Origin of the sequence: Mesorhizobium sp. IMUNJ 23232 (genome assembly GCF_044326205.1) — a bacterium.
Taxonomy (GTDB): domain Bacteria; phylum Pseudomonadota; class Alphaproteobacteria; order Rhizobiales; family Rhizobiaceae; genus Kumtagia.
Genome location: NZ_JBIRCY010000046.1, coordinates 1 through 55893 on the forward strand (window position 1 = coordinate 1; position 55893 = coordinate 55893).

Annotated in this window: 55 protein-coding genes and 1 pseudogene; 30 read left to right on the forward strand and 26 right to left on the reverse strand. The window is 63.7% G+C overall.

What is annotated here, in order from left to right:
* Positions 1 to 104: 104 nt before the first annotated feature.
* Together ACH196_RS27125 and ACH196_RS27130 are read right to left on the reverse strand one after the other, a co-directional pair.
* A complete protein-coding gene (locus tag ACH196_RS27125) occupies positions 105 to 593 on the reverse strand; it encodes an esterase/lipase family protein (protein WP_396649973.1) in 489 nt (162 codons plus the stop codon).
* Positions 594 to 681: 88 nt separating this feature from the next.
* Entirely contained in the window at positions 682 to 867 is a 186-nt protein-coding gene (locus tag ACH196_RS27130) for a hypothetical protein (protein ID WP_396649974.1), read from the reverse strand.
* 279 nt (positions 868 to 1146) lie between these two features.
* On the opposite strand from ACH196_RS27130, the gene ACH196_RS27135 reads away from it, so the two are divergent.
* A complete protein-coding gene (locus ACH196_RS27135; RefSeq protein ID WP_396649975.1) occupies positions 1147 to 2721 on the forward strand; it encodes an FAD-dependent monooxygenase in 1575 nt (524 codons plus the stop codon).
* Positions 2722 to 2733: 12 nt separating this feature from the next.
* On the opposite strand, the gene scpA is transcribed toward ACH196_RS27135, so the two are convergent.
* Both scpA and ACH196_RS27145 read right to left on the reverse strand, forming a co-directional pair.
* A complete protein-coding gene (gene scpA, locus ACH196_RS27140; protein WP_396649976.1) occupies positions 2734 to 4854 on the reverse strand; it encodes a methylmalonyl-CoA mutase in 2121 nt (706 codons plus the stop codon).
* On the reverse strand, positions 4854 to 6293 hold the full coding sequence (locus tag ACH196_RS27145; RefSeq protein WP_396649977.1) for a methylmalonyl-CoA mutase subunit beta: 1440 nt from the start codon (positions 6291 to 6293) through the stop codon (positions 4854 to 4856). The genes scpA and ACH196_RS27145 overlap by 1 nt, the downstream gene beginning before the upstream one ends.
* 240 nt (positions 6294 to 6533) lie before the next feature.
* On the opposite strand from ACH196_RS27145, the gene ACH196_RS27150 reads away from it, so the two are divergent.
* Positions 6534 to 8099 carry a helicase HerA-like C-terminal domain-containing protein gene (locus ACH196_RS27150; RefSeq protein WP_396649978.1) on the forward strand — a complete coding sequence of 522 codons (1566 nt, stop codon included), beginning with the start codon at positions 6534 to 6536 and terminating at the stop codon, positions 8097 to 8099.
* 55 nt (positions 8100 to 8154) lie between these two features.
* On the opposite strand, the gene ACH196_RS27155 is transcribed toward ACH196_RS27150, so the two are convergent.
* The 4 genes from ACH196_RS27155 to ACH196_RS27170 form a co-directional block, all read right to left on the reverse strand.
* On the reverse strand, positions 8155 to 9117 hold the full coding sequence (locus ACH196_RS27155; protein WP_396650011.1) for a DMT family transporter: 963 nt from the start codon (positions 9115 to 9117) through the stop codon (positions 8155 to 8157).
* Between the two features lie 310 nt (positions 9118 to 9427).
* On the reverse strand, positions 9428 to 10162 hold the full coding sequence (locus tag ACH196_RS27160) for a L,D-transpeptidase (RefSeq protein ID WP_396649979.1): 735 nt from the start codon (positions 10160 to 10162) through the stop codon (positions 9428 to 9430).
* Between the two features lie 353 nt (positions 10163 to 10515).
* Complete coding sequence (locus tag ACH196_RS27165; RefSeq protein WP_396650012.1) at positions 10516 to 11391, reverse strand: L,D-transpeptidase; 876 nt, start codon at positions 11389 to 11391, stop codon at positions 10516 to 10518.
* Between the two features lie 163 nt (positions 11392 to 11554).
* Complete coding sequence (locus tag ACH196_RS27170; RefSeq protein ID WP_396650013.1) at positions 11555 to 12214, reverse strand: haloacid dehalogenase type II; 660 nt, start codon at positions 12212 to 12214, stop codon at positions 11555 to 11557.
* Between the two features lie 160 nt (positions 12215 to 12374).
* Here ACH196_RS27170 and ACH196_RS27175 point away from each other — a divergent pair, with 160 nt between their 5' ends.
* The 4 genes from ACH196_RS27175 (at position 12375) to ACH196_RS27190 (ending at position 14530) form a co-directional block, all read left to right on the forward strand.
* The gene (locus tag ACH196_RS27175) at positions 12375 to 12704 is read left to right on the forward strand and encodes an ArsR/SmtB family transcription factor (protein WP_396649980.1); all 330 of its coding nucleotides are present in this window, start codon (positions 12375 to 12377) and stop codon (positions 12702 to 12704) included.
* On the forward strand, positions 12701 to 13165 hold the full coding sequence (locus ACH196_RS27180; RefSeq protein ID WP_396649981.1) for an SRPBCC domain-containing protein: 465 nt from the start codon (positions 12701 to 12703) through the stop codon (positions 13163 to 13165). Before ACH196_RS27175 ends, ACH196_RS27180 begins: the two co-directional genes overlap by 4 nt.
* A 24-nt stretch (positions 13166 to 13189) precedes the next feature.
* Complete coding sequence (locus ACH196_RS27185) at positions 13190 to 13606, forward strand: GFA family protein (RefSeq protein ID WP_396649982.1); 417 nt, start codon at positions 13190 to 13192, stop codon at positions 13604 to 13606.
* A 138-nt stretch (positions 13607 to 13744) separates the two neighbouring features.
* Positions 13745 to 14530, forward strand: coding sequence for a DUF899 domain-containing protein (locus tag ACH196_RS27190; RefSeq protein WP_396649983.1), 786 nt, complete (start codon positions 13745 to 13747; stop codon positions 14528 to 14530).
* A 32-nt stretch (positions 14531 to 14562) separates the two neighbouring features.
* Here ACH196_RS27190 and ACH196_RS27195 read toward each other — a convergent pair whose 3' ends face one another.
* The 4 genes from ACH196_RS27195 to ACH196_RS27210 all read right to left on the reverse strand — a co-directional run bounded on the left by ACH196_RS27195 (position 14563) and on the right by ACH196_RS27210 (position 16689).
* Positions 14563 to 15138, reverse strand: coding sequence for a dihydrofolate reductase family protein (locus tag ACH196_RS27195; protein ID WP_396649984.1), 576 nt, complete (start codon positions 15136 to 15138; stop codon positions 14563 to 14565).
* 77 nt (positions 15139 to 15215) lie between these two features.
* On the reverse strand, positions 15216 to 15695 hold the full coding sequence (locus ACH196_RS27200) for an SRPBCC domain-containing protein (protein ID WP_396649985.1): 480 nt from the start codon (positions 15693 to 15695) through the stop codon (positions 15216 to 15218).
* 96 nt (positions 15696 to 15791) lie between these two features.
* Positions 15792 to 16325, reverse strand: a complete 534-nt coding sequence (locus ACH196_RS27205) for an SRPBCC family protein (RefSeq protein ID WP_396649986.1) — start codon at positions 16323 to 16325, stop codon at positions 15792 to 15794.
* Positions 16318 to 16689, reverse strand: coding sequence for an ArsR/SmtB family transcription factor (locus ACH196_RS27210; RefSeq protein WP_396650014.1), 372 nt, complete (start codon positions 16687 to 16689; stop codon positions 16318 to 16320). Before ACH196_RS27210 ends, ACH196_RS27205 begins: the two co-directional genes overlap by 8 nt.
* Positions 16690 to 16874: 185 nt before the next feature.
* Here ACH196_RS27210 and ACH196_RS27215 point away from each other — a divergent pair, with 185 nt between their 5' ends.
* From ACH196_RS27215 to ACH196_RS27240, 6 genes are all read left to right on the forward strand, one after another.
* Positions 16875 to 17750, forward strand: a complete 876-nt coding sequence (locus ACH196_RS27215; RefSeq protein ID WP_396649987.1) for a branched-chain amino acid aminotransferase — start codon at positions 16875 to 16877, stop codon at positions 17748 to 17750.
* 178 nt (positions 17751 to 17928) lie between these two features.
* Entirely contained in the window at positions 17929 to 18528 is a 600-nt protein-coding gene (locus tag ACH196_RS27220) for a superoxide dismutase (protein ID WP_396649988.1), read from the forward strand.
* A 174-nt stretch (positions 18529 to 18702) separates the two neighbouring features.
* On the forward strand, positions 18703 to 18924 hold the full coding sequence (locus ACH196_RS27225) for a hypothetical protein (protein WP_396649989.1): 222 nt from the start codon (positions 18703 to 18705) through the stop codon (positions 18922 to 18924).
* 65 nt (positions 18925 to 18989) lie between these two features.
* Complete coding sequence (locus ACH196_RS27230) at positions 18990 to 19727, forward strand: nucleotidyl transferase AbiEii/AbiGii toxin family protein (protein WP_396649990.1); 738 nt, start codon at positions 18990 to 18992, stop codon at positions 19725 to 19727.
* 122 nt (positions 19728 to 19849) lie between these two features.
* Positions 19850 to 20287 carry a c-type cytochrome gene (locus tag ACH196_RS27235; RefSeq protein WP_396649991.1) on the forward strand — a complete coding sequence of 146 codons (438 nt, stop codon included), beginning with the start codon at positions 19850 to 19852 and terminating at the stop codon, positions 20285 to 20287.
* A gap of 12 nt (positions 20288 to 20299) precedes the next feature.
* Positions 20300 to 21226 (forward strand): c-type cytochrome, encoded by a 927-nt coding sequence (locus tag ACH196_RS27240; protein WP_396649992.1) that lies wholly within the window; start codon positions 20300 to 20302, stop codon positions 21224 to 21226.
* Positions 21227 to 21260: 34 nt separating this feature from the next.
* On the opposite strand, the gene ACH196_RS27245 is transcribed toward ACH196_RS27240, so the two are convergent.
* Positions 21261 to 21965: a glutathione S-transferase family protein gene (locus tag ACH196_RS27245; protein WP_396649993.1), complete on the reverse strand. Its 705-nt coding sequence runs from the start codon at positions 21963 to 21965 to the stop codon at positions 21261 to 21263.
* 105 nt (positions 21966 to 22070) lie between these two features.
* Here ACH196_RS27245 and ACH196_RS27250 point away from each other — a divergent pair, with 105 nt between their 5' ends.
* Positions 22071 to 22424, forward strand: a complete 354-nt coding sequence (locus tag ACH196_RS27250) for a winged helix-turn-helix transcriptional regulator (RefSeq protein WP_396649994.1) — start codon at positions 22071 to 22073, stop codon at positions 22422 to 22424.
* A gap of 69 nt (positions 22425 to 22493) precedes the next feature.
* Here the strand turns inward: ACH196_RS27250 and ACH196_RS27255 are convergent, their stop codons facing one another.
* Positions 22494 to 23147 (reverse strand): suppressor of fused domain protein, encoded by a 654-nt coding sequence (locus ACH196_RS27255; protein ID WP_396649995.1) that lies wholly within the window; start codon positions 23145 to 23147, stop codon positions 22494 to 22496.
* Positions 23148 to 23156: 9 nt separating this feature from the next.
* Positions 23157 to 25268, reverse strand: a complete 2112-nt coding sequence (locus ACH196_RS27260; RefSeq protein WP_396649996.1) for a S9 family peptidase — start codon at positions 25266 to 25268, stop codon at positions 23157 to 23159.
* 832 nt (positions 25269 to 26100) lie between these two features.
* On the opposite strand from ACH196_RS27260, the gene ACH196_RS27265 reads away from it, so the two are divergent.
* Complete coding sequence (locus tag ACH196_RS27265) at positions 26101 to 26529, forward strand: MucR family transcriptional regulator (protein WP_396649997.1); 429 nt, start codon at positions 26101 to 26103, stop codon at positions 26527 to 26529.
* 121 nt (positions 26530 to 26650) lie between these two features.
* Here the strand turns inward: ACH196_RS27265 and ACH196_RS27270 are convergent.
* A pseudogene (locus ACH196_RS27270) lies at positions 26651 to 26914 on the reverse strand (cytoplasmic protein); the annotation flags it as partial.
* Positions 26915 to 27116: 202 nt separating this feature from the next.
* On the opposite strand from ACH196_RS27270, the gene ACH196_RS27275 reads away from it, so the two are divergent.
* Both ACH196_RS27275 and ACH196_RS27280 read left to right on the forward strand, forming a co-directional pair.
* Complete coding sequence (locus tag ACH196_RS27275; protein ID WP_396649998.1) at positions 27117 to 27527, forward strand: helix-turn-helix domain-containing protein; 411 nt, start codon at positions 27117 to 27119, stop codon at positions 27525 to 27527.
* A 1-nt stretch (position 27528) separates the two neighbouring features.
* Positions 27529 to 28332 carry a DUF6456 domain-containing protein gene (locus tag ACH196_RS27280; protein ID WP_396649999.1) on the forward strand — a complete coding sequence of 268 codons (804 nt, stop codon included), beginning with the start codon at positions 27529 to 27531 and terminating at the stop codon, positions 28330 to 28332.
* 50 nt (positions 28333 to 28382) lie between these two features.
* Here ACH196_RS27280 and ACH196_RS27285 read toward each other — a convergent pair whose 3' ends face one another.
* Together ACH196_RS27285 and ACH196_RS27290 are read right to left on the reverse strand one after the other, a co-directional pair.
* A complete protein-coding gene (locus ACH196_RS27285) occupies positions 28383 to 28802 on the reverse strand; it encodes a SufE family protein (RefSeq protein ID WP_396650015.1) in 420 nt (139 codons plus the stop codon).
* A gap of 83 nt (positions 28803 to 28885) precedes the next feature.
* A complete protein-coding gene (locus tag ACH196_RS27290) occupies positions 28886 to 29248 on the reverse strand; it encodes a DUF5330 domain-containing protein (RefSeq protein WP_396650000.1) in 363 nt (120 codons plus the stop codon).
* Between the two features lie 455 nt (positions 29249 to 29703).
* On the opposite strand from ACH196_RS27290, the gene ACH196_RS27295 reads away from it, so the two are divergent.
* The 3 genes from ACH196_RS27295 to ACH196_RS27305 all read left to right on the forward strand — a co-directional run bounded on the left by ACH196_RS27295 (position 29704) and on the right by ACH196_RS27305 (position 32754).
* Entirely contained in the window at positions 29704 to 31476 is a 1773-nt protein-coding gene (locus ACH196_RS27295; protein WP_396650001.1) for a sensor histidine kinase, read from the forward strand.
* The gene (locus ACH196_RS27300; protein WP_396650002.1) at positions 31451 to 32329 is read left to right on the forward strand and encodes a peptidoglycan-binding protein; all 879 of its coding nucleotides are present in this window, start codon (positions 31451 to 31453) and stop codon (positions 32327 to 32329) included. The genes ACH196_RS27295 and ACH196_RS27300 overlap by 26 nt, the downstream gene beginning before the upstream one ends.
* 80 nt (positions 32330 to 32409) lie before the next feature.
* Positions 32410 to 32754: a DUF1491 family protein gene (locus ACH196_RS27305; protein WP_396650003.1), complete on the forward strand. Its 345-nt coding sequence runs from the start codon at positions 32410 to 32412 to the stop codon at positions 32752 to 32754.
* Here the strand turns inward: ACH196_RS27305 and ACH196_RS27310 are convergent.
* Positions 32741 to 33766, reverse strand: coding sequence for a DUF2336 domain-containing protein (locus ACH196_RS27310; protein WP_396650004.1), 1026 nt, complete (start codon positions 33764 to 33766; stop codon positions 32741 to 32743). The genes ACH196_RS27305 and ACH196_RS27310 overlap by 14 nt on opposite strands.
* Positions 33767 to 33928: 162 nt before the next feature.
* Between ACH196_RS27310 and ACH196_RS27315 the strand changes: the two genes are divergently transcribed.
* Complete coding sequence (locus ACH196_RS27315; RefSeq protein ID WP_396650005.1) at positions 33929 to 34123, forward strand: hypothetical protein; 195 nt, start codon at positions 33929 to 33931, stop codon at positions 34121 to 34123.
* Between the two features lie 29 nt (positions 34124 to 34152).
* Here ACH196_RS27315 and ACH196_RS27320 read toward each other — a convergent pair whose 3' ends face one another.
* From ACH196_RS27320 to ACH196_RS27340, 5 genes are all read right to left on the reverse strand, one after another.
* The gene (locus ACH196_RS27320) at positions 34153 to 34764 is read right to left on the reverse strand and encodes a DUF1254 domain-containing protein (RefSeq protein WP_396650006.1); all 612 of its coding nucleotides are present in this window, start codon (positions 34762 to 34764) and stop codon (positions 34153 to 34155) included.
* A complete protein-coding gene (locus tag ACH196_RS27325; RefSeq protein ID WP_396650007.1) occupies positions 34757 to 35335 on the reverse strand; it encodes a DUF1214 domain-containing protein in 579 nt (192 codons plus the stop codon). Before ACH196_RS27325 ends, ACH196_RS27320 begins: the two co-directional genes overlap by 8 nt.
* Positions 35336 to 35466: 131 nt before the next feature.
* Positions 35467 to 37575, reverse strand: coding sequence for a transglycosylase domain-containing protein (locus ACH196_RS27330; protein WP_396650016.1), 2109 nt, complete (start codon positions 37573 to 37575; stop codon positions 35467 to 35469).
* A gap of 501 nt (positions 37576 to 38076) precedes the next feature.
* The gene (locus ACH196_RS27335) at positions 38077 to 39015 is read right to left on the reverse strand and encodes a hypothetical protein (RefSeq protein WP_396650008.1); all 939 of its coding nucleotides are present in this window, start codon (positions 39013 to 39015) and stop codon (positions 38077 to 38079) included.
* Positions 39016 to 39832: 817 nt separating this feature from the next.
* Positions 39833 to 42184 (reverse strand): beta strand repeat-containing protein, encoded by a 2352-nt coding sequence (locus tag ACH196_RS27340; protein ID WP_396650009.1) that lies wholly within the window; start codon positions 42182 to 42184, stop codon positions 39833 to 39835.
* Positions 42185 to 43737: 1553 nt separating this feature from the next.
* Between ACH196_RS27340 and ACH196_RS27345 the strand changes: the two genes are divergently transcribed.
* The 5 genes from ACH196_RS27345 to ACH196_RS27365 all read left to right on the forward strand — a co-directional run bounded on the left by ACH196_RS27345 (position 43738) and on the right by ACH196_RS27365 (position 49092).
* Entirely contained in the window at positions 43738 to 44763 is a 1026-nt protein-coding gene (locus ACH196_RS27345) for a sugar ABC transporter substrate-binding protein (protein ID WP_396649290.1), read from the forward strand.
* Between the two features lie 78 nt (positions 44764 to 44841).
* The gene (locus ACH196_RS27350) at positions 44842 to 46323 is read left to right on the forward strand and encodes a sugar ABC transporter ATP-binding protein (RefSeq protein WP_396649355.1); all 1482 of its coding nucleotides are present in this window, start codon (positions 44842 to 44844) and stop codon (positions 46321 to 46323) included.
* A 33-nt stretch (positions 46324 to 46356) separates the two neighbouring features.
* Entirely contained in the window at positions 46357 to 47373 is a 1017-nt protein-coding gene (locus tag ACH196_RS27355) for an ABC transporter permease (RefSeq protein WP_396649291.1), read from the forward strand.
* Positions 47374 to 47491: 118 nt separating this feature from the next.
* On the forward strand, positions 47492 to 48490 hold the full coding sequence (locus ACH196_RS27360; protein ID WP_396649292.1) for a dihydroxyacetone kinase subunit DhaK: 999 nt from the start codon (positions 47492 to 47494) through the stop codon (positions 48488 to 48490).
* Positions 48491 to 48492: 2 nt separating this feature from the next.
* Positions 48493 to 49092, forward strand: coding sequence for a dihydroxyacetone kinase subunit L (locus ACH196_RS27365; protein WP_396649293.1), 600 nt, complete (start codon positions 48493 to 48495; stop codon positions 49090 to 49092).
* Positions 49093 to 49279: 187 nt separating this feature from the next.
* Here the strand turns inward: ACH196_RS27365 and ACH196_RS27370 are convergent, their stop codons facing one another.
* Positions 49280 to 49660 carry a hypothetical protein gene (locus ACH196_RS27370; RefSeq protein ID WP_396649294.1) on the reverse strand — a complete coding sequence of 127 codons (381 nt, stop codon included), beginning with the start codon at positions 49658 to 49660 and terminating at the stop codon, positions 49280 to 49282.
* 108 nt (positions 49661 to 49768) lie between these two features.
* Here ACH196_RS27370 and ACH196_RS27375 point away from each other — a divergent pair, with 108 nt between their 5' ends.
* Together ACH196_RS27375 and ACH196_RS27380 are read left to right on the forward strand one after the other, a co-directional pair.
* On the forward strand, positions 49769 to 50026 hold the full coding sequence (locus ACH196_RS27375) for a DUF1127 domain-containing protein (RefSeq protein WP_396649295.1): 258 nt from the start codon (positions 49769 to 49771) through the stop codon (positions 50024 to 50026).
* Positions 50027 to 50193: 167 nt separating this feature from the next.
* Entirely contained in the window at positions 50194 to 52332 is a 2139-nt protein-coding gene (locus ACH196_RS27380) for a calcium-binding protein (RefSeq protein WP_396649296.1), read from the forward strand.
* Positions 52333 to 52378: 46 nt separating this feature from the next.
* Here ACH196_RS27380 and blaOXA read toward each other — a convergent pair whose 3' ends face one another.
* Positions 52379 to 53170: a class D beta-lactamase gene (blaOXA, locus tag ACH196_RS27385; protein ID WP_396649297.1), complete on the reverse strand. Its 792-nt coding sequence runs from the start codon at positions 53168 to 53170 to the stop codon at positions 52379 to 52381.
* Positions 53171 to 53724: 554 nt separating this feature from the next.
* Here blaOXA and ACH196_RS27390 point away from each other — a divergent pair.
* From ACH196_RS27390 to ACH196_RS27400, 3 genes are all read left to right on the forward strand, one after another.
* Positions 53725 to 54231, forward strand: coding sequence for a hypothetical protein (locus tag ACH196_RS27390; RefSeq protein WP_396649298.1), 507 nt, complete (start codon positions 53725 to 53727; stop codon positions 54229 to 54231).
* Positions 54203 to 55468 carry a DNA-packaging protein gene (locus ACH196_RS27395; RefSeq protein WP_396649356.1) on the forward strand — a complete coding sequence of 422 codons (1266 nt, stop codon included), beginning with the start codon at positions 54203 to 54205 and terminating at the stop codon, positions 55466 to 55468. Before ACH196_RS27390 ends, ACH196_RS27395 begins: the two co-directional genes overlap by 29 nt.
* A gap of 66 nt (positions 55469 to 55534) precedes the next feature.
* Positions 55535 to 55822: a DUF1778 domain-containing protein gene (locus tag ACH196_RS27400; RefSeq protein WP_396649299.1), complete on the forward strand. Its 288-nt coding sequence runs from the start codon at positions 55535 to 55537 to the stop codon at positions 55820 to 55822.
* The last annotated feature ends 71 nt before the right edge of the window (positions 55823 to 55893 follow it).

A 55893-nucleotide genomic window follows, 5' to 3' on the forward strand; every position in this document is an offset into this window, starting at 1 on the left:
GGCAGCAAAGGCCCGATCAGTTCCCATTCCTCGTCCGTCAGACCAACACGTTCGCCCAAGGCTGCCTCCAAAAAGAAGCCTTGAATCAAAACCGGATTCTCCAGTCAACCTTTGTCAACGGACGCTAGCGCGGTGCCTTGAGAATGGCCCATAAATTTCGCTAAGGGTGCCAACCAGTTTGCATAGGATGAACCGAGCGATGGGGATGCGACCAGGAACAAGCCGATCTCAGTCCCCCGCTCGACGAGTTCGCCAAGTTGCTGGACTATGTAACGCCTAGCGATGATTCCACCCATGCTGTGAGCGACAAAAATGATCCGATTTGCCGCAACAACCGAATCAAGGATAAGACTTTCCTTTAGCGAACTGACAACGTCGCCGAGACTATAGGATCCGCTGAAAATTCCCGTTTGGTATGTAAACTCATAAATTCCAATTCCGCTAAGCGGTTCGTGGTCAGCGAGAACATCTGGCCAATAGGCTCCGCTTCTATGCCGCCAGCATCTTTCGTTGTCTGACAGAATTCCATGTATGAAGACTACAGCGACCGACGGCGTCGCTGTGCTGATCTTTCTAATCCAAGTTCCCTGCATCTGCCCTCCAAAAGAACAACGTACGAACACGCGATCAACGGAACTCGAGCGGAGCGAGGCCGGATGAGGAGGGCTGTGCTAGCGATGCCTACTTGGCCAAGGCGCTATATACGGCCTTGTATTTTGCCATCCGCTCGCGCGCGACCTCGATCCGGAGACGAAGCTGTTCGGAGATATCGTTCCCGGCAAGCGCAGACAGCGCGGTCCGATAGCGATCCATGCCTTCTCGGGCAGCTTCTAGTTGCTTCTCGAAGTTCTCGTTCTCGTTGGTCATCGCCGAACCCTCCTGCTCGAAAGGTATCATGCCGACAGGGCTGCTTCAAAGAGAGAGCATCCAGTAGTTTTCCGCTATTTCCGGGATCGCCATTCCAACAGAAAGGCCGTCATAGGCTGGATTCAGGCTGGTACGATCTCGCCGTGACCAGGGCTCCACGACAGCCTTCGGCCTGCTTGCCCCGGGACGGCTAGGACACTGCGCGGCCAACATCCGCCCTCGGCTTGCGCCGGCAATCCGGCAATGCATTATGGCCGGACAAGCTTGGGGGAACATGTGGTGACTTCTGTAACGGTTTTGGTCGTCGGAGCCGGTCCGACCGGCTTGCTTGCAGCCGCGGAACTGCATCGGCGCGGCGTGGACTGCCTTCTCATCGACGCGCATGAGCATGCGATGGCCTGGGACCGGGCCACGGTCGTCCATCCGCGCTCGCTGGAGATTTTCGAATCGCTTGGCATCCTGGAGCCGTTGCTGGCCGCCGGCGTGAAACAGCGGCGCGCCTGCATCCATGCGGGCGGCGCGGTGCTGGGCGAGATCGACCTCGAACTCTGCGGCAGCCGCTATCCTTTCAACATCGGCATATCGGAAGAAGTGACCGAAGCGATCCTGAGCGACTACCTCGGGCGGCAGGGCGGCACGGTTACGCGCGCGACGAAACTCGTCGATTTGGTGGAGCGGCAGGACGGCATGCTCGCCACGATCGAGCACGAGGGCAAGGCGAGCGAAATCCTCGCCCGATGGGTGATCGGCTGCGACGGGCACCACAGTATCGTTCGGGCGCTCGCCGGCATCGAGCAGGACGGACACGACATCGCCGAGCCCTGGGCGGTGTTCGACGCCGGTGTGGCTGGCTGGCCGGCGTCGTTCGAGGCCAACTACGCCTATCTGGATGAGGTGCCGGTCATCCTCACCGCGCTGCCGGGCGAACGCTGGCGTGTCTATCTGAGGCCGAGTTCGCCGGATTCCGATCTCGTCGCCGACGCACTCGGCACGCTGCGGCGCTATCTGCCGGCAGCGCGCTTCGAGGGCGTGGCCAATCCGACGCGTTTCCATTGCCACACCAAGGTGGCGCGGAAATTCCGGTCGGGCCGTATCCTGCTTGCCGGCGACGCCGCGCATACCTGCAGCCCCGCGCAAGGCCACGGCATGAACAGCGGCCTGCAGGATGCCTACAACCTTGCCTGGAAACTGGCACTGGTCTGCCAGGGACATTGCTCCGAGAAGCTGCTCGACAGCTATGAGGCGGAACGGCGTCCGGTGGCGGAAATGGTGACGGCTTCCGGCGACACGGCGGAGGGCGCCCAGATGGTCAAGGGCGCAGCCGCTCGACGGGAGCGCGACGCCGCTATCCGCGCCGCTTTCGCCGACCCTGCGACACGCCATCATGAGGCGGTGGCCGAGGCTGAACTAGATATCGACTACGCGACCTCGCCGATCGTGCTTGGCGACAGGCGTGAAGCAAGCTGGCCGGGCCAGCGGCTGCCGGACGGGATCGAACTGCGGCAGGCGGCTGGGGGCAGCGGCATGCTTCATCACCGCGCCAACCGGCGGGGCCATACCGCATTCCTCATAGGCGGAGCCTCGACCGGCCGGGACGATCTCTCCAAGGTGCTTCGTGACGTGAAGCCCTTGTCCGACGGCCCGATCATCGAGACGGTCATCGCCCTTTCCGCGAATGAGAAGGTCGCGGATGTCGAGGCGCATTTAGAGCCGGCGGCTGCCGACCGGCTGGGCGTGGGGGGCGTTATGCTCCTGGTGGCGAGGGCGGATGGGCATGTGGGCCTTCGCGCCGAGAAAAACCACGCGGAGGCTCTGGCCGCCTATGTCGGCGTGCTGCGATCCGGTTCGAACTGAACCGTCCGGCGCTTAGCGGACCAGCCCATCCAGCAATCGCTCCGCCGCTTCCGGGATCACCGTGCCCGGCGGAAAAATTTCCGCCGCGCCGGCCTCGCGCACCGCCTCGAAATCCTGCGGCGGGATGACGCCGCCGGCTACGATGACGATGTCGTCGCGGCCGAGTTTTTTCAGCGCGGCCTTGAGTTCGGGGATGAGGGTGAGGTGGCCGGCGGCGAGCGAGGAGGCGCCGACGATGTGGACGTCGTGCTCGGCCGCGAGTTTTGCGATCTCTTCCGGCGTCTGGAACATCGAGCCGACGGTGACGTCGAAGCCGAGATCGGCGAAGGCGGTGGCGATGACTTTCTGGCCACGGTCGTGCCCATCCTGGCCCATCTTGGCGACCAGGATGCGCGGCTTCGCGCCGTGGGCCTTCTCGAAGGCGGAAACCTTCACTTGCACGCGGTCGACGACGGCATTCTCGCCGATAGCCTCGCGGTAGACGCCCGAGATCGTCTGGACCTCGGCGACATGGCGACCGAACGCTTTTTCCAGCGCCAGCGAAATCTCGCCGACCGTCGCCTTGGCGCGGGCGGCTTTGATGGCGAATTCCAGCAGGTTGCCGTCTTGTCGCGCGGCGACGGCGAGTTGATCGAGCGCCGTCTCGACGGCGGAGACATCGCGCGTGCCCTTGAGCTGCTGGAGCTTCGACAGTTGCCGGGCGCGGACCTCGGCGTTGTCGATTTTGAGGACGTTGACCTCGATGTCCTTTTCGGGGCGAAAGGCGTTGACGCCGACCAGAAACTGCTCGCCGGAATCGATGCGCGCCTGGGTGCGGGCGGCGGCCTCCTCGATGCGCAGTTTCGGGATGCCTTTCTCAACCGCCGCCGCCATGCCGCCGAGGGATTCGACCTCCTCGACGTGGCCGAGCGCTTTTGCCGCGAGGTCGTGGGTCAGCCGCTCGACGAAGGCCGAGCCGCCCCACGGATCGATGAAGCGCGTGGTGCCGGACTCTTTCTGCAGGATGAGCTGGGTGTTGCGGGCGATGCGCGCCGAATGGTCGGTGGGCAGCGCCAGCGCTTCGTCGAAGGAATTGGTGTGCAGCGACTGAGTGTGCCCTTGGGTGGCCGCCATCGCCTCGACCATTGTGCGCATGATGTTGTTGTAGGGGTCCTGCGCCGTCAGCGACCAGCCGGAGGTCTGGCAATGGGTGCGCAGCGACAGCGAGCGAGAATCCTTGGGCGAAAAGTTCTTTTGCATCAGCGCCGCCCAGATCAGGCGGGCGGCCCGCATCTTGGCGACTTCCATGAAGAAATTCATGCCGATCGCCCAGAAGAAGGACAGGCGCGGTGCGAATTTGTCGATGTCGAGACCGGCGGCGACGCCGGCGCGCGCATATTCGATGCCGTCGGCGATAGTGTAGGCGAGTTCGAGGTCGGCGGTCGCGCCGGCTTCCTGCATATGGTAGCCGGAGATCGAGATGGAGTTGAACTTCGGCATGTTGACCGAAGTGTAGGAAAAAATGTCCGACACGATCCGCATCGAAGGTTTCGGCGGATAGATGTAGGTGTTTCGGACCATGAACTCCTTCAAAATGTCGTTCTGGATGGTGCCGGCAAGGTCCTTCTGGGCGACGCCCTGTTCTTCGGCGGCGACGATATAGAGCGCCATGATCGGCAGCACGGCGCCGTTCATGGTCATCGACACGGTCATCTCGCCGAGCGGGATCTGGTCGAAGAGCTGGCGCATGTCGAGGATGGAATCGATGGCCACACCTGCCATGCCGACGTCGCCGGCGACGCGCGGATGGTCGCTGTCGTAGCCGCGATGGGTGGCGAGGTCGAAGGCGACGGACAGCCCCTTCTGGCCGCCGGCGAGGTTGCGGCGGTAGAAGGCGTTGGATTCTTCAGCCGTCGAGAAGCCCGCATATTGGCGGATCGTCCAGGGCTGCTGGACATACATGGTCGGATAGGGGCCGCGGATGAACGGCGCGACACCCGGAAAAGTGTCCAGCACTGGAAGCTTTGCGACGTCGCTTTCGCCATACGAGCGCTTGATCGTCAGGCCTTCAGGGGTCTTCCATGTGCTTCTGTCGCGGATAGGCGCGGCAGGCCCTGGCCGCTGCCAGTCGATTTTCGTGAAATCAGGAATCATCAATTGGCAGCAACCAGTTCGTCGATGCGGGCCGACTCCAGCCTCTGGCAGAACACCGTGCCGTCGGTGGGGAGCGGGCGAGGGGAGGCGGGAAGGGTTTCCACCGGCAGTTCGATCTTGGCGGGAAACAGCGTCGTGCCAATGATGGCGCGCTTGCCGGAGCGGTATTCGGCGGCGCGGCGGTCGCGCGCCTCGACGATGCGGCTCTGCAAATGGCCGCCGGCAAGGCTGCGCAGCAGGCCGCCTTCCTTCTCGATGCGCTGGAACTCGGCCCAGGCCGCCTCGCAGAGCGCGTCGGTGAGTGCCTCGATGCTGCCCGAGCCGGCAACCGGGTCGATGACGAAGTCGATGTGGCTTTCGGAGGCGAGCACGAGCTGGGTGTTGCGCGCGACGCGGCGAGCAAAGGCGCCGGGAAGGCCGTGGGCGATGGTGTGCGGCAGGACCGAGATCGAGTCGGCGCCGCCGGCGCCCGCCGCGAAGGCGGCCAGCGTCGTCCTCAGGATGTTGGTTTCCGGATCGCGGATCGTCGCCATGCGGTAGGACGTCTCGGCATGGACCATGGCGCGCGACGGCTTGATCCTGACGGCTTCCTGCGCCTTCTGCCACAGCAACCTGAGCGCCCTGATCTTGGCGATGGACAGGAACTGGTCCTGGTCGACCGACAGCGCGAAGCCGATATGCGGCGCGGCATAGACCAGCGCCTGGCGTGCTTCCTCGAACAGCCTGAGATGTGCGACCGCGCCGGCGAGCATCGCGCCGAGTTCCTGCGCTTCTGTCGCGCCGGCATTGTGGAAGACGCGGCCGTCGGCCTCGAGCAGAATGCCGGGGACACCCATGGCGAAGAAATGCGCCAGCGACTGCGGCATCGAAGCCTGCAGTGCTTCGATCGACATGCGCAGGCGGCCGGTGCCGGCGAAATTGGCGGCGGAATCGATGCCGAAGGAGAGGCTGAGCTTGGCCGGGTCGGCACGGCGCTTGGTCAGGAAGGCGACGAGGCGGTCGGCCATGGCGCGGCTGGAGGGATGGGCGTCGATGCGCACATGCACGGTGTCGAGCGGGATGCCGTCGAGCACGCGTTCCAGCGTGTCGGGCTGGTCAGGCAGGCCGTAGCCGAAGGCGTTGGGCGCGCCTTCGAAGACCAGCGTCAGGCCGGTGGCGCCGCCGGCAACGTCTTCCAGCGCCTGGCGGTTGGCGCGGGCGGGGTCGGTGTCGTCGCAGCGCTGGACGACGATCCAGGGCAGGGCGGCCTTGCGGCGCGGCAGCGGGATGGCGCCGGCGCGGCGCGAGGCCAGCGGCTCGATCGCCAGCCCGTCGTCGGTGCGGGCGACCATGACGTCGTCGAAGGAGGCGCCCGCGAGGGTCTTTTCCACCAGGGCCAGCCATTTCGACCGGTCGGCCACTGGAAAGGCGGATTCGCTGATCAGGTCGTCGACGTTCATCCTCGTCACTCCTACGCTCAGCAACCACCGGCCGGCTCTTGGACGCCACGGCGCCGGTGCGCCGCGGACGGACAAAAGAGGCGCTGCTACCGATTGCCAAACGCGGCGCTTAAGTGCAAGCCCGCATTGGCATTTTAGCACGCCGGACCGATTGTCGCGCGACAAACGCCATCTTATACCATTGCCCTGCAACCGAATGATGTTCGGTGCGGCATTTTAGGTATCCGGGAGCACATTTTCATGGCCGAGCCCGCCAGCATTTTTCTAGGCGCCAGCCGCAAGCCGGACGACAGCTACCAGCGGCCGGAAGAACTGCTGCTGAGATACGGCAACCGGCACGGGCTAGTGACCGGGGCGACCGGCACCGGCAAGACGGTGTCGCTGCAGGTGATGGCTGAAGGTTTTTCCAATGCCGGCGTCCCGGTGTTCTGCGCCGACATCAAGGGCGACCTGTCCGGCATCGCCATGATGGGCGAGGCCAAGGATTTTCTGGTCAAGCGCGCCGAGCAGGTGAAGCTCGACCCCTATGAGTTCCAGGAATTCCCGGTGATCTTCTGGGACCTGTTCGGCGAGCAGGGCCACCCGATCCGCGCCACCGTGTCCGAGATGGGGCCGCTGCTTTTGTCGCGGCTGATGAACCTCACCGAGGCGCAGGAAGGCATCATCAACATCGTCTTCCGCATTGCCGACGAGGAAGGGCTGCTGCTGCTCGATATGAAGGATCTGCAGGCACTGCTGTCCAACATCGCCCAGCGGGCCGACGAGATTTCGACACGTTACGGCAATGTGACCAAGCCATCGGTCGGCGCGATCCAGCGCTCGCTGCTGATTTTGGAGCAGCAGGGCGCGAAGAATTTTTTCGGCGAGCCGGCGCTGCGCATCGCCGACATCATGCGCACGACGCGCGACGGGCGCGGCGCCATCAATGTGCTTGCCGCCGACAAGCTGATGATGAACCCGCGGCTCTACGCGACCTTCCTTTTGTGGCTGATGTCGGAACTGTTCGAGCAACTTCCCGAGGTCGGAGACCCCGATAAGCCGAAGCTGGTGTTCTTCTTCGACGAGGCGCATCTTCTGTTCGACGAGGCTCCAAAAATCCTGATCGACCGGGTGGAGCAGGTGGTGCGGCTGATCCGCTCGAAAGGCGTCGGCGTCTATTTTATCACGCAGAACCCGCTGGACGTGCCTGAAACGGTGCTGGCGCAGCTCGGCAACCGGGTGCAGCATGCGCTGCGGGCCTATACGCCGCGCGAGCAGAAGGCGGTGCGCACCGCGGCCGACACGTTCCGGCCGAATCCGGATTTCGACTGCGCCACGGCGATCACCAAGCTTGGCACCGGCGAGGCGCTGGTCTCGACGCTTGAGGAGAAGGGCATACCGTCGATGGTGCAGCGGACGCTGATGCGGCCGCCGGCCTCGCGGCTCGGTCCGATCACGCCGGAGGAACGCAGGAAGCTGATCCTCGAAAGCCCCGTCGCCGGCCAGTACGACCAGACGATAGACCGCGAATCGGCGTTCGAGATGCTGAAGAAGAGGGCCGAGCAACCGCCGCAGGAGGCTGAGCCACAGACGGGCGGGCAGGGCGGAGGCTGGACGCTGCCGGATTTCGGCGGCGATTCCTCTCAGCCGGCGCCCCAGGATCGCTATCAGCCCGCTCCAAGGCAGCGCACGCCCGCCGGGCCGCGTCCATCCAACCGCCAGACGGTGGCCGAGGCGGCCATCAAGTCTGTGGTCCGTTCCATGGGTTCGTCGGTGGGACGGGCGATCGTGCGGGGTATTTTGGGCAGCCTCAAGAAAGGCTTTTAGCGCCTGTTGGCATTCAGGCCTTCAAAACCTGAATTTCGACAGACCCCAGGCGCCGTCATGACGCAGCCGGCGTCGGCTTGTGCCGCGCCGGCAGCATGGCTGTCAGCAGGCCGGCGACGATGAAGGCCCCGCCCACTATGTCGAAGCCCTGCAGCCGCTCGCCGAGGAATATGTAGGCCAGGATCGCGACGAAGGCGGTCTGCAGATAGAGCATCATGCCGGCGCGGCTGGCGCCCAGCGTGTCGACGCTGCGGTTGTAGAGATAATACATGAACGCGCCGCCAGGCCCGGCCACATAGGCGAGCGCCAGCAGGCCGGTCGTATCCATCGCGGTCCGCTGGCCCGAGAAAATCTCCCAGAGGTAGAGCGGTGCGGCGCCGACCGCGCCCATGCCGAGCAGAAGGACCAGCAGCGGAAGGCGCTCGATGCCGAATTTCAGGCGGCGCAACAGCACCGTATAGAGCGCCCAGGCCACCGCACTGCCGACGATCAGCAATTCGCCGGCGTTCACCTCCAGCCGCAGCAGTCCGGGAAGGTCGCCTCGCGCGACGATGACGATCATCCCGAACATCGAGATCGCGGCCCCGGCCGCCTGCCGGAAACCCATCTTCTCGGCGAGAAGGAAATGCGCCAGCACCATCGTTATCATCGGCGCCAGCGCCATGATGATGCCGGCGGTGGTGGCGTTGGTGAATTCGAGGCCGACATAGATCAGGCCCTGGCAAACCGTCAGGCCGAGTACGCCGACGACGAGCAGTTCCAGCGGCCGGTCGCGCAGCAGGGCGATCATCGACGGATAGTGCTGGCGGACGATGGGCAGCAGGATCACGCAGGCCAATGCGAGCCGCCAGAAGCAGAGCGCCCAGGGCGGCATTTCCGGGATGATCCATTTGGCCGCGATATAGACGCCCGCGGAAAGCAGCCAGCCGAATACGGCCGTCGTGTAGGCGAAGGGTAGCGAGGTCTCGATTGCGGCGCGGCCCTTGCCGTGGCCGATGGCAGCTATGTGGAAGCCCATATCGTCACCCCATGGCTGCGGGACGCCCGAACCCTGCCGCGCCGCAGCCAGCGAAGCAGCGTCCGCATCCGCCGTCAAGCGCCGGATGCAAGGCGGCGAACTCAAGTCAGGAAGCGCATGGAGGTCGGGAAGCCTCTTGGGAAGGCTCACCCGACTGTTTCGCATTGTGGGGTCGGCAATAAGTGGTGGTCAGCCCATCCGCCGTCGAGGGCGCCGCTTCGCTCCGGTCGCCACCTACAGAAAGACAAGAAAAATCAACGGTTCCAGCAGGTGAGCCGGAAAGAGCACAGAACTGTTGGAACGGCTGGGTTCAGCTCACGCTGATGCCACTGGTCACCAGGATCGGCGTTTTGCCGGGCACGCGGTTGTAGAGGTCGATGACGTCCTGATTCATCATGCGCACGCAGCCGGACGAGACGGATTTTCCGATCGTCCACCATTCCGGCGATCCGTGGACGCGGTAGAGCGTGTCCTCGCCGTCCTGGAAGATGTAGAGGGCGCGGGCGCCGAGTGGGTTTTTCAGGCCGGGGTCCATGCCGCCATTGGCGACGCTGTAGCGTTCGAGTTCGGGCTGGCGGCCGATCATGGCGTCGGGCGGCGTCCAGCGCGGCCATTTGCGCTTCCACTGGATGACGGCGCGCCCGGCCCAGTCGAAACCAGCGCGGCCGAGGCCGACGCCGTAGCGCAGCGCCTTGCCGTTCTCCTGCACCAGGTAGAGGTAGTGGGCCGAAGTATCGACCACCACGGTGCCCGGCCGCTCGCCGGTCGGATCGTCGACGAGCCGCCGCAGGAATTTCTCGTCCACCTTCTTCAGCGGGATGGCGGGGATCTCGTAGCCCTCGTCGACGACCGACGCATACATCGCCTCGTAGCCGACGACTTCCAGCGGCGGCTCGGGTCTTTTCGGTTCGGCCGGAGCCACATAGGCCATCTCGCGCGGCACGCTGGTGCAGGCGGACAGTACAAGCGATGCGGCGGCGGCGCCGGCCGCGCCGAGCAGGCGGCGGCGCGACAGGACGGGCGAGGGCGGAAGGTCGGTCGGCATTCTTTTTGGTCTTTCGATTGCAGTCAGTCAGGAGGATGCGGCCCGGCGTGCCGGGCGGCGCGACGCCAGCGGCTTTCCGTCGGCGTTTCGCGGCGGATAGATCGATCGGAGTCGGGCGCAAACGGGGACGAACGGTGGCGAAGATGTGGTGGGCGGGGTGGTGTGGTTTCGAGGCAACATGGCTGTCCACAGGCGGCAGCCGGCGTTGCCCGGGAAAGCTGTAGGGCAACCAACCGCAAATTGCATCGTTTGCCGGGAACAAGGCCGGGGACGCGGGATCACATTGCGGTGTGACCGGCGTGAAGGGCGCGGCCAGATCGGAGGACCGACTTGAAGAATCTGACGTATGGGCGTCAGCCGGAGGCGAGGTCGCCGATCTCGACGCCGGCCGGTTCGGTGCCGATCGGGGCAACGCCGCCCGTGCCCAAGGCCGCGGGCGCTCCGGCCGGAGCGGGGTTGTTCCGGCTCACACCGATGCCGACGCCGCTGGCGACGACAATGTTGGTGCCTTCCGGCACGCGGTCGTAGAGATCGATGATGTCCTGGTTGATCAGCCGCACGCAGCCCGACGACACCGACTTGCCGATCGACCACCATTCGGGAGAGCCGTGCAGCCGGTAGAGCGTGTCCTCGCCGTTCTGAAAGATGTAGAGGGCGCGGGCGCCAAGCGGATTGTTGGGGCCGGGCGGCATGCCGCCTTCCCATTCGTTCTTCTTGCCGATCTGCCGGGCCCGGTACTGTTCGAGCTCCGGCTGGCGGTCGATCATCTCGTTCGGCGGGAACCAGCGCGGCCACATCTGCTTCGACTGAATGACGCCACGGCCGGCCCATTCGAAGCCGGCGCGGCCGAGGCCGACGCCGTAGCGGATGGCCTGTCCGCCCTCGCGCACGAGGTAGAGGTGGTGCGAGGACGTGTCGATGACGATGGTGCCGGGCATCTCGCCGGTCGGATCGGGCACGACCTGGCGCAGAAACTGGCTGTCGATCTTGTCGGTGGGCACGCCGGGAACCTCGAAGCCGCCATCGCTGACCGGAGCGTACATGCTGGCAAAACTGCCGAATTCCGGTATGTCGGCTTGCGGCGGCGGCACGGGCTCGGGTTCGACGTAGCTGACGTCGCGCGGCGCGCTGGCGCAGGCCGAGAGCGCGATCGAGGCGGCGCCGGCCGCAGCCGCGCCAAGAAAGCGGCGGCGCGTCATTGCCGGAATGAATCTGTTGTCCGAAACCATCATTTCCCTTCGCTTCGGCGGCCGGGATCCCCGAATCGCGCAATCGTTCAACAATGAACGGCGAGGATAGGGGTTCCGATTCCGGCGTGGATGCAACGGCAGCGTGGCGAAGATGTGATCGCCAACGGGTGTTGCGCCCGCGCAACAGTTTTCCGGTGACCAGCTACCCCGCGAGCAGGCCTTCCAGCGAGGGCAGGATCAGACGGGGCGGGAAGTCGGCATATTCGTCCGGCTGGCTGTGGCGGTTGATCCACACGGTGCGGAAACCGAATTTCGCCGCGCCCGCGATGTCCCATCGGTTGGACGACTGGAACGACACGGCGTCGGGATAAAGACGCCAGCCGGTGGCAACGAGGTCGTAGACCTGCGGGTCGGTCTTGAAGCGCCGCACCGGATCGACGGAAAAGATCTCGTCGATCACGTTTTCCAGCGCCGCCGACTTCACCGCCGCCGCCAGCATGGCCGGCGAGCCGTTCGACAAGATCGCGAGCCGCGCGCCCGCCGCCTTCAGCGCCTTCAGAACATGCGGGACTTCCGGATAGCAATCGAGCGTCCAGTAGGCTGCGAGCAGGTCGGAGCGCAGTTTCGGGTCGTCGATCTTCATCAGGGCGAGCGAGAAATCCAGCGACTGCTCGGTGAGCGCCCAGAAATCCTGGTAGGCGCCCATCAACGTGCGGACCCAGGAATATTCGAGCTGTTTGGCCCGCCAGATCTCCGACAGGCGCTGGGCGTCCGGTCCGATGCGACCGGCCTGTTTGCGCACGGCCGCATGCACGTCGAACAACGTACCATAGGCGTCGAATATGTAGGCGGCGTGCAGCATGTGCTTTTCGTCGGCCAAAGGTTTCATGAAAGCAAGCACTTGTTGCGTCCGGAAGCGCTTTTCGGCGTCCCTCGTCCGTCATCAGCTAGGCTTCAGGCAGGCTGGTGCGAAAAAATAATAGTATTGACTAATTGATCAGTGGATGCTAATGATTTTTCCCATGATCGAAGCTGCTTCCGTTACCGCCGTCATGCGGGCATTGGCCGACCCTACGCGGCGCGCCGTGTTTGAGCGGGTCGTCGGGGCCGATGAAATTACGGTCGTCGAACTGACGCGGGGCAGCAGCGTGACTCAAGGCGCCATCTCCCAGCATCTCAAGGCCTTGAAACAGGCTGGGCTGGTTGCCGAGCGCGCGCAGGGCCGCAATGTCTTTTATCGCGCCGAGCCTGCCGGGCTCGAACCGCTTGCCGACTGGATGGGCCACTACGGCGCCTTCTGGCGCGAGCGCTTCTCCAATCTCAGAACCCTCCTGAAGGAGATCGACCCATGAACGACACCGCCTTGAGGCCGCAGACGCAGGATATCGTCGTCGACGAGACATTCCCGCATGCGCCGGAGACCATATGGAAGACGCTGACGACCGGCGAGTTGATCGGCCGCTGGCTGATGGAGCCGGCAGGCTTCCAGCCGGTCGAGGGAACGCATTTCACCTACAAGACCAAACCGGCCGGCGAGTGGGACGGCACGATCCGTTGCGAGGTTCTGCAAGTAGTGCCTAACGAACGCCTTGCCTATGCCTGGCAAGGCGGCCATGCAGCAAATGTCGGCTACGGCTCGAAACTGGACACGGTCGTCACCTGGACGCTCTCGCCGGTCAAGGGCGGGACGCGGGTCCGCCTAGTCCATTCGGGCTTCGTGCTGCCGATGAACGACACGGCGTTCCGGAACATGAGCGACGGCTGGAAGAAGGTCGTTCCGCGGCTGGGCGAGATCGCCGGCAGCAAGCACTGAACCATTCATTACAGGAGACAGACGATGAGCGACGCCTTCACCGGCGGGTGCGCCTGCGGCGCTATCCGCTACAAGATATCCGCCGAACCGATCGGGATGAACGACTGCCAGTGCCGCCAGTGCCAGCAGCGAAGCGGCACCGGGCACGGCTCCTACATGGCTTTTGCGTCGCCCAAGGATGTGGAACTCACGGGCAAGGCCGCCCACTGGGACGTTGCCGCCGACAGCGGCCTGGTAAAGACGCATGGCTTCTGCCCGACCTGTGGGACACCGGTCCATCTGACTTTCGCCGCCTTGCCGGAGATATTTATCGTGCATGCCGGAAGCCTCGACGATCCCAGCCGCTACAAGCCGCAATTCACGACCTATCGAATCCGCGGCCACCACTGGGATCATGTCGATCCGGCGCTGCCGCGCTTCGATGAGATGCCGACGGGATGACGGGATGGGTGAAGCGCACTTGCTGCCCGTCCGGTTCGATCTACTTCACGGCCTATCGCGGGCGAAGGGCGCGACCGGGCAGTGACGCGCCTCGGCATCGGGGCGCGGCAATCGACCCAAAGGGGAGGTTTTGAAGCCATGACAACAACAGCCGGAAATGGCGGACCGTCCGCCATGCAAAGACCTCCGGTCGTGTCGCCCGAACAATGGGAGGCCGCTCGCGAAAAACTGCTCGTCAAGGAAAAGGCTGAGACCCGCGCCCGTGACGCGCTCGCCGCCGAGCGCCGGCGCATGCCGTGGATGGCCGTGAGGAGCGACTACCTGTTCGAAGCGCCGGCCGGCAGGGTGAGCCTGCTCGACCTGTTCGACGGCCGCCGCCAGTTGATCGTCTACCGCGCCTTCTACGAGCCGGGCGTCTACGGCTGGCCGGATCATGCCTGCCGGGGCTGCTCGATGGTGGCCGACCAGGTCGCCCATGTCGCGCATCTCAACGCCCGCGACACCACGCTGGTCTTCGCCTCGCGCGCGCCGCAGGCCGACATAACGCGGCTGAAGAAGCGCATGGGCTGGACGATGCCGTGGGTCACGGTCACCGACAGTTTCGACAAGGATTTTGGCGTCGACGAGTGGCACGGCACCAATGTGTTCCTGCGCGATGACGACCGCGTGTTCCGCACCTATTTCGTCAACAATCGCGGCGACGAACAGATGGGCGGCACCTGGAACTATCTCGACATCACGCCGCTCGGCCGCCAGGAGGTCTGGGAGGATTCGCCAAAAGGCTATCCGCAGACCCCGACCTACAAATGGTGGAACTGGCACGACGCCTACGTCGCCGACGCGCCGCCCGACCGCAAGTGGGTGGAGGTGTCGGACGCCGGCGAGGCTGCATTCCGTGAAAAAGAGGCGGGCGCGAAACCGTAAGGGAACTCGCCCGCCGGCCTGCGAAGGTGGCGTCAGCCGATGCCGTAGGCCAGCCGTATAAGACCGCCGTCTAGTTGCTCAAGCTTGAGCAGGTCGAGCTTGCGGCGATGTTGCGTGGCGCCGAACAAAGCCTTGCCGTCGCCGGCGATCAGCGGATGGACGATGAGCCGCAATTCGTCCACCAGCCCGGCATCGATGAAGCTCGCCGTCATGCGGGCGCCGCCGATGAGATAGATGTCCTTGCCGAGCTGTTGCTTGAGGGCGGCGACTGCGCCGATGTTTTCGATGAAGCGCGTGTTCGGCCACTGCGCCGAGGAAAGTGTATTCGACAGCACGTAGTGCGGGGTGCGCCGGATGAAATCCGCCCAGTCCAGCTCGGCGGGCGTGGGCGGATTGCCGGTGATCCAGACAGGCGTCTTCGGTTCGGTCTGGATCGCGGTCCAATAGCGTTCGTAGCCGGGATACATGCCGCCGCCGAGCACGCAGGCGTCGATCTGCGGCATCAGGCCGTAGTCGTCCGACCAGGCTTCCACCCAGTCGGCCATGCCCTCGGGGCCTTCCATCTTGCCATCGAGGGAAATCTTCATTCCGGCGATCAGCTTGCGCATGACAACTCCTGTTTGATCACCAATTCGGTTACGGTGCGACCCGACCGGGCGGCCGGGCCGACTGGCTGCGGAAGGATTCAGGCGGTGAGCATCCGCTCGTTTTCGGTCATGGGCTGTCCGACATTGGGCTGCCCCTTGCCGGTCGCGATCAGGTCGCGCAGGCTGCTGTTGATATAGGTGCTCCAGCCTTCGTGGCAGGCCTCGTAGCACTCGTACTCGGGGACCAGGCCGATGTGGGTGAAGCGGACTTCCGTCTTGCCGCCCTTGCCGGCGATGTCGAAGGTGATGTCCGTGTCCGTCCATTCGGTCGTGTCCTCGGTGAAGCTGAAATAATTGTTCAGGACATGCCAGGCCACTCTCTTGCCGGGGGTCAGTTCCGTCACCTTGATCCTGCAGCGGTGGACATCGCTGTAGTGATAGTCGAACGCCTCGCCGACCCTGTCGGTGCTGCCTTCGATTTCCTGCGACCACCATCCGCGAGGATTGTTGATGGCCGCGAAGGCCTGCTCCGGGGTCTGGTCGACGGTGATCGTCGTGGTGAAGCTGTTGTCGGTCATGGAAAAATCTCCTGTTTCAGGGTTGCGGGCTTCGTTCTCCCGCGAGCCCATCCCGCGGGAACCTTCAGTCCAGTGGATTTGGATGCGTGACTTACGTCAGGCGGGCAGGCGCCGGTCGTAGTCCTGCTTGAGCCGGGCCCAGCCTTCCCAGAATGGCGCCGGCTCCTTGCCCGAGGCGCGGGCGACCAGGATGTCAAGGTGCATGTGCCAGCCGCCGGCGACCTTCAGCATTGTGTCGCGGTCGGGCAGGCGGCGGTGGATGACGGTGAGCAGCACGTCGCCGCCCTTCGGCTCCAGTTCGAAGGAGACGTCGCCGCTGCCCTGCCAGGTGATGGAGAGTTTTCGGGGCGGATCGAACTCGGTGATCCGGCTCTGCATGCTGTGCTCCTCCGGGAAGCCGGCCGGGCGATGGCTGGGCGGGTCGTTGAGGTCGCCGTTACGCCAGACGAGTTCGACCGGCGTTCCGGCCTTCGCCTCCATCCGGCCCGCCGCCAGCCACTGGCGGCGCAGCTCGCTGTCGGTAAGATACGCCCAGATGCGCTCGATGGGGCCGGGCAGGAGCCGGTGGATCGTCAACGTGGCAGGCTCGGTCAGCACGCCATAGGGATCCATGGGGGCGAGTTCATTCATTGGTCGTCTCCTTTTTTGGTGTGCTGGATTTGCGGGCGTCCTCCTCACGGAGAAGCCGTTCGAGCACATCCAGACGCTCGGTCCAGAAGCGCTCGTAGAAGCTCAGCCATTGGTGGGCGCTGGCGAGCGGTCCGGGGTTGAGGCGGCACAGATGGGTGCGTCCGCGCACTTCGCGGCGGATCAGCCCCGCATGTTCCAGCGCCTTGATGTGCTTCGAGGCCGCGGCGAGCGAGATTTCGAAGGGTTCCGCAAGCTGGCTGACGGTTCGCTCGCCGTTGACGAGGTCGTGCAGCATCTGCCGGCGGGTGGCGTCGCCGAGGGCGTGAAAGATGGCGTTCAACTGAGGCGTCTGAAGCTCAACCATGAGGTTGAATATAGAGGTGTGGCTTCGATAGTCAACCACTTTGTTGAATGATTGGCGTCGAGCGCTCAGGCATGGGCGCGGCTCCGGCTGAGACGGGCGCTGGTCCACCGTTTTGCCTGACGGTCCCGGTTGACCTGCTGGCGCAAAGCGGCTTTCCATGGCCACGCAAAAGGAGACGCTATGACATGACCCTTGCCGCGGCCGCGCAGACCACCACCTGGACCTATGTCGACGGCGACTGGCACGAGGGCAACGTGGCCATCCTCGGGCCGCGCAGCCACGCCTTCTGGCTGGCTTCAAGCGTGTTCGACGGCGCCCGCTGGTTCGAGGGTGTGGCGCCCGACCTCGACCGCCATGCGGCCCGCGTCAACAACTCCGCGATCAGCCTCGGGCTCAGGCCGACCATGACGGTCGAGGAGATCGTCGGGCTGACCTGGGACGGGTTGAAGAAATTCGACGGCAAGACGGCGATCTATATTCGCCCGATGTATTGGGCCGAGCACGGCGGCTATATGGGTGTGCCGGCCGATCCGGACTCGACGCGGTTCTGCCTGTGTCTTTACGAGGTGCCGATGCCGGAGCCGAGCGGTTTCTCGCTCACCGTCTCGCCGTTCCGCCGCCCGACCATCGAGACCATGCCGACCGACGCCAAGGCCGGCTGCCTCTATCCCAACAACGGCCGTGCCATTCTCGAAGCGCGCATGCGCGGTTTCGACAACGCACTGGTGCTCGACATGCTGGGCAATGTCGCGGAGACGGGGTCGTCCAACATCTTTCTGGTCAAGGACGGGCATGTCTACACGCCGGCGCCGAATGGCACGTTCTTGTCCGGCATCACGCGCTCGCGCACCATCGGCCTGCTCGGCGACTACGGGTTCCGGACGACCGAGAAGACGCTGACGCCGCGCGATTTCCGCTTTGCCGACGAGATATTTTCGACCGGCAACTACTCCAAGGTGGTACCAGTCACCCGCATCGAGGACCGCGACCTGCAGCCCGGCCCGGTCGCCCGCAAGGCGCGCGAACTCTACTGGGAATGGGCGCACGCGACCGCCGCCTGAGCGCGAAGCGACGGTTTGAATCTCTTTTTGCCGCAGGTTTTGGACGGAAAACCGTGTGACAGTCTTCCGGAACCCGCATAGAAGGGAACCGACACGCGTCGGCGGAGTTTTGCCAACGGTCGCGACCGTCTTCCCCGGTCCATCAGGGCCGGTCTCTAGCCAACGAGGGAGTATTGCCATGGCTTTCGAACTGCCCGCTTTGCCTTATGACTACGAGGCGCTTCAGCCCTTCATGTCGAAGGAAACGCTCGAATATCATCACGACAAGCACCACAAGGCCTATGTCGACAACGGCAACAAGCTCGCCGCCGAGGCCGGACTGGAGAACCTGTCGGTCGAAGAGGTGGTGAAGCAGTCCTTCGGCAAGAATGCCGGGCTCTTCAACAACGCCGCCCAGCACTACAACCACGTCCATTTCTGGAAGTGGATGAAGAAGGGCGGCGGCGGCAACAAGCTTCCCGGCGCGCTGCAGAAGGCGGTCGACGCAGACCTCGGCGGCTACGACAAGTTCAAGGCGGACTTCATCGCCGCCGGCACCACGCAGTTCGGCTCGGGCTGGGCCTGGGTCTCGGTCAAGGACGGCAAGCTCGCCATCTCCAAGACGCCCAACGGCGAGAACCCGCTGGTCCACGGCGCGACGCCGATCCTCGGCGTCGACGTGTGGGAGCATTCCTACTACATCGATTATCGCAACGCCCGGCCGAAGTATCTGGAGGCTTTCGTCGATAGCCTGATCAACTGGGACTACGTGCTCGAGCTTTACGAGAAGGCGAAGTAGTTTCACTGGACGCCTGTCGCGTCGGAATAGGCGAGCAGAGCTCGTGATATGCAAACCCCGCGCACTCGCGGGGTTTGTCGTTTCGGCAGGCAAACTGGCGGCTGACGCTCTCCACCTTGGCGGGCGGGAACGCAGTGCGTACGCCCTTGCCCGCATTTGTGTTATAAGCCCGCCATGACGCTGCATTTCGGCAAACAGATTGTTCCGGCCGACTTCCCCGAGCTCAAGCGGCTCGTTTGGAACCGCGATCCGCTGCGGCCGATCGCGGCCGAGGAGGTTTTTGCCCTCTACGAGCGGAACTGGCGGTTCGTCGATCAGGATCATCTGACCGAGCGCGAGGCCGAGCTCATCGACGAGCTTGGGCGGCTATACGGCAACGGCTTCGGACTGAAGTGACGCTGCTTCCGTGGAATGGCACTCTGCGGCTATCGTGTCTCGCGTAGCCTGAAGCGGACAGCGCCATGCCATTCATTCGACCGGAACACAAAATCATCGCCGACATGCTGCGGCGCATGAACCGGCAAGTGCTGACCGAAACCCGCTGCTGGTTTGGCGGTGGAACGGCCGTCGTCCTGCTTTATGGCGAGTACAGGCGTTCGCTCGATGTTGATTTTCTTTGCGCCGACGTGGACGGCTACAGGGAAATCAGGAACATCGTCGTCGCCGGAGGTCAGCGGACGCTTTTCGGCGACGGCGTCGCGAGTGTCCGGGAGGCGCGCGCGGACGCCTACGGCGTCAGAATGTTTCTCGAACAGGTGGGACAGCCGATCAAGTTCGAGATCATCCGCAAGGCCCGCATTGCGCTGAGCGGGGCTGTGGACGACCGGCTTGGCGTGCCCGTGCTGTCCGCGGCGGACATGTTTGCCGAAAAGCTGTTGGCCAATGCCGACCGATGCATGGACCGGTCCGTGGCCTACCGGGATGCAATCGATCTTGGCAGACTGATTGAGGTTCATGGCCGCATTCCTGACACAGCCCTGGAAAAAGCGATCCAAGCTTATGGTGAGGACATTGAGCGCAAGGCGGTCTGGGTCGTCAATCGACTGGCGGATGACAACGAGCTTCGGGAAATTGCCGTAGCGTTGCAGATGGACAGAGCGGTGGCAACTAGCGCCATCTCTGCCTTTCGCGCTGAATGCCGACGCATCTGGCCCCATGCCGCGATCGACGGCGAGAGCGTTGGCCAGCCACTGGTCTGACTGCCTGGTTTGATCATGTCATCCGGGGCGATCACGAAACCGTGAACTTGTTTGCCGCAAGAACTCGTGCAAGCTCACCGTTAGCCTCCTCAGGCAGCCATATGCAACCCAGAGGGACTTTCATGAAAAAACTGCTTCTCGCCATCTCCCTGTTCGCGCTGACGGCTTCGGCGGCGACGGCCGATCCGATCGCCGACCGCCAGGCGCTGATGAAGGCCAATGGCAAGGCCGCCGGACAGCTTGCGGCCATCGCCAAGGGCGAGGCGCCCTTCGACGCCGCCGTCGTGCTTGCCGCGCTGACGACGATAAACGACGACGCGCAGAAGCTCGACGTTGCGGCCCTGTTCCCGGCCGGCAGCGACAAGGGCGACACCACCGCCTCGCCGAAGATCTGGGAAGACATGGCTGGCTTCCAGGCCAAGGCCGACAAGTTCAAGACCGATGCCGCAGCGGCACTCGCCGCGCCGCCGGCCGATGTCGACGGCGTCAAGGCGACGCTTGGCGTCCTCGGCCAGAATTGCGGCGGCTGCCATGAGATGTTCCGGGTGAAGAAGGGCTAGTCCCAAGCGCGGATGCGGACAATCGCCAAGCTCGCCGTCGGTGCCGTTCTTGTGGCCGGCGCGGTAGCTGTGGCTGGCTGGGTGCTGTCGGCGCCGCAGCGGCTGGACGAGACGACGCTGGCGGCAATGGGTCCGGGTGATGCCGTGCGTGGCGAGCGCATCTTCTGGGCTGGCGGCTGCACCTCCTGCCACGCCAAGCCGGGGTCGGAAGGTGATGCCCGGCTGCAGCTCGTCGGCGGGCTGGAACTGAAGACGCCGTTCGGCACCTTTGTAGCGCCGAATATTTCGCAGGACCCGACCGACGGCATAGGCGGCTGGACTTCAGCCGATCTCGCCAATGCGATGCTGAAGGGCGTGTCGCCGGACGGCTCGCATTTTTATCCGGCTTTTCCCTACGCATCCTACGCGCGGATGAAGCCGTCGGATGTCGGTGACCTCTATGCCTATCTGAAAACGCTTCCTGCGGTTCCCGGCAAGGCAGCGGACCATAAGCTCGGCTTCCCCTTCAACATCCGGCGCGGCCTCGGCCTGTGGAAGCTGCTCTATCTCAGCGACCGACCGGTCGTGGCGTTTTCGGAAGGCACGCCGGACAATGTGCTGGCCGGCCGCTATCTGGTGGAAGGCCCCGGCCATTGCGGCGAATGCCATACGCCTCGTGATTTCATCGGCGGGCCGAAGACCGGCGAGTGGCTGGCTGGCGCGGTGGCTGCCGAAGGCAAGGGCAAGGTTCCCAACATCACCGGCGGCGAGGGCGGCATCGGCGGCTGGTCCGAGGGCGAGATCGCCTACTTCCTCGAAACCGGCTTCACGCCGGATTTCGATTCGGTCGGCGGTTCGATGACCGAGGTGCAGAAGAACATGGCGAAGCTGACGCCTGAGGATCGGTCGGCAATCGCCGCCTATCTCAAGTCTGTCCCGCCGCATCCGAACGGATTTTGAGGCCCGGGGGGCCCGGGCCTCGGTCGTCGTTTTGCTATTTCCCGAAACGGTCGATGACCTCGTCCAGCGGAACGTGGCCGAGGAGCACGCCGGAACCGGTGGGCGTTTCCCCGGACTCAAGTGCTTCGGCGAATTTCACCGCCGGTTCGGCTTCGATGCGGCGTCGAAGTGCGCCGAGCCTCGGATAGTCGCTTCCGTCGATTGCGTTGTGAAATTCCGCCCAGCGCGCCACGCCGATCAGGGTCGTATCGGCCATCGTCATACGGTCGCCGGCCAGGAACCCGTTTTCAGTGATCATCGCCTCAAGGTGATCATGGCGATCCTTGACGGCCTTGCGGCCGTAGCGACGCAACGCGTCGATGAAGGCAGGGTCGGCGTCCTCGGTCTCATAGGCGACCCAGAGCGGGCTGAACGCGGCTGTGAAGCCGGTGTTGACGAAGGCCGCGAGCTGATACATCCGATCGGCCTCCGGCGATTTCGGATCGAAGGTGACGCGGCGCTCGATGTCGCGTTGTTCGATCCAGTGGATGATGGCCATCGTCTCGGTAAGCGCGCGGCCGTCCTCGGTGATCAGGATGGGCGTTTCCTGCCTTCCATTGATGCGCACATAGCGGTCGTTCTTCATGTCGGCGAGCATGTCGACGCGGCACAGCCGGTAGGGCCGGCCCATCAGTTCGAAGGCGGCGACGAGGCCCATCGAGCTTCCCGCCGGGAAGCCGTAAACGAGAATAGGTTCCATAGTTCAGCTCCGTGATGAAAGAAATCACGCTGCGCAGCGGAGCTTGATCTAGGTGGCGGAAGAGCCCAGGTAAATTACGCACAATTTTGTAACCAGGAGCGCCACATGAAGGACACGGTTTCGAGCTGCCCGATCGAGGACGTGATGCGAGTGCTGAGCGGCCGCTGGCCGACGCTGCTGATCTACTATCTGAAGGACGGCACCAAGCGGTTCAATGAATTGCGTCGCGACAACCCGACGGTGTCGCACCGCATCCTGACGCTGGAACTGCGAAAACTCGAGGCGGCCGGCATCGTCACCCGCACCGCCCATTCCGGCTATCCGCTACGCGTCGATTACGACCTCACGCCCGCCGGCCTGGCCCTGCTGCCACTGATCGATGCGCTGGGCGACTGGTGGGAGGATACGAGGGGCGGGGCAAGCAAGGAGCCGCCTGCCTCGCTGCGGCCGGCGGCGTGACGGCCAAGCGGTTCCGTTGCATCCCAACAGATATCCGACTCGCGGGGACCAGCGCTCAATGGATGCCAGTCAAATGACCGAACGGCGTCTCGGATCAGTCACAGGATAGCAGCCGGCCTCCCGAAGACGGTTCACCAATTCATCCGTTCCGTTGGCCTTGCCGTACGCGATCTCGGGATCGGTCACGCCAGTGAAGGTCAAAAGCGCGACGCCGCCCGACGGTAACACGAACTCGGTCGGCAAGACCTCTGGCAAAGACAGGATCAGATTACGGACGGCGCTGGTCGCGTCGCCGTTGATCGGCGCTCGCAATGGAATCCGATCCCCGTTTTCAAGGGGACCGCGTCCTGAGAAGTGCCGGACACCGAGCAAGATATCGAAAGCCAGCATGCTTTGCAGGGTGCGCACCGCCCAATCACCTTGTTCGGTCGAAGCAAGCACGAACTCGATCCCCTGACCGGAGTCTCCCGTGGCGTCATAGTCTTCCGGTGCCACCATCCATGGGTTGGAGTTTCCTGAGGTGACGTAGAGCCAGAACGGGCGAGCAGGGGTTGGGGCGAATTCTATCACGCCATAAAACAGCCAGCTCGGATCAATCTCGGCCCGCTTGAACTGATTCTGAAAAAGTTCTTGTGTCAGGGGGAATATGCCGCGCTGCTGGCCTCCGAAAAGGCCGGGGTAAATCTCCTCCTCGCGAATGCGCCAGACTTCCTCGAAATCCATCGGGGTACCTTAGCCAGCCTCTGTTTTGTCGCGGCCTACCACTTTTAGAGCAAACGCATAGTTGTAGGCGATCTCCTCCAGACGCGAAAAACGGCCCGACGCGCCGGCGTGGCCGGCATCCATATTGATCTTGAACAGCACCGGATTGTCGCCGGTCTTCAGCTTGCGCAGGCGGGCGATCCATTTCGCCGGCTCCCAATAGGTGACGCGCGGGTCGGTGAGGCCGGCGACGGCAAGAATCGGCGGATAGTTTTTCGCGCCGACATTGTCGTAGGGCGAATAGGCGGCGATGGTGCGGTAGTCCTCGACGGAGGCGATCGGGTTGCCCCATTCCGGCCATTCGGGCGGCGTCAGCGGCAGCGTGTCGTCGAGCATGGTGTCGAGCACGTCGACGAAGGGCACCTCGGCGATGATACCGCCAAAGGCATCCGGCGCGAGATTGGCGATGGCGCCCATCAGCATGCCGCCAGCCGAGCCGCCCTGCGCGACGATGCGGTCATGCCCGGTGTAGTTCTCGGCGACGAGGTGCGTCGCTGCGGCGATGAAGTCGAGGAAAGTATTGGTCTTCTTCTGCCGCTTGCCGTCCTCGTACCAGGCAAAGCCCTTGTCCTTGCCGCCGCGTGTATGGGCGATGGCGTAGACGAAACCGCGATCGGCCAGCGACAGGATGTTGGTGTTGAAGGCGGCGGGGATGGCGATGCCGTAGGCGCCATAACCGTAGAGCAGGCAGGGCGCGGAGCCATCGATCGGCGTGTCGCGATGATGGATCAGCGAGATCGGCACCAGTTCGCCGTCATGCGACGGTGCCATCAGGCGGCGCGTGACATAGTGCTCGGGGTCGTGGCCGGACGGGACTTCCTGCGTCTTCAGCAGCGTGCGTTCGCGCGTGCGCATGTCGTAGTCGAAAACCTGGCCGGGCGTGGTCATCGAGGAATAGGAGAAGCGCATGATTTCGGTGTCGTATTCGTAGGAGCCGGACAGGCCAAGCGAATAGGCCTCCTCATCGAAGTCGATCATGTGTTCGCTGCCGTCGGCGCGGTCGCGGATAACGATGCGGGGAAGGCTGTCCTTGCGTTCCAGACGGACCATGAAGTCCTTGAAGCCGATGACCGACAGGATAAGCCGCCCGGGCTCGTGCGCGACCAGTTCCGACCAGTTTTCGCGTCCCGGATTGTCTACAGGCGCCGTCATGATCTTGAAGTCTTTCGCACCATCGGCATTGGTCAGCACGAAGAAGATGTCGCCGCCTTCCTCAAGGTCATACTGCAGGCCGGCCTCGCGCGCCGCCACCAGCCTGGGCTGGGCATCGGGCGTCGCGGCGTCGATGATGCGATACTCGGAGGTCTCGTGGTCGTTGATGCCGATCATCACCCAGCGGTTGTCGCGTGTGCCGCCTACGCCCATGAAGAAACCCGGGTCGGTCTCCTCGAAGACAAGGCGGTCATCGGCGGTGTCCGTTCCGAGTGAGTGGTAGAATATCTTCGACGGCCGATGGTTGGGATCGAGCCGCGTGTAGAAGAAGCCCGTGTTTCCGGCATCCCAGACGCCGGATCCGGCGGTGTCGGTAATGACGTCTGCGAGATCTTCGCCCGTTGGGAGATCGCGCGTCTTCAGCGTGAAGAATTCGGAGCCCTTGTCGTCGAAACTCCACAGCAGGCGCTTGTGGTCGGACGTGTGCTCGATGCCGCCGAGGTGGAAATACGGCTTGCCCTCCGCCTCATGATCGCCGTCGAGGATGATCTCCTCGGTGCCGCCGTCGCGCGGCGTGCGGAAGAAGCGGGGCTGCTCGCCGCCCTTCTTGTAGGAAGAGCCGTAGGCGAACGGACCGTCCTTCATCGGCACGGAGGAATCGTCCTCCTTGATGCGGCCCTTCATCTCCTGGAACAAGGTTTTGCGCAGCACTTCCGTGTCGGCCATCAGGGCCTGCTGGTAGGCGTTCTCGGCTTCGAGATGGCTGCGGATGGCGGGATCGAGGAGCGAGGGATCGCGGAACACTTCCTGCCAGTTGTCGGCGCGCAGCCAGGCGAATTCGTCGACGCGGGTTATGCCGTGGCGCGTATCGTCGACGGGGCGTTCCTCGGTAACCGGGGGGGTAGCGGACGGGAAGATGGTCTGTTTCATTGGAACTCGCTGGACGAGGTGAATGGCGCGCCCCGCTTGCGTTCAAGATTTTCGCGGTGGCGTCCGGAGCATTGGAAGCCCGATATAGCGGAGGAGATCGATGTCGAATACCCTTGAAGGACTATGGCGGCGGCCAGTTCTACCGTTGTCGAGAGGTCAAGCGCGATCCGGTGAGCGACGGGACCTTTGTCAGCGGCTGGGTCTATGGCAAATACATTACGCCTTGCCGAGCCTGGTCCTCTGCCCGTTTGTGCCCAATCGCGCCTGAACGGTGTGCAAAGTCATTCAAGCCGGTCGCGCGAGCCGATCCGGGTGCAGTTCGTCGAGGAGCGACGCCTTGACGGCGCTGTGTCGTGATGGCCGAACAGGATGCGACAGATCGGCACGCTTCTCGGATTTGATAAGGCATCGTAATGGCATAAGCCGGCAAAGATAATCGCCGGCAGTGGCGATGGCCCCATTGTTGTGCGATCACTTCAGGTTGTACATCGCGCAAACCTCACGAAAGCGGGCAGAATCGGTCCGATTAGACCAGTGTCCTGGCAATTGTTGGCCCAAAAGCCCTTAATGACGCCGCGCCAATGATCACAGATCAGTTGGTTGGGACTGATCTCCGGCAAAATGACACCAACATTTTCCAGCGCAACATTGTGAACGACTGGTTCGAACAGCAATAAAGTACCAGTCTTGTATTGACTTGACTTGAAAACCGTCCCATCTAATTACGTCGAGGCGACTCGTAACGTTTCCGTTCGTGTCAAGTCAGTCGCAGCCCTGCATGGTTCAAGCAAAGACAGGGCGCTAGATCACTCTCTCTTGGGGCCAGAAACCAATGGATATCTCCGATACGACCACCAAAAATGGTGAAATGCTGATCGAACTGACCGCGGATGTGGTGGCTGCTTACGTCAGCAACAATCCAGTACCTGTCGGCGAACTGCCTAACCTCATTGCCGACGTTCATGCGGCGCTGGGCCGCGTCGGCGGTCCCACCGAACAACCGGTGGTAGACAAGCAGAAGCCCGCTGTGAACCCGAAGCGCTCGGTGCATGACGACTTCATCATCTGCCTGGAAGATGGAAAGAAGTTCAAGTCGTTGAAGCGTCACTTGATGACCCACTACAACCTGACGCCGGACCAGTACCGTGAGAAGTGGGCGCTGGACGCCGCTTACCCGATGGTTGCGCCGAACTATGCCACCGCCCGTTCGCAACTGGCGAAGAAGATGGGCCTGGGCCGCAAGAAGAAGACCACCCGCTGAACTGAATCTAAACCGGATCGCAAGCCGTCCGGTTTTTCCTTGTTCTGAGCTGACGGCGCCTTCGGGCGCCGTTTTTCGTTTCGCGGTGCTTTTGCTCCCGTCCCGGCGCGCCGTTCGATTGCTTCAGCCGGTCGCTCGCCTGTTTGAGGGCGATGTGACGGTTGAGGTCGTAGCTCCAATGGCCGGCCAGGCCTTTCATCCGTTCGCGGACGAGCAGACGACCGATGCGGGCGATTGCCGTGGCGCGAGCTTCGTTGTCCGACGCCAATATCGCTGAAAGATCGATGCCGCACATGATCTGCAGCGCGGCAAGCTGTGCCGCATGCGCCCGAGCCTCCTGCTTCGTGGCCAGAAAGTCCCGGATTTCGCTGCCGATTGTGTTCATCGCCGTTCCCGCTGCTGTGAAAGGGATAGGCTACGGCTGCCCGCGGCGACGGGGATGAAATCGGCTTAAAAAAAGTTATTCAGAAAAAAAAGCATAACATTTTCAATGCGTCGAACGGCGAGGATGCATATTTAGTTCCCTTTTTGTTCCCCGTCAGCACTCTCCCTGATATAAGAAGAAATTCCTACATCGGAGGGGTCACGTGCAGGCGAAGACAGCGATAGCGATAAGAAAGGAGGAAGCGAAACCGTCGGCTTGCGTGAACGATGCGTTGCCGATCGGCGGCCGGCGCGGCGAGCGCGTCATGGAGGTCTGCGAGGCGATGATCGATGTTTGCGCGGCGCTGTATGGAGTGTCGAGCAAGGAAATCCGCCAGACCTGCAAGAGCACGCCCGACATAGTCCGCGTCAGGCAGATCGCCATGTACGTCACGCACGTCGCACTGGGTGTGACCATGCAGGAGGTCGGGCGGTGTTTTGCCCGCGACCGCACGACGGTGCGCTACGCATGCTGTGTGATCGAGGACCTGCGCGACGACGACGATTTCGACCGAACGATAGCGACGACGGAAAGGGTGGCGCATGCCGCCTTCCGCAACAGGCTGGAGAGCTGACATGAATTCGCGCGACATCATGGAAAAGGCGGCGGCACGCGTTCTTGCGCTTCTTGTCGCGGGACCGGCAACGGTCGAGCCGGCGGCCGACAGCAGCGCAGTGCTTCTGCGAAGCGACAAGGGCGTGATCTCGGTCGATGCCAGGGTGCTGAGGCGCATGGCGAGTGGTGGATCGATCGTCCGGCGCGGCAACAAGGTGCAAGCGACGGAAGCGGGCCGCAAGACGCTGCTGCGCGCAGGCGAGGCGGGGGACGCATTTCAGCGACAGCATCGCGACATGGAGACTTCGCAGGCGCGGTCGGATGACGGCAAGACGGCGTCGGCCGAGATCAATCTGGCGGAATCCCCACTGGCTCAGCTGATGCGGCTCAAGGCGAAGAGCGGCCGGGCGTTCCTGTCCAGGGCGGAGTTCGAGGCTGGCGAGCGCCTGCGCAGCGACTATACGCGGGGCCGGATCATGCAGCGTCTCGGCGCCAACTGGGACGCAAGCACTGCATCCGGGCGGCAGGGCGACGCCAATGGCATCGCCGACCTGACCGACGCGGCGCTTGCGGCGCGGCAGCGGGTCGACCAGGCGCTCAAGGCTGTCGGACCGGAACTGTCCGGGCTGCTCGTCGATGTATGCTGCTTCCTGAAGGGGCTGGAGACGGTGGAGCGCGAACGCGTCTGGCCCGCGCGCTCGGCCAAGATGCTGCTCAAGACCGCGCTTGGAATGCTGGCGCGGCACTACCATCCGGCCGGCAAGGCTCGCGGACATACAGTCCTGCACTGGGGGACGGAAGATTATCGTCCGGAACTCAGGTAGCGAGCGATGCTGGCTCCGCCCAGCGCGACATGGCGGGACCGCGCTGCCACCTATGAAAGCGCAGCCTGCGCATCCTGCTTGATGCGCTTGACCATGGCGCGCAACCCGTTGGCCCGCTGCGGCGTCAGATGCTCGTCGAGCCCGAGCGAGCGCATCAGCGCCTCGGCGTCGGTCGAGACGATCTCGCTGGCGCGGTGGCCGGAAAACAGCGCCAGCATGATGGCGACGAGGCCGCGCACGATATGCGCGTCGGAATCGCCGAGGAAGGTCAGCACCGGATCGGGGCCTTTGCCACGATCCGACACCAGCCAGACCTGGCTGACGCAACCCTGCACCTTGTGCGCTGCGTCGCGCGCCTCGTCGGGGAAAGGCGGCAGCGCCTCGCCGAGATCGATCACGTAGCGATATCTGTCCTCCCACTCGTCGAGGAAGGCGAAGTCGTCGCGTATGGCCTGGATCGTGTTCATTATGAGCGGGATATAGGCGCGAAGCGCGGTCGCGTCACGGAAAAAGCGGCGGGGCGGCGGGCGAACGGAGCGCGGGCGTTGCCCGCTTAGGATTTCGGAGCGGCCGGTGTCGGCTTGACGGCGGGCGGGACGGTTTCGGCCGGCCGCGGGATCGTGCCGGTCAGCGTCGCCTTGTCGGTCTCGCCGAAATTCTCGTCGAGCATCTCGTAGGCGATGCGGGCGGCCTCGCGGGCGCGCACGCCAACCGTGTTCATCGCCGACTTGCCGACCTCGCAGACTTCCGGCTTGCGTTCGCAGATGCCCGTGAGATCGACGACCGCCTCGCGCGCCGCGAGGAAGGTCTCGATAGCGCCGACACGTTCCTCGCCCGGCTGTTCGCTACCGATGTTGAAGGGAATCACCAGCAGGACCAGCGAGAACCAGAAAGCGATTCGCAACAGGAAGCCCATCTCACTATCTCCGTGTGCCAAAGGGCCTTTTGGGGCAGTCCGGCTCAACCCGGACACAATGCCACAAGCCATTGAAAAAGCACTTGTGTCGTTAGTCTGCATTTTCGACTTGTTCGAAACGAATTCGAAACTTTTGGAATTCTTGCAAAATCAAAATCAACTGCAAATCGTGTCGTTTACGTTTTGTTGACCATATAACGCACTGGAAAGGTGTAGGTTTTCCAGGTGAGGCGAAATGCGGCCGCTGAGATGCCTTGGGCCGACCGGCAGCGGTGCTCGAAACCCTCCGTTTACTATGGAATGAAGTCGCAGACCGACAATCCAAGCGGATCGGAATTTCGCCGTGCCTGGACTCCCCGGATGCGCCGCCTTTTATTCATTCCTTAAACGCTGGGTGCGAGGGTCGGTCTTAACCAAGATCGATCCGCGAAGCGGACTGTACCGGATGCGTTGAGTTGAATTTTTTCGCGACCAGATACGCCGGGTTGATGCGTGCCGTCGCAAAAGTATGCGACCGCCTCGTGCACCCGCGCGTCGTCGATGAGTCGGAACGGGCCGGGCAACGCCGCATGCTTGTCATGCTGCTTGCCTGCCCGTTCCTGGTGTCTGCCGCTGCATGGACTTTGCTGCCTTCCGACATCGGCGTCGACGCGACCTTCGCTTTCATCTGCGCTTCCTTCCTCGGCTGCGGACTGGCGGCGCTCGCCGTCACGGCAAGGAAGAACATCGGCCCGGTGCTTGCGGCAGTCCTGGCGCTTACCACTGTACAGATAGCTTTTCTGATCGCGGCGGCCGGCGGCTTGCAGTCGCCGCTGGCGCTGATTACGGCGGCGCTGCCGCTCGAGGCCTGGCTGGCGTTCCGGACGGGAAGGGCACTGGCCTGGGGCGCCGGCGCGATGGCTGCGGCCCTGATGCTGCAGGCGCTGCCAGCCGGCGCGCTTTTCGCCGGTGCCGACGCTGCCGCCTGGCACTGGCTGCTGCCGCTGGCTTATGGTGCGGTGCTGCTGCCGCGCGCCGCGGCGCTTGTGGCCTCGCGGCGCACCCTGCCTGCTGCCGATGGCCTGCCGGAAACCGACGCCGACCGGATAGAAGTGCATTTCGCCGCCAATGGCGACCTGCTCGACATCGATGCGGCCGCGCGCGACCTGTTGGGCATCGATCCCGACCTTCTGGTCGGCACCGGTTTCTTCCAGCGCGTACATGTGGGAGATCGGGTGGGATTCCTCTGCGCGCTCGCCGACCTTCGCGATGGCGCCGACCGCCGCAAGGTCGAGATGCGGCTGAGGCTGCCGGCCCTGGAAGAAGGAGCGGCGCCTGTCCACCGGTCGCTGGCCATCGACCTGTCGCGCGCCGGCGCTGAAATCGTCGGAAGGCTGCGCGACAATTCGGAAGTGGCCGGTCTGCGCGCCGAACTGGCCGCGATGAGGGAGGCCAATGCCGGGCTGGAAGTGGCAAAAAGCCGCTTCCTGGCGGCCGTCAGTCACGAGTTGCGAACGCCGCTGAATTCGATCATCGGCTTCTCCGACATGCTGCTCTGCGAGGTCCATGGGCCGCTGCCCGATCCGCGCCAGCGCGAGAATGTCGAGATCGTGCGCGAGGCCGGCAACCATCTGCTTGCCGTCGTCAATTCGATCCTCGACGTGTCGAAGATCGAGGCGGGATCCTACTCGACCAATCCGGAGCCATTCCGCTTCGCCGAGGCGGCAGCACTTTGCACCGGCATGGTCCGCCTGCAGGCGGAAGCCAAGGACATCACGCTTTCGATGGACATTTCGCCCGTTAACGGCGAGATAAAGGCCGACAGGCGCGCAGTCCAGCAGATGTTGCTCAACCTTCTTTCCAACGCGATCAAGTTCACGCCGGATGGTGGCGAGGTTTCGCTCGGCGCCAAGCGCATCGGCTCGCGCCTGCATTTCTGGGTGAGCGATACCGGCATCGGCATCGCTGCCGACGATTTGAGCCGCCTCGGGCAACCTTTCGCACAGGTGCAGAACGATTATACGCGGCAATTCGAGGGAACAGGGCTGGGGCTGGCGCTGGTCAAGGGCCTTGTGGCGCTGCATGAAGGCACAATGTGGATCGACAGCGCCTTCGGCAAAGGCACGACGGTGACGATCAGCCTGCCGATCGACGGTCCGGCCGGCGCGGAAGGCAGCGGCGGACCGGCACGGCTGTGCGGCTCAGCATCGGGAGAGTATGCGAATGGCACGCTCCGCAAAGCAAGCTAAGCGCGCCCCGCCCAAGCGCGCGCCGCTGCTCGGCGGGGCGTCGGCGCTGGGTTCCATGATCGCCCGCAACCCGGTGATCGCCGGCGGCTCGACGGCGTTCCTTGTCGCCTTCTGCTACGTCTCGGCCAATGCGATCTGGTATCAGCCGCATGCGCATCGCGGCGCGTTCTTCCCGACGCGCGACTTCGTCCGCCAGTCGGACGCGGGCCAGCCGGCCGAACCGGAGACGACTTTCCTGATCGAGCGGCCGCAGGAGCCGGAGGGCAGGTCCGCGCTTGCACCGGCGGCGCCCAGGCCGGCACCTGTCGCCGATGCCACGACGGCGCGGGTGCAGGGCATCCTCAAGGAACTCGGTTTCTATGACGGCGCGGTCGACGGCCTTTCCGGTCCGGCCACCGCCAAGGCGATCGAGACCTATCGCGGCAAGGTCGGGCTTGCGGCGGCGCAGGGGGTCGACGAGGAACTGCTGGTGCAACTCGGCATCGAGCCAACGACCGCCGGCATCACACCGTCGCCGGCGCCACGCAAGGCGGAGCAGCAGGCAGCGGCAAAGCCTGCACAGCAGCAAGCCAAGGCCGAGCAGCCAACGGCCAAACCCATGCCCGCGGCAAAACCAGACCCAGCCGTCGCGAAGGCGGATGATGCCGCCAAGACGGAACTGGCCAGCCTTACCAAAAAGGTCCAGGCGGGGCTGAAGGCCTTCGGCAATGCGGGCATCGACGTCGACGGCGTCAATGGCGGCAAGACGAGGAACGCTATTCGCGAATTCCAGTCGATCTTCGGTCTCAAGGTGACCGGCGAGCCAGACCAGGCGCTGTACAAGAAGATGCGCGAACTGGGTTACGTGAAATAGCAGAAGGCGACGGCTTGTTGCACGGCCATGCATCGGCCGTTAGACCGGCGTCGTAATCCGCCGCAGTCTCCGGTCAGCCCATGCGTGTCACATCCGACCTGTTCGTCTCCGCCCTTTTGCGCCGCGTGTTTTCCAGCGGCGGTTATGGCGCGGTCGTGCGGCGCGGCGCGTTCGAGGCGGGGGCGGTGTTCGTGACCAGCCGGGACCGGCTCGGCGAGACGACGCTGTTCGGTCCCGCCGCGCAGGCGAGCTACGGGGAGGGGCGGCCGGAGGAGCGGCTGTTCGCCGAACTGTTGCGCGGCGACGAGGCGGAGATCGCCGCGCGGCTGGCGAAGGAGCAGCGCTTCGATCCGGACATCTGGGTGGTGGAGATCGAGGCCGGCAGCGAGCCGCCGGCCGATCTTCTGTCGATCACGAAGCCCTGAAACGGCCTGTTTTTTCCGTGCCTGCGCCGGCATTGTCAGCCGCGCCGGAGCGGGCCGCGCGCCTGCCGCGGCCGGCGGCGGAACTCCATTGCAGCCAGTTGGCGACGATCTCCAGCTTCCAGCCGCGCACCCGTTCGCGCGCCGTCTCGTAGTCCAGCGCCCGGTAGCGCTCGACGAACATGCGGATGGCTTCCGGATGCGCGAACTGTGCCGGGAAGATCGCGGCGGCGATCATGAAGGCCTGCTCCTCGCCGAGGTCCAGCGCACGCAGTGCCGCGAGCAGCGACGAATAGCTCGACGTTTCGGTGATTGCGCGCGCGGCGGGAAGGTTCATGCCGAGTGCGTCGGCGAGCGCGGTCTGGAAGAAGGTGTCGTTGCCGGTCAGCGCCGTGTCGCGCAGCTTTCCAAAAACCGAGCGGTCGGCGGGCACATGGGTTTCCAGTGAATAGGCCGAGCGCAGATCGGACCGCATCATCTCGCGCAGCCGGCTGCGCACCGCTTCAGCCGCCTGGCCGCGCTCCGGCTGCGGCGCAATCTCCTGCTCGGCCGGCTTCTGCGCAGCCTCCGAGACGCGGACGATCTTCGGCATGGCCGAGATCGAGGCTTCCAGCGCCCGGATAAGCTGCGCGATGGTAGGGTTCAGCGTCGGCCTGCGAGCGATGACGCGGGCATGGGCGATGCCGTGCTTGCCGATCAGCGCAATCAGATCGACGTCGCTGAGCAGGCTGGAGCGCATGAGCAGCGGTGCGGCGACGTCGATGCGGTCGTCGGTGAGTTTTGCGATCAGCCGGGATGGGGCGATGGCGCATTCCGAAAGGGCAGCGGCGACGTAACGCCGGGCATCCGCCGGGACCTGGTCGAACAAAGGAAGCGTCAGATCCTCGAGCTGCGCGACTTCGCGCCGCGACGGGCGGGTGAGCGAGCAGAAGGCCGAAACCGATGCCCGGAACAGGCGCTCCGCCTTGCTGGCGTCGCTCTTTACCGCAATGTCCCGAAAATCTGCTTCTGACACGGAAAGAACGCCCGCCATACTCGATACGCACCGGCAATGAAAGGCAGCCCGGCAAAAATGAAAATTAGCCAAGATTTGTTAGAAGACTGTTAACCGTCTGCTGGCCTTATCAATGGTGGAGGCGTTGCGTGGTTGCTCCCCACAGTCGAGAGGCAAAACGACATGGGCAACATACTGGCATTTCGTCCGCGTAAATCGTCCGGCGGCAAGACGCCCAAAAAGGGCTCGTCGTCGGCGACCGTCATCATTTTCCCCGGGGTCCGCTACGAACGCAGGGCAGACGCCGACTGCGGTGCGAAATGGTCGCCGGTGACCTGGATCGCGCAGTTCCAGCCGCAGCCGCTTCCGACGACCTGAAGCCGCCGGCCTGCGGAACGGCAGGCGCCTCAGCGCGTCGCGCAGGTCATGCGCGCGAAAAACTGGGAGACGGCTGGTTTCCAGCTTTCGTCGGGAGCGAACGCCCGCACCACGAGGATGCCATCCTCCGCCGGCACCTCGACAAATACCGATTGGGTGAATGCCTCGGGCAGATCCTGGCGAACCCCGATCATCTGTTCCGGCGTCAGCACGACGAAATCCAGCACGTCGCCGGCGCCCGACCGGTCGTTGAGGCTGTAGAGATTGCGGCCACCGCTGTCATAGATCGACGCCGACCAGAACGGCGCCTTGCCCGGCGTGGCGACATGCACCGGCCCCGACGAAAGATCGAAACGGCACGCCGCCATCTGGAACGCCGGGTCGGGAGTGCCCAGCATCGGCACGGCACCGACGGGATCGATGTGTGTCACCTGATCGAGGCCGGAGACGGCTGCTAACCGCACCGAGGCATTTCGTTCCGAGAATTCGGGGACGAGCAGCAGCACCACGATATGCACGATGCCCGCGCCGACCAGTCCGAGGAGCAGGGCGTAGGCGAGAGCGCCGCGCATGCCGCGGGCGGGAGACTTCGCCCTGGCGAACCGGAGCAGCGTCCCCGAGATGCGCTGTGGGTCAGTCATCGCAGCCGGCTTTCAACACCTGCGGCATGACGATATCAGTCAGGCCCGCATCGCCGGCGAGTGGCGTATCGTAGAGGGTGAGCACGAGCCGCATCGGCCCGCTACCGCTGGTCGCCAGCCAGTTGCCGGGCGCGGGGCGTGTGCCGACCGTGATCGCCAGCGAATCGTCGGGCAGGAACAGCACTGCCCAGGAACTCAGGAAATTGTCGCGTCGCGTGCCGGTTGGAACGGCGGTTCCCTGTGGATCGGTGGCATACAGCGTCCACAGCCGCGCCGCTGGCATCGTGCCCTCGACCGTATAGGCGCAGTCGCGCCTGAGCGCATCGCCCGCCGAATCGCGCATCGCGGCGAAGGCCAGACCCTCGTTGTGTCCGAGCGAAAGCCGCCCGTCGCGCGCCGCCCGCGCCCTGGAGTAGGGATCGGCATCTTGTGTGGCGATGTCTGGAAACGTGGTCCAGCCGCCGACATCGACCGCGCCGACACCCTCGCCCAACGCCAGCCACACGCTCGCCGCCCCGCCGCCTATGGCGATAGTCAGTGTGAGCAGCGTGAGCAGGACGGTGCGGAGCATCGGTCTCGGGCGTATCGCGGTGGGGGAGGGATGGCAAGCGAAGTGCAATGTTCCGCGATACGCTCAAGGGAATGCTGCTGCCCACTGCGTGGGATCGAAAATATGCAGATAGCCGTGCCCGTCCGCGCCCTTCACAGCGCCGACAACGTCTCCGGCTCCTTCGGCGGATCGATGGCAGGGGCGTCGTGAAAGGTTTTGGACAGCGCGCGCAGGAAACGCGTGGTATCGGCGGAAAGCGCGGTTGGACGGTCGGCAGCGTGGGCGTTGGTTTCCGCCAGCCGCTTCTTCTCCGCCTCGGCGGCCTTGGCCGCTACGTCGGCATCGACGAACGGCTTTTCAATCCCCGGAATCGGCTTCAGCTCGACATTGCGGTGCGCGAAAACCATCAGCCGCTGCCAGACCATGGCCGGCAGCGAGCCGCCGGTCATCTCGCGGGTCGGTGAAAAATCGTCGTTGCCGAGCCAGACGGCGGCCGTGTAGTTGCCGGTGAAGCCGACATACCAGGCGTCGCGGTAGGACTGCGTGGTGCCGGTCTTGCCTGCCGAGCGGATGCCGGGCAGGGCGGCGCGCTTGCCCGTGCCGATCTCGGGGATCTGCACCAGGATCGAGTTCATCGACTTCAGCGCCTGTTCCGACAGCACGCGTTTCGGCTTCGGCGCGTCGCGGTCGTAATCGTAGAAGACGTCGCCTGCATGGGTTGAAAGCTGGAGTATGGCGTGGCGGGTGCCGGCAAAACCGCCATCGGCAAAAGTGTTGTAGCCGGTCGCCTGGTCCATGACGGTCATGCCCGACGTGCCGAGCACCATGGTCTTGTGGCCGTTGAGCGGCGTCTCCACGCCCATCGCCTCGGCCATCGCCTTGATCGGCGGGATGGACAGATGGTCCTTGGCGAGCCGGACCGGCACGGTGTTGATCGAGCGGATCAGCGCGGAGGCGAGAGTGACGCGGCCGGAAAAACTGCGGCCGTAATTCTTCGGCTGCCAGCCGCCCCAGTTGATTGGCCCGTCCGAAATCGTCGAATCCGGCGTAAAACCATTTTCCATGGCGGTGGCATAGACATAGGGCTTGAACGACGAACCGGTCTGGCGCAGCGCCCGCGTGGCGCGGTTGAACTGGCTCTCGCCATAGTCGCGGCCGCCGACGATGGCGCGCACCGAACCGTTGGTGTCGAGCACGACGATGGCGCCCTCGCTGACATGGTACTCCTCGCCGTGCTGGCGCAGGTTGAACTCCAGCGATTCTTCCGCCGCCTTCTGAATGTCGAGATCGATGGTGGTGCGCGCCACGATCGAGCGGTTGCCGGTGTCTTTTGCGAGCCGCTTCACCTCGTCGAAGGCATAATCGAGGAAATAGTCGGGGCTGCTGGTCTTGCCGCGGTCGACGATCTCGGCCGGATGCAGGCGAGCCGACAGCACCTGGCCCTCGGTCATGAAGCCGCTGTCGACGAGGTTGTCGAGCACGACATTGGCGCGGGCGCGCGCCGCCGGCAGGTTGATGTGCGGCGCGTATTTGGCCGGCGCCTTGAACAGGCCGGCGAGCATCGCCGCCTCGGCGAGATCGAGATCCTTGACCTCCTTGCCGAAATAGAAATCGGCGGCGGCCGCGATGCCGAACGTGCCGCCACCCATATAGGCGCGGTCGAGATAGAGCTGGAGGATTTCCTTCTTCGACAGGTTGGCTTCCAGCCAGATGGCGAGAAACGCCTCCTTGACCTTGCGCTCGACGGTGCGCTCGTTGCTGAGGAACAGGTTCTTTGCCAGTTGCTGGGTGATCGACGAGCCGCCCTGCACGACGGAATTGGCGCGCAAATTCTCGCTCATGGCGCGGACGAGGCCAGGAAAATCGATGCCGTAGTGGTCGAAGAAGCGGCGGTCCTCGGTCGCCAGCACCGCCTTGATGACATGGTCGGGCATCTCGTCGACAGGCACGGAATCGCGCTGCATGATGCCGCGTCGGCCGATCTCGACGCCGTTGCGGTCGGTGAAGGTGACGGCGAAGTCGCCCTGCGTGCGCCAGTCGCCCCGGGTCTCCTCGAAGGCCGGCATGGCGAGCGCCAGCATGACCACCGACCCGGCGGCGCCCAGCGTCAGGCCCTCGCCGAGCACCTCGACGGGGACGCGACGCCAGCCCTCGACGCGAAAACGGCGCAGGAAGATGGTCAGGTTTTCATAGGCCTCGCCGATGAGGAAGCCGGCCTCGTAGACGGTGGAATCGATCCACGCGTCGATGGCAAGCAGCATGCCGGCCTTCGGCGCCTTCGGCTTTCTCGTCTCGGTCGGGTCGTTCGTCACGCGCGCGTCCGGCCTGTTACGGAGCTATCTTTTTCGCCCATGCGGGCATTTTGAGGGCGAAGGATTTCATGGGCTTATCGGTGGACGGACGGTAAGCGCAAGCGAAGAGGGACCGGGCGGCTGGTAATTGTTGCCGACAGGGTAAATCGCGGGGCATGCGCCGATGCCGGTCCGGCTCCGGGGAAACCAGCAGGTCGCGTCCAAACGGGTTCGGCCGGCTTCGCCAGCGGACGGGCAGCGGTATTTTGTGGCAGCACGGAGAGGCGCAAACGCCGGGGACGGTTTACTTTTTCCGCCCGCGCCAGCCTTGAAGCGGCTGCGCCACTTCTGCGGAAAAAGTAAACTGTCCCCGGCAGGCAGCCGTCATCGCCGCCACACCCGGATTCTGTTCCGGCTGGCGGTTAAATCGTTGAGATATTTTGCTTTTCGAGACCCGCCGGCCGCCGCGCATCACGACGAGTTGCGCCTCGGCGGCTCCAGCGCGTAGTACGCCATTGCATTGGCGTGCGCCAGAATCTCGTCGATCTCGCGGATGTTCTTCCGTTTCGGAGCATCCGGATCGAAGCGCGGCAATCTTCCGCCGGGCGGACGGCCGCGCCGCAGCGGCGAAAAACGCCGGAAGCGGACCGGACCAGGCTTGCCCTGCGCGGCCGCCGCGTCGCGGGCCACCTTGTCTCGCGCAAGGCCTGCGTCGTTGCGCGCCTTCCAGCGGGCGAAACGCTGCGCCTGGCCGGGCAGATCGTCGAGTGCCTGACCCAGCGCGTCCAGCCTGAGCGTCAGTTTTGCTGCGCCGATCGGATCGTTCTGCGACGGTGGCGGCGGCAGGGGGATGCGTGGCGCATCGTCGTCGAGCGACCGGATGCGCGGCACGGCATGCGCGGGAACATAACGACGGCGGATGCGGAACGGGTATTTCAGCGCATCGAGCAGCGAAAGGTTTAGTCTGTGCGGCCTGGCAGTGCGCCGTTCGGCGGCCTTCCGCTCGGCTTCATAACGGGCAAAGTCTGCCTTCGACAGGTTGGCGGCAAGGCCGAGGCGGTGCATGGCGGCCACCGTGTCGGAAATTTTTGGCTTGAGCTTTCGCGGGCGAAACGGCGGAAGTGTCACCACGATGCCTTGCGCCGCCGCGATGATCAGGCGGCGCGCGGCGGATTCGGCCGGACGCAGCAGCAGAAGAATGGCGCGATAGAGGTGGCGCGGCAGGCAGAGCGCCGCGGACGGTTTTTTCCGCCCCGCCCGTCCCTGCCTTGGGGCGACGGCGGCCTCCCCGAGCACCAGGGACAGCGGCCTGCCGTACCCCATCTCGGCCATGCCGACCAGCGTCAGCACGATGTGCTTCAGCGCTCCCCGGTATCGCTCGATTGTCGCACTCGCGTCTCCAAACTCCACCGATGCCTCCTCCAGACAAGGCTGGCATCCAATATGGAACATATCGGGAACATATGCAATGCTCCTAAGAAAATAATCCTTGGCGACGAGGGAAAGGCGAGGCTTCCGCCACGCCGTCAGCACAACATATTGAAAAGGCTTGGTTTTTTGAGAGGTGGGAAGCCCGCATCACAGCCTTCACGGTCTGCGCACAAGGCCAGCCGGAAAGAATGTCATGCTTGCAAAGCCAAGCGAAAACAGAGAGCTAATCGGAACCCGCGTGGATTTTGGCGCAACAAGCATGACCAAGGGGTGCTGCAAGCGGCTTTAAGATCGACCTTCTCTCCGGCCCTTCGGGCGTCCTTCAGATACGTATTGAGACGGAGGAGATCGCAAGCTTGGCTTGGCGTCCCTCTCCCTATGCCATCAGGTTCAAGGGGGGCAGACATTCGCGCCGGATTTTCGGAGCCGGCTTTGACTGCACGAGCGACGAGGCATGGATTCCCGACACTCTCCACTCGCTTCGCTCGCTCACGAGGTCGGGAATGACGACAGTCATAATGTGCCTCAGCTAATCTCCAACATCGGCGATTGGCGGACCTCCGACGCTTCGTTAATTTGGTGCGGAGCGGGCCGGAGGCCGGTCGAAAACAATGTCATGCCTGCAAAAGCAAATAGAATCAGCCCAGTGGCGGCAAGGCAGGTGGGTTTTCGCGCAACAAGCATGACCAAAGGAGCAGGCAAGGCCGACGAGCCGAGCGCCGGCGAAAAAGGCGCGGCAAGGCTTGCTTGCCGCGCCTCGGGTAAACACCGCGGGAGCGCTGCGCTCCGCAGTGAGTCAGATCACCTGGAAATCGGCGGCTGATATCGCCGGGTTGCCGGTCAGCGTGGCGAACTGGATGGCGATGCCGGCACCATTGCCGTCGGCGTCATAGAAGAGTTTGCCGGTGTCGGTTTCGTAGATGATGTGATCGTTGGAATCCTGCGCCGTGCCGGTGGTGTTTGACCGAAAATAGCCGGAAAGAAGCGCGCCGTTGGCTCCGACGGCGGCAAAGATGGCATTGTCCAGCCGGATCGTGTCGTCGGCCGCCGAGAAGTCGGCGATGGTGTCGATATTGGACGTGCCGAGCGCGCTGGAGAAGACGAAGAAGTCTTTCGCCGCGCCGCCGGTGAGCCTGTCCGACCCGGCTCCGCCATCGATCACGTCTGCGCCGTTCAGGCCGGAGATGGCATTGGCCGCGGAATTGCCGCTCAGCCGGTCGCCGAAACCGGAGCCTTCGAGGTTCTCGATGGAAATAAAGCTGTCGCCGGCCGCCTCGCCGGTGTTGCCGGCAGGGGCGGCGAGATTGACAATAACGCCCGCCGCCGCGCCGGCATAGGAGGCCGTGTCGGCGCCGTTGCCGCCATTGAGATAGTCCGCCCCAACGCCACCGGCAAGGACATCGTTGCCGTCGCCGCCGCCAAGCTTGTCGTCGCCGTCGCCGCCCTGCAGGACGTCGTTGCCGCCAGCGCCGCGAAGCACATCGATGCCGCCGAGACCGGTCAGTGTGTTCATGCCTGCATTGCCGTCGAGCGTGTCGTTGAAGGCGGAGCCTGAGAGGTTCTCGATGGAGTTGAAAGTGTCGCCCTTGGCCTCGCCGGCATTGAGCGATGGATCGGCGAGGTTGACCTTCACGGCGGCGGCCGCCTGCGCGTAGGAGGCGGTGTCACTGCCTGTGCCGCCGCTCAAATAGTCGGCGCCGAGGCCGCCGTTCAGCGTATCGCTGCTATTGCTGCCGAACAGCCTGTTAGCGACAGAATTGCCGATCAGCGTGTCCGCGAAGGCGGATCCTATCGAATTCTCGATGCCGGTGAGATAGTCGCCTTCCGCGTCACCAGTTCCATCGCGTTGGAATGCAATCTTGAGATCGACTAGGACGGCAGACTTTGAAAGCGAGTAGCTGACGGTGTCTTGCCCGTCACGGCCGAAGAGATAGTCGCCCTCAGCGCCACCCTGCAACACATCGTTAAATTTGGAACCGCTCAGGTAGTCGTCATACGCGCCGCCAATAAGTGTGTAGCCCGACGTCGTGTCCGACCTTTGGACATATATTCTGTCGAGAGCGGAGTTGGATAGATCAAGGACGCCACCGGCACCTTCCAATTCGAGGACGATTCCATCGGGTGTCGGGCCGGCGATCTGTTCAAATTTTGAGAGGATGTCGATGGTGGCGATCACCTTGCCCTCGATGGACAGGTTTTCGACGCCGACAACGGTCCTGCCCACAAGATTGGCGTATTCCGATTTCAGCGTGTCTACACCGCCGCCGCCGTCGAACACGCCCGTTTCGTATTCGTCGTTGGCGGAGAAGAGGATGTCATCACCTTCACCGCCGTAAAGTTCGTCTCGCCCTCGAACGCCAGTCCCGAGGATATCGTTGCCGTCGCCTCCGATCAGGACATTTGTGGCGGAGTTTCCGTCGAGGACGTCGTCGAAGACCGAACCGGTGAGGTTTTCGATGGAGTTGAAAGTGTCTCCGGCGGCAATGCCGTCATTAGAGTCGGGACTGGACAGGAATACCCGCACGGCGGCAGCCGCATCTGCGTATGACGCGGTGTCGATACCCGCGCCGCCGCTGAGATAGTCGGCTCCTTCTCCGCCTATTAGCGTATCTCTGCCATCGCCGCCACCAAGCGTGTCGTCTCCGGCCCCGCCCAGCAGCGTGTCGGTGCCGGCTGCGCCGCGAAGCAAATCAGAGCCATTCAGGCCGGTCAGGATGTTGGCGCCGGCATTGCCGTCGAGCGTGTCGTTGAAGGCCGAGCCTTCCAGATTTTCGATGGAGTTGAAGGTGTCGCCCTTGGCCTCGCCAGCGTTGAGCGACGGATCGCTGAGATTGACTTTAACGGCGGCGGTGGCCTGCGCATAAGAGGCGGTGTCGCGACCCGCTCCACCGCTGAGATAGTCGGCGCCGCCGCCGCCATTCAGGATATCGTCGCCGTCGCCGCCGGAGATCGTGTCATTGCCGCCGAGACCCGACAGCATGTCTTCGCCGGCTGCACCGGAAATCTTGTCCGCGAAGACGTTGCTGCCGTTCCAGCTATCCGCGTCGACCGTGCCATCAAAAATTGACGAATCTAGAATCTGACCACGAAGGGTATAAGCAGCGGCCTCCCACGAGCCCCAAGTCACCAACAGGCGGCCGTCGGACATGGCAGAAACCGCTGGCCCGGACTGATTACTTTCCGCCCTCGTATTGACGATGAAATCATCACCCGAGGGCGTCCCGTCAGCAGCAAACAGGCGTGCGCGAATGCACGAGCCGTCACCGTCGCCTGAATCCCAGGAATCCCATACGGCCACAAAGCGTCCATCAGGCAATGCCACGACGGAAACGTTGCGTTGGTTACCTTCGGTCGTCGATGCCAGATTGAAATCGGGACCTATGGCCTGACCATTTGCGTCAAAGACACGACCACGAGCATCCAGGTCGGGATCGGCTTGACCAGGACTTTCTTCCGATCGCCATACAACGACAAAACCGCCATTAGGCAATGCGGTTGTCACGGATGCGTTCTGAAAACCGGCGCCTGAAGTATTGACAGTAAACGCCTGTCCAGAAGGCTGCCCATCGGCATTAAAAATTCGTCCCTGAACTCCACTGAGGTCACCGTCTCCAGGCACACTTTCTGAATCCCATGAAACCAGGAAACGACCGTCCGCAAGCGCGGTGGTGGACGGTGAGCCGTACGGAGCGCCGTGGATTGATACGACGAGTTCGTTACCAACAGGAGCGCCTGACGCATCAAATATGCGAGCGCTAATCGCCTCAAAGGAGTTCTCTCCTCCTGAAGAATGCCATGTCACGACGAAGTGACCGTCTGGCAGCGCCGCAACCGAAGAAGTAAACTGCAATTCATCAACCGGATCGTTTACGACAAAGTCGGCTCCGGACGGTTGTCCATCAGCGTCGAATACACGAGCACGGATACAGTCGCTGGTACCGTCCCCTGTATCCCGGGATTTCCAGGTGGCTACGAAGCCACCATTCGACAAAGCCGAAAGTGAAGGGTTCTCTTGTCCATCCACGATCGTGGAATTGACGATGAAGTCATCGCCGAGTTTTTGACCGTCGGCACTAAAAATTCTTGCGCGGATGTCGAATCCGCTCTCTTCAAGCCCGTTGTGCTGCCATGTCGCCACGATGCGGCCGTTGGCGAGTGTGGTCAGCGAGGGGGAAAAATTGTCTCCCCATGTCGACTGCACTCCGAATTCAGGTCCGACAAATTTGATCGGCATTCAATTTCCCCCTGCTTGCGCTGCCCACGATATTCCTGGACGATTGTCGTCTCATATTGATGATCGAATAAAGGCCCTATTGCGCAAATACAAGGCAGGGACGAAAGGGTTCTCCGCTATCTCTTTGATTGCGTCTTTTCGGCAACTCGGCACTAATACCGAACAGTTTCGAATAGTTGTCCAAAAGTCGCCACATCGGTCAATATAGTGTATGCGCTGTCCCGTGACGCTGCGTCACGTCCGATTCACCACGCTCGAAGTTCCAACATTTTCCACCCCCGCTGGCATTTGCAAATAGTCATACAATTCGCCCTGTCCCGTGTTGACCTTTCAACGGTTTCGGCCCTATTTTTCGGGACGCGCAGAAAACCCGTTTGGTGGGCGAGAGGAGTTCTCCCGGACGGGCGCGGGCGCGAGGGTAGGAACCGCAATCCGGCCGTTCGCCGGGGGCAAATGGGAGGAATCACGTGCTCGACGATCTTATCGAGGAATCCAGAACGCGCCGCGACATCTTCAAGGCGATCGGCGCCACCGCGCTTGCCGGCGCGCTGCTCGGCTCCGCCGGCTTCGACCCGGCGATGGCGCAGGAACTCAAGCCCTCGGGCAAGCCGCTGAAGGCTGCCATGGGCAATGCCGGCCTGCAGGCAAGCTGGTGTGCGCAGGGCAAGCAGGCGGCGGAAGCTTGGGCCAAGCTCATGAACGTCGAAATCACCTGGTTCGACGGCGAATTGTCCGCCACCAAGCAGCGCGCGGCGGTCGACAACCTTGCCACGCAGAAATGGGACTTCGTCGCTCTGCAGACCTTCGGCATCGGCACGCTCAACGACCCGATCAAGAAGGTGATCGATTCGGGCACGCCGGTCATCGCCATGGACACGATGATGGCGCCTGAGGGTCAGCTCGCGCTGCACACCTTCATCGCGCCGGACAACATCTTCATGGGCTCGGTGGTGACCAACGAGCTGATGAAGAAGATCGGCGGCAAGGGCAACGTCGTCATGACCCAGGGCGCGCTCGGCCATACCGGCGCCCAAGGGCGCGCCAAGGGCTTCAAGGAGGTCATCGCCAACTATCCGGACGTGAAGCTGGTGGACGACCAGCCGGCGGATTGGGACGTCACCAAGGTCGCCCGCATCTGGGAATCGCTGCTGACCAAATATCCGGACATCGCCGGCGCCTTCTTCCACAATGACGACATGGCGCTGGCCGCGCACAACGTCATGAAGGCCAAGGGCCGCGAGGGCATCTTCATCGGCGGCGTCGACGCCATGCCGCCGGCGGTCAACGCCGTGCTCGACGGCACCATGGTGGCGACCGTGCGCAATCCGTCCTGCCGCATCCATGGCTGGGCGGTCGCGGCCGGCGTGGCGGCGGTCAATGGCGGCGAGAAGACCGGCAAGGATATCCCGAACTATATCTGGGCCGACGGTCCGGTCATCACCGCCGAGACGGCTCCCGGCCATCTCTGGCTGCAGAAGAATTTTCTGATCTGACCGGCCGCGACTTTGGCTGACAATGCTTCGATAGCGGCCGGGGGCTCGACCGAGTCCCCGGCCAATTCATCCGCCGCCATGCCGATCCTGGAAATGGTCGGCGTGTCGAAGGCTTTTGGTGGCGTGCATGCCTTGCGCGACGTCGATTTCGACCTCGCCCCCGGCGAGATCCACGGGCTGGTCGGCGAGAACGGCGCCGGCAAGTCGACGATGATGAAGATCATCGCCGGCGTCCATCACGGTTTCGAGGGCGACATGCGGGTCGACGGCAGGAGCGTGCATTTCCGCTCGCCGGGCGAGGCGCTGGCCGCCGGCATCGGCATGGTGCACCAGGAACTGTCGATCGTGCCGGATTTGACGGTGGCCGAAAACGTCTTCCTCGGCGTCCAGCCGCTGGTCGCCGGCGGCGTCGTCGACTGGCGCCGCATGCGCCGCGAGGCGAGGGTGCAGCTTGCGAGCCTCGGGCTCAATATCGAGCCGACAGCCCGCATGGGCAGCCTGCCGGTCGGCATCCAGCAGCTCGTCGAATTGTCGCGCGTGCTGTTTTCCGGCGCAAAGATCATCATTCTCGACGAGCCCACCTCGGCGCTGTCGCCACCGGAAGTGGCCCGCCTGTTCGAGGCGCTGCGGCGGCTGAAAAGCCAGGGCCGCACCATCGTCTTCATCTCGCATTTCCTGGACGACGTGCTGGCGATTTCCGACCGCGTCACCGTGTTCCGCAACGGCCGCAAGGTGGTGACCGAGCGGACGCAGGCGCTGACCAAGGATTCCATCATCGGATACATGATCGGCCGCGGCTCGGTCGACATGCATATGGGCGAAAGCTCGGAACTCAGGGGCGACGATGCCAAGCCCGTCGTGCTGGAAGCCAGCGGCCTGAGCGACGGACAGATGGTCCGCGACGTTTCGCTAAAACTCAGGAGCGGTGAGATCACCGGCGTCTACGGCTTCATGGGCTGCGGCCAGGTCGAGCTGTCGCGCATCCTGTTCGGCAAGGGTTTTTTGCGCGCCGGCAGTCTTGTGCTGAACGGCAAGCCGGTGCGCTTCGGCTCGACCGCGTCGGCGCGCCGCGCCGGTATCGCCTACCTGCCGGAGAGCCGGCGCATGATGCTGTTTCGCACCGAACAGGTGTTCAAGAACATCTCCATCGCCATACTGGGCCGTATCCACCGTGTTCTGCTCAAGCCGCGCAAGGAGCGGGACATCGCGGTGAGGCATATCGAGGACCTGCAGATCAGGCCGCCGCGTGCCGACATCGCGCTCGGTAATCTCTCCGGCGGCAACCAGCAGAAGGTAGCTCTGGCCAAGTGGCTGACGGAACTGCCGAAGGTGCTGATCCTGTCCGAGCCGACGCGCGGCATGGATGTCGGCGCCAAGGAGGACGTGATCCGCATCGTCAAGTCGCTGCGCGACCGCGGTGTGGCTATCCTTGTGCTGTCGACCGAGCCGGAGACGATTTTGACCTTGGCCGACCGGGTGACGGTGCTGAAGCGCGGCGTGGTGGCAAAGGAATTCACGCGCGGCCACATCGACAAGACGGACCTGCTCGATGCGGCGTGAACGGCGCGAAACGGATACTTCGGGGGAATTGGGATGAGCATGGCGACCGAAACGGCGCGGCCGTTCGAACTGAAGCGGTTCCTCGCCGAGCAGATGCGCAACATCGCGCCGGTGTTCACGCTGATCGTGCTGGTGATCTTCTTTGCGACCCAGGCCGAGAGTTTCCGCACCTTCGACAATTTCATGAACATTTTGAGCCAGGCCTCGATCACCGGCATCATCGCGGTCGGCCTGACCTTCGTGATCCTGACGGCCGAGATCGACCTGTCGGTGGCGGCTATAGCCAATGCCATAGGCATATTGGTGGCCTATTTCACCATCCAGCCCGAATACGTGAACATCGCCAACCTGCCGATGCAGGGCTGGATCGCCATCATTTTGACGCTTGCCGCCTGCCTGACGCTGGGGCTGGTAACCGCCTTTGGTGTGGTGGGTATCGGCATCCCTTCCTTCATCATGACGCTGGCCATGATGCAGATCGCCAACGGCATGTCCGCCATGCTGGTGCGCGGCCAGATCGCCTATAATTTTCCCGACCTGATCACCACGCTGGGCTCGGGCACGATCCTCGGGGTCAAATGGTCGATCGTGGTCTGTCTGCTGTTCATGCTGGTGGCGCATCTGGTGCTGACCTACACGCGCTTCGGCCGCTACGTCTATATGGTCGGCGGCAACCGCGAGGCGGCCGAGTATTCCGGCGTCAACGTCAAGATGATCATCGGCGCCGTGATGGTGATTTCCGCCATGTGCTCGGGCATCGCCGGCATGATCGGCGTTGCCTATTTCGGCTCGGCGCAGCAGAACCAGTTCGACACTTTTCTGCTCGACGCGATTGCCGCGGTTGTTGTCGGTGGCACCAGCCTCTTCGGCGGGCGCGGCGGCATCGGCAACACCATCATCGGCCTGATGGTGCTGGGCGTGCTGAACAACGGGCTCGACCATATCCAGATCGATAGTTTCCTGAAGATTTTGATCCGCGGCCTGATCCTGCTGGCCGCGCTGGTAATCAACGTCTACGCCCAGAAGCTGAGGGAAAGCGCGCGGGAGTAAGCATCCGGTTCGCCCAAGGCGAATTGGAAGGTACGGTGGACCTTTCAAAGGATGCGAACGCCCGAGGCCGTAGCCGAGGGCAGGAGCGGTTCTGGTTGAAGTTCCTGGAGGATTCGTCGTGAAGAAGATCTTGAACGACCCGTTCAGCTATGCCGAAGAGACGCTGAAGGGGCTTTGCCGCGCTTATCCGCAATATTATCAACTGGTTGAAGGTACGACGCGGGTGATCGCCCGGGCTGGTGGGCCGGTCAAGGGCAAGGTGGGGATAGTCTCGGGAGGCGGCTCGGGCCACCTGCCGATTTTCACCGGTTATGTCGGGCCGGGGTTTCTGGACGCGGTCGCCAGCGGCGACGTCTTTGCGTCTCCTTCCGCCGACGAGATGGCCACCGCCATGCGCGCTGCCAATGGCGGGGCAGGGGTGCTCAGGCTCTACGGCAACTATGGCGGCGACGTCATGAATTTCGACATGGCCGGCGAAATGGTTGAGTTCGATGAGATATCCTCGACGACCGTGCTGCTTGCCGACGACGTGGCGAGCGCCCCGATTGCCGAGCGCGAGAAAAGGCGCGGCGTGGCCGGTATGGTGCTGACCTTCAAGATCGCGGGAGCTGCCGCCGATGCCGGGCTTGATCTGGATGAGGTGACACGGGTTGCGCAGAAAGCGGCGGACGGCTGCCGCACCATGGGCGTGGCGCTGTCGCCCTGCACCGTGCCACAGGCCGGAAAGCCAACTTTTTCAATCGGCGACGACGAGATGGAGGTCGGCATGGGCATCCATGGCGAGCCCGGTGTGAAGCGCGAAAAATTGAGGCCGGCCAGGGAGATAGCCGATGCGATGCTGGATCCAGTGCTGGCGGACCTGTCGCTGCCGCGAGGCGAGCGGGTCACGGTGCTGGTAAACAGCCTGGGAGCCACGCCGGTAGAGGAACTTTTCATTCTCTACGACCGGATCGCCGACCGCATCGAGGATGCGGGGCTGAAAATCGCCCATCCGCTGGTGGGGCGCTATGCGACCTCAATGGAGATGGCGGGCGCCTCGCTGACCGTCCTGCCGCTGGATGGCGAGTTGGAGAAATTCTTGACCGCGCCGGCGGCCTGCGCCTTCTGGAAGGTGTGACCATGGCGCTAACGGTCAATTCGCTGCGGCAGGGGGTGGCGAAAATTCTGGCAGCGCTGGAGACCGAGCACGAAAGGCTGACCGCTCTCGACGGCCAGATTGGCGACGGCGACCTGGGGATCACGCTGATAAAGGCGTTTCGCGAACTCGACCGCATCAAGGATACCTGGCCGGACGACGTCGGCATGGCGCTGATGCTGGGGGCAGGGGCGGTGTCCAAGGTGTCGAGTTCCAGCTTCGGTACGTTGCTGGCGACCAGCATGATGGCGGCGGCGAAGTTGACCAAGGGAAGGACCGAGGTCGCCTGGAGCGAGGTGCCGGGTTTTCTCGACAAGGCTGTCGAGGCGATGATGGCGCGCGGAAAAGCCAGCCTCGGCGACAAGACCGTCATGGACGCGGTGTCCGGCGCGGCTAGGACTGGCGCCGGCAAGGACGATCCGGCGGAACTGCTGGCGGCGCTGCGGCAGGGCACGGATCAGGCGATGGCCGAATTCCGTGACAAGCCGAACAAGATCGGGCGGGCGCGGATTTTTGCCGAGCGCACCATCGGCATGGAGGATCCCGGCATGGTGGCGTTCAAGGTGATGATCGACGCGGTTTGAGTTAGCGAGCCGGCTACTCCTCAAAAAAGCCGTCACGGTGGGGCGGCTGCCTGCGTTTCACATCGGCGACATGGTGCGCACTATCTCTCCAGGACAATTCGGAGTACAGAAACTGAATCGGGCTGGAAACCGCCTGGGATCGAACACAGGCCGGATGCCTCGCATCGACAGCGGCCGATCCCGTTTCTCAAGTGTCGGATGCCGTTCGGCACAACGATCTGGCCAAACACGTCAGGTTTCGCGTGATCTTGGGAAGTTTTCGTTCGATCGTATCAGCGTCTTCCCGCAGAATGCCGACGACGGTGTGTTTCATCAATTCTTTCAACTGCTTGGAAAAATGATGCCGGCACCATGGGCGGCACGCCAAGGCACGGCTTTTTGACAGGCCGGAGGCCGTCGAGGATCTCGCGTCGAACGGGCACAACCCGGCGGTGGTAAGAAACGCCGCCTTTGATCGAAAGCGGGCAGAAGCGGCCAAATCGCCGCAATTTTCCAACTTATTTTGGCCGAGCGAATCTGTGTGATGTTGCACACAATGTGTTGTTATTGCCAATTCGATTCGATTCATCGCCTTTCGCAAGCACCTGAATCACTGCGCAATACAGTTTCTGAACTTGTTTGAAAGTTCAACATGTCTCCTAAGGGGCACAAGGCAAGTTGCCAAAGGAGAAAGACAATGACCAGCCCCAGGAGAGCGGAAGCCGCTTCCCATATATTCGACGTCATGACAATCGCCCGCGCGTTCGGGCCGAAGTTCGGCCAGGCAGCGGGTTTCGTGCACCGCGCAATCCGCATGAGGCAGGGCCGTGCCAGGCTGCATGCGATGCCGGATCACATGCTGAAGGACATGGGTATCGCGCGCTGCGAGATCTCGTCCTCGACGCGTTTCCGTAAGGCGGCGTCCGCGGAATGGCTGCGGCCGTCCGGCGAATGACCCGCTGAGTTTCCCGCAACCGGCGCGGCGAAGCGAACCGGCTTGAAAGCCGGTCCCAGTCCGCCGCGCCACCTCGTCTGAACCACATCAACGCATCCGATCCGTGGACGGCGCGAAGCCGTTGCGGCCCCTGCGCGCCGCCGGATCGTCAAAAAGGAACTATGACCATGGCTACCCTGGATTTCAGCAAGGCAACCGCGTCCCTCGACATGGCGGACCCCAACCTTGTCACCTTCAGCAAGGGCGGAGCAACGCTGCCGTTCTACTTCAATTATCTCACCACAGCCGGGAGTTCGGTCGTGCTGCAGGGTGAGAACATGACCTATGGCGCGGACGGACGGCCGGTGTCCGGCACCGTCACCAAGATCGAACTGGATACCGGCGCCTATGACGCCGCCCGGCCGGAACTCGTCATCACCGGCATCTCCCTCGAACCGCAAGCCCTGCTCGCCGGTCCGGACAGTTTCTGGCGCTTCCTCGAAGGCAATGACGTCATCACCGGCGCCTCGCTGGCGACTGCCGGTCCCGACGACGAGTTCAAGCTGTTCGGCGACGGTATTTCCGCGCGGGCCGGGGCGACCGGCGGCAACGACATCATCCAGCCCGGCGACGCCCAGACCACCGCGATGGGCGACGTTTCCCAGGTCGGAAGCAGGAGCACGACTTCCGCTCTCGTCGACTACCGTGGCGGCGTGGACGACATCACCGGAGCCGCCACCACGGCGTTCCAGTCCTTCTCCGGCGATGCCGAAGTGCTTTTTGCTTCCGGAAAACTCACCGGCGGCAACGACACCATCTACATTCAGTCGACACACGCGCAGTCGATGGCGGTCGGCGACGTCGTGATCGTCGAGGGCATGAGCGGCCGGGTGGCCCAACTGGTCGGCGGCAACGACTACATTGCCGCTGGACCTGATTTCCACGGGACGCTGATCGGCGATGCCGCCGCCCAGAATACCGACACTTTGGTTTACGGTGGCGACGACCGGATCGATGGCGGCCTGGTGCGCGATGAAATCTACGGCGACGTCCGGTATGTCACCGGCGGGCGGCTCTATGCCGGCGACGACCGGCTGAGCGGCAACAATGGCGACGACGTCATCTCCGGCGAAGCCGAGCGGATCGAGAACGGCTCGCGCGTCGTCGGCGGCAACGACACCATCTATGGCGGGGCCGGCAATGACCGCATCTATGGCGAATCGGCTTTCGATTCCGGCGCGCTCATCGTCCGTGGCGACGACCTGATCTTCGGCGAGGCGGGCGAGGACGATATGTTCGGCCAGACCGGCAACGACCAGCTTTATGGCGGCGCCGACGCCGACCGCCTCTATGGCGGCACGGGCAATGATTTTCTGGATGGCGGCACCGGTCTCGACACCATGGAGGGCGGCGCCGGCAATGATTTCTACGTCGTCGATACCATCGGCGAAGTGGTGATCGAGTCAGTCGGCCAGGGCACCGACACGGTTCTCAGCTTGCTCAACAGCTACAAGCTCGGTGACAATTTCGAGAACCTTACCTCGCTCGCGACCGGCGATTTCATCGGCATCGGCAACGACTTGGCCAATGTGATCGAGACCGGCGCCGGCAAGGACGCCATCGGCGGACGCGGTGGCAACGACGTGCTGATCTCCGGCGGCGGCGACGACCAGCTTCACGGCGAGGACGGCAACGACGTGCTCGACGGCGGGGCGGGCCGCGACCGCTTCGAAGGCGGCGACGGTTTTGACACCATCAGCTACGCCAGCGCGGACAAGGGGGTGCGTTTCGCGCTCGACAATACGTTTGCCGGCACCGGCGATGCGGAGGGCGACAACCAGCAGGGGATGGAGGCTCTAGCCGGTTCCAATTTCGACGATGTGCTTCGCGGCGACAGCCTTGCCAACAAGCTCACGGGCCGCGGCGGTGCCGACTTGCTCGCCGGCGGCGACGGCAATGACGTGCTCTTCGGCGGCGCCGGAAAGGATTCGCTCAGCGGCGGCGGCGGCAACGACAGGTTCGACTATCTGGCGCTGAGCGACGGCGGCGACACGATCCGCGAATTCCAGAATGTCACCGGCAACAACGATACGCTGCGTTTCGACGGCGATGTCTTTGGCGGTCTCGCCAAGGGCGCGCTCGCCGCAAAACATTTCGTCGCGAACGCCGCCGGGGTTGCGACGACGCTCGACCAGCATTTCATCTACGAAACCGACACCGGCATCCTGCGCTACGACGCCAACGGCTCCGCCGCCGGCGGGGTGACGGTGATCGCGACGCTGACCGGAGCGCCGGGCCTGACGGCGGCCGACTTCTTGATCATCTGAGGCGAGCCTCGTTTCGTTAGAGCCGGCCGCGGCGACCGCGGCCGGCTCAGGATTCCGGCAACAGGCCTGGCAACTCCTTCAGAAAAGCGTCGCGGGCGACAAGGCCGGAGCCGATGGCCTCGCGCTTTTCCGTCTGGATCAGCCGGGCGAAGACAATCGTCCGATCACCGCGCGTCGCCCAGCCGACGAACCAGCCATAGGCGCGGTCGCGGTCCGGCGAGCCGTCGGGTTTGCGCGAAAAGGCGGAGCCGGTCTTGCCGTGCAACTGCCATCCGCCGGGCAGCGGCGGCTGGGCGGTGATCGCCGCGGTCATGTCGTAGGCGGCGGCCGAGACCGGCAGTTCGCGCCGCACCAGCTTGCGGAGGAACTCGACCTGCTCGACCGGCGAGATTTTCAACGACGAGGCGATCCACGAACGCTCGAGGCTGTTGTTCTTGCCGGGATCGCCGGAAACGTCCTCGTTGCCGTAGTCGAACGCTTCGACATAGCCGCGAAAACGCGCCTCGCCGAGGTTCTCGGTAATCCGCTGCGAATACCAGACGACGGAATTTTTCATCCATGCGGCCGGGTCGATGTCGGTGCGCCAGGCCTTGATCCAGTCCGGATAACCCTCACGGAACGGCAACGGGGGCGCGTGCTCGTCGTTCAGGAAACCGGAATCGTAGCCCATCAGGGCGAGCGGGATCTTGAAGGTGGAGGCCGGGGTGACGCGTGTCTCGCAGTCGCCCTCCTGCACCAGCATCTTGCCGCTGGCGGCGTCGGCCAGCGCCGTGCACAGGGTTTTGGCTTCGGCCGGCAGCGTGAGCAGGGCGAGGGCGAAAGTGATCAGGATGCGCATTTCCGGTTTCCAGTTCTACCGATGCCCGCCATTGGGCAGCGGTAGCGCGGGATGGTTAAGCGACAGTGACTGCGACCGACAGGCAAACCTCTGACGTTGCCGGTCGACAAAGCAGGAACGCCGCCGGGGAACAGGTCATGCCTGGAAAGGACAGCCGGGACATGGGGTTGGCAGGTGCGCAACCCGATTTGGGCGCCACCAACCGGACCAAGGGTGTCGGGAGGCCGGACATTGTGGCGGTCCGGCCATCACGGGAAGCTGATCAGGGAGCGCCGACCATCCGGCTCGGGATTCGAGCCGCGTCCGGGGCGCGAATTTGGGCGTCGCGAATTTTCTCGCAGGAATAGGAAAAAAGTCCTTGACGGCGTGACGGTGGTCTGGTAGGGTTCAGTTATCGTCCGAAAAGTGTGAGTGGCGCGAAGCGGCGGAGGCAGACGCTCCCGACGCGGGTTGGCGCCGCCCCTCATCCGGCCCCTCGGGCCGTCCTGCGGACCTCCCCGTGAACGGGGAGAAGGGAGCCGGCCGCACCGTTCGACCTCAATCGGGAAAATAAAATGCCAAAACAATCGCCGCCCAAAGGGCAGGTGAAACGCCCCCTGGCGCGCCAGCGGGCGCTGCGTTTGCTGGCGGAAGGCGCGAAGCCGACGCTGGAGCTTCTGGCCGACGCCAGTACGCTGTCTGTACGGACCCTGCGCGCCGACGCCGAGCGCGAAGGCTGGCAGCTCGACCGCGAGCCGGAGCCGGACATATTGGCGCGGGTGCGCGCCATATCGCTCGGGCTGCTCGGCAAGGTCGAGGCGGTGCAGGCGGCGAGCCTGGAGGAAGGCAAGAAGATCGACAAGCAGGAGATCGACGCCATGCTGGCGATGATCCGCGGCGTGGAGAAGATCGACGAGATCATGCGGTCCGACGAGGCCGCCAAGGGAAATCAGATCAGGAACGATGAAGACGTCGCCGATACGCTCGATCGCATTAACGAACGGATTGTCCAGCTCGCGATGGAAATCGCAGCAGGCATGGTCGCACGGGCATCTGGGCCTGGCGGGGGCGAAGCTGGCTGATGGCGAATGGATATCCTTCGCCCATGGCGAGCAATATCCGCTGCTGCTCGGCCTGCCGCCAATCTGGCTGGTCAGCGGCGGGCGCGGGGCGGGCAAGACGCGGCTGGGCGCCGAATGGGTCAACGCCGTGGCGCGCGGCCTGCCGCCCTTCGCGGTGGCGAAGCGCAGGCACGCGCTGATCGCGCTGGTGGGCGAGACGCTGGGCGATGTGCGCGAGGTGATGGTGGAGGGACCGTCCGGCATCCTCGCCACGGCGCGAAAAACCCGCGCCCGCTTCGAGCCGAGTCGCCGCCGTGTAGTCTGGGAGACCGGCGCGGTGGCGCATATGTTTTCCTCGGAGGACCCGGAAAGCCTGCGTGGCCCGCAATTTCACGCCGCCTGGTGCGACGAGCTGGCGAAATGGAAAAATGCCGAGGCGACCTTCGACATGCTGCAGTTCGGACTGCGCCTGGGCGCGCTGCCCAGGCAGGTCATCACGACGACGCCAAGGCCGACGAAGCTGATGAAGCGGCTGATGGCCGACCCTTCAGTGGTGGTGTCGCGTTTTACTACGGCAGGGAACATGAAAAACCTGGCGCCGGGGTTTATCGTCGCTTTGTCGGAGCGTTATCGCAATTCCAGGCTCATCCGGCAGGAGCTCGACGGCGAGTTGATCGAGGATCGCGAGGACGCGCTGTGGTCGCGCGAGCTGGTCGAAAAGGCCTATGCGGCCGAGGCGCCGGAGGTCGGGCGCATCGTCGTGGCGGTCGATCCGCCGGCGAGTTCGCGGCGCTCCTCCGACGCCTGCGGCATCGTCGCGGCGGGAAGGGCGGCTGACGGGCGGATCGTGGTGCTGGCCGACGCGAGCATGCGGGCGGCGAAGCCGCAGGCCTGGGCGAATGCCGCGGTGAACCTATTCCATCGGCTGGAAGCCGACTGCATCGTCGCCGAGGTGAACCAGGGCGGCGACATGGTGAGCGCGGTGATCCGCGCGGCGGACGCCTCGGTTCCGGTCAGGGCGGTGCGCGCCCGGCACGGAAAATGGACGCGGGCCGAGCCGGTGCAGATGCTCTACCAGCAGGAGAGGGTGGTTCATGCCGGCCGCTTCCCCGCGCTGGAGGACGAGATGTGCGACTTCGGCCTAGACGGTCTTTCCGGCGGCCGCTCGCCGGACCGCGTAGACGCGCTGGTCTGGGCGGTGAGCGAGTTGACGCCGGGGCGCGCGGGAGAGCCGAGGGTGAGGACGATTGGGGATTAGTGTTTCTTTGTGCTCACATTGTCATTACGGCGCATTCTGCTATGATCCGGAGCAAGGAGTTCGACGATGCCTGCTCTGAAGAAAGAAAACCTGAATGTGCGCATGTCGCGCGAGGAACTTGACTTGATCCGGCGCGGCGCTTTGGCAAGCGGCAAAACCTTGTCGGCGTTTGTGCTGGAGGCTGCGTCGGCGCAGGCCGAGAAGGCTGTGCTCGACCAGCGCTTCTTCCATCTCGACGCCCAGCTATTCGATGAGATCGAGGAAATGCTGTCGAAACCGGGCAAGCCGCGGCCAGAACTGGTCGAATTGTTCAAGGCGGCGAACAAGGTCAAATGGGCGAACTCGGGCGGCTAGGCCTTTTTCCGCCCGAACTGCTGACGCCGGATCATCGGGTCGCCGATTTTACCTGTGGCCGCCCGACGCTG

Bases quoted from the DNA above. Each gene is read 5' to 3' on its own strand.
- ACH196_RS27145 (WP_396649977.1), bottom strand. From the start codon at position 6,293: ATGAACGTCGACGACCTGATCAGCGAATCCGCCTTTCCAGTGGCCGAC.
- ACH196_RS27200 (WP_396649985.1), bottom strand. From the start codon at position 15,695: ATGACCGACAACAGCTTCACCACGACGATCACCGTCGACCAGACCCCG.
- ACH196_RS27390 (WP_396649298.1), top strand. From the start codon at position 53,725: ATGCCAAAACAATCGCCGCCCAAAGGGCAGGTGAAACGCCCCCTGGCG.
- ACH196_RS27380 (WP_396649296.1), top strand. From the start codon at position 50,194: ATGGCTACCCTGGATTTCAGCAAGGCAACCGCGTCCCTCGACATGGCG.
- ACH196_RS27315 (WP_396650005.1), top strand. From the start codon at position 33,929: ATGGGCAACATACTGGCATTTCGTCCGCGTAAATCGTCCGGCGGCAAG.
- ACH196_RS27185 (WP_396649982.1), top strand. From the start codon at position 13,190: ATGAGCGACGCCTTCACCGGCGGGTGCGCCTGCGGCGCTATCCGCTAC.
- ACH196_RS27150 (WP_396649978.1), top strand. From the start codon at position 6,534: ATGGCCGAGCCCGCCAGCATTTTTCTAGGCGCCAGCCGCAAGCCGGAC.
- ACH196_RS27265 (WP_396649997.1), top strand. From the start codon at position 26,101: ATGGATATCTCCGATACGACCACCAAAAATGGTGAAATGCTGATCGAA.
- ACH196_RS27190 (WP_396649983.1), top strand. From the start codon at position 13,745: ATGACAACAACAGCCGGAAATGGCGGACCGTCCGCCATGCAAAGACCT.
- ACH196_RS27230 (WP_396649990.1), top strand. From the start codon at position 18,990: ATGCCATTCATTCGACCGGAACACAAAATCATCGCCGACATGCTGCGG.
- ACH196_RS27375 (WP_396649295.1), top strand. From the start codon at position 49,769: ATGACCAGCCCCAGGAGAGCGGAAGCCGCTTCCCATATATTCGACGTC.
- ACH196_RS27325 (WP_396650007.1), bottom strand. From the start codon at position 35,335: ATGCTCCGCACCGTCCTGCTCACGCTGCTCACACTGACTATCGCCATA.
- ACH196_RS27130 (WP_396649974.1), bottom strand. From the start codon at position 867: ATGACCAACGAGAACGAGAACTTCGAGAAGCAACTAGAAGCTGCCCGA.
- ACH196_RS27330 (WP_396650016.1), bottom strand. From the start codon at position 37,575: ATGCTGCTTGCCATCGACGCGTGGATCGATTCCACCGTCTACGAGGCC.
- ACH196_RS27160 (WP_396649979.1), bottom strand. From the start codon at position 10,162: ATGCCGACCGACCTTCCGCCCTCGCCCGTCCTGTCGCGCCGCCGCCTG.
- ACH196_RS27180 (WP_396649981.1), top strand. From the start codon at position 12,701: ATGAACGACACCGCCTTGAGGCCGCAGACGCAGGATATCGTCGTCGAC.
- ACH196_RS27300 (WP_396650002.1), top strand. From the start codon at position 31,451: ATGGCACGCTCCGCAAAGCAAGCTAAGCGCGCCCCGCCCAAGCGCGCG.
- ACH196_RS27340 (WP_396650009.1), bottom strand. From the start codon at position 42,184: ATGTCCGACGGCCGCCTGTTGGTGACTTGGGGCTCGTGGGAGGCCGCT.
- ACH196_RS27210 (WP_396650014.1), bottom strand. From the start codon at position 16,689: ATGGTTGAGCTTCAGACGCCTCAGTTGAACGCCATCTTTCACGCCCTC.
- ACH196_RS27235 (WP_396649991.1), top strand. From the start codon at position 19,850: ATGAAAAAACTGCTTCTCGCCATCTCCCTGTTCGCGCTGACGGCTTCG.
- ACH196_RS27280 (WP_396649999.1), top strand. From the start codon at position 27,529: ATGAATTCGCGCGACATCATGGAAAAGGCGGCGGCACGCGTTCTTGCG.
- ACH196_RS27240 (WP_396649992.1), top strand. From the start codon at position 20,300: ATGCGGACAATCGCCAAGCTCGCCGTCGGTGCCGTTCTTGTGGCCGGC.
- ACH196_RS27220 (WP_396649988.1), top strand. From the start codon at position 17,929: ATGGCTTTCGAACTGCCCGCTTTGCCTTATGACTACGAGGCGCTTCAG.
- ACH196_RS27400 (WP_396649299.1), top strand. From the start codon at position 55,535: ATGCCTGCTCTGAAGAAAGAAAACCTGAATGTGCGCATGTCGCGCGAG.
- ACH196_RS27355 (WP_396649291.1), top strand. From the start codon at position 46,357: ATGAGCATGGCGACCGAAACGGCGCGGCCGTTCGAACTGAAGCGGTTC.
- ACH196_RS27125 (WP_396649973.1), bottom strand. From the start codon at position 593: ATGCAGGGAACTTGGATTAGAAAGATCAGCACAGCGACGCCGTCGGTC.
- ACH196_RS27215 (WP_396649987.1), top strand. From the start codon at position 16,875: ATGACCCTTGCCGCGGCCGCGCAGACCACCACCTGGACCTATGTCGAC.
- ACH196_RS27370 (WP_396649294.1), bottom strand. From the start codon at position 49,660: ATGAATCGAATCGAATTGGCAATAACAACACATTGTGTGCAACATCAC.
- ACH196_RS27195 (WP_396649984.1), bottom strand. From the start codon at position 15,138: ATGCGCAAGCTGATCGCCGGAATGAAGATTTCCCTCGATGGCAAGATG.
- ACH196_RS27175 (WP_396649980.1), top strand. From the start codon at position 12,375: ATGATCGAAGCTGCTTCCGTTACCGCCGTCATGCGGGCATTGGCCGAC.
- ACH196_RS27155 (WP_396650011.1), bottom strand. From the start codon at position 9,117: ATGGGCTTCCACATAGCTGCCATCGGCCACGGCAAGGGCCGCGCCGCA.
- ACH196_RS27255 (WP_396649995.1), bottom strand. From the start codon at position 23,147: ATGGATTTCGAGGAAGTCTGGCGCATTCGCGAGGAGGAGATTTACCCC.
- ACH196_RS27350 (WP_396649355.1), top strand. From the start codon at position 44,842: ATGCCGATCCTGGAAATGGTCGGCGTGTCGAAGGCTTTTGGTGGCGTG.
- blaOXA (WP_396649297.1), bottom strand. From the start codon at position 53,170: ATGCGCATCCTGATCACTTTCGCCCTCGCCCTGCTCACGCTGCCGGCC.
- ACH196_RS27225 (WP_396649989.1), top strand. From the start codon at position 18,703: ATGACGCTGCATTTCGGCAAACAGATTGTTCCGGCCGACTTCCCCGAG.
- ACH196_RS27290 (WP_396650000.1), bottom strand. From the start codon at position 29,248: ATGGGCTTCCTGTTGCGAATCGCTTTCTGGTTCTCGCTGGTCCTGCTG.
- ACH196_RS27365 (WP_396649293.1), top strand. From the start codon at position 48,493: ATGGCGCTAACGGTCAATTCGCTGCGGCAGGGGGTGGCGAAAATTCTG.
- ACH196_RS27245 (WP_396649993.1), bottom strand. From the start codon at position 21,965: ATGGAACCTATTCTCGTTTACGGCTTCCCGGCGGGAAGCTCGATGGGC.
- scpA (WP_396649976.1), bottom strand. From the start codon at position 4,854: ATGATTCCTGATTTCACGAAAATCGACTGGCAGCGGCCAGGGCCTGCC.
- ACH196_RS27305 (WP_396650003.1), top strand. From the start codon at position 32,410: ATGCGTGTCACATCCGACCTGTTCGTCTCCGCCCTTTTGCGCCGCGTG.
- ACH196_RS27205 (WP_396649986.1), bottom strand. From the start codon at position 16,325: ATGAATGAACTCGCCCCCATGGATCCCTATGGCGTGCTGACCGAGCCT.
- ACH196_RS27170 (WP_396650013.1), bottom strand. From the start codon at position 12,214: ATGCTGCACGCCGCCTACATATTCGACGCCTATGGTACGTTGTTCGAC.
- ACH196_RS27320 (WP_396650006.1), bottom strand. From the start codon at position 34,764: ATGACTGACCCACAGCGCATCTCGGGGACGCTGCTCCGGTTCGCCAGG.
- ACH196_RS27165 (WP_396650012.1), bottom strand. From the start codon at position 11,391: ATGGTTTCGGACAACAGATTCATTCCGGCAATGACGCGCCGCCGCTTT.
- ACH196_RS27260 (WP_396649996.1), bottom strand. From the start codon at position 25,268: ATGAAACAGACCATCTTCCCGTCCGCTACCCCCCCGGTTACCGAGGAA.
- ACH196_RS27250 (WP_396649994.1), top strand. From the start codon at position 22,071: ATGAAGGACACGGTTTCGAGCTGCCCGATCGAGGACGTGATGCGAGTG.